Origin of the sequence: Variovorax humicola (assembly GCF_037889915.1) — a bacterium.
In the GTDB taxonomy this organism is placed as follows: domain Bacteria; phylum Pseudomonadota; class Gammaproteobacteria; order Burkholderiales; family Burkholderiaceae_C; genus Variovorax; species Variovorax humicola.
The window spans coordinates 1-55,976 of record NZ_JBBKZV010000015.1; the positions used below are offsets into that span (position 1 = coordinate 1).

55 protein-coding genes and 2 tRNA genes (1 of these 57 running past the window's edge) are annotated in these 55,976 nt (G+C 65.8%); 32 read left to right on the plus strand and 25 right to left on the minus strand.

The window, feature by feature from the left end; genetic code table 11:
• The 4 genes from WKW80_RS21495 to WKW80_RS21510 all read right to left on the minus strand — a co-directional run.
• Window positions 1-868, minus strand: an 868-nt coding sequence (locus WKW80_RS21495; RefSeq protein ID WP_340365604.1) for a GAF domain-containing protein, incomplete at its 3' end; no start/stop codon positions are given.
• Window positions 869-1,118: 250 nt separating this feature from the next.
• Window positions 1,119-1,499, minus strand: coding sequence for a response regulator (locus WKW80_RS21500; protein ID WP_340365605.1), 381 nt, complete (start codon window positions 1,497-1,499; stop codon window positions 1,119-1,121).
• Window positions 1,500-1,552: 53 nt separating this feature from the next.
• Entirely contained in the window at window positions 1,553-2,599 is a 1,047-nt protein-coding gene (locus WKW80_RS21505) for a hypothetical protein (protein ID WP_340365606.1), read from the minus strand.
• Between the two features lie 32 nt (window positions 2,600-2,631).
• On the minus strand, window positions 2,632-2,880 hold the full coding sequence (locus WKW80_RS21510; RefSeq protein ID WP_340365607.1) for an RNA recognition motif domain-containing protein: 249 nt from the start codon (window positions 2,878-2,880) through the stop codon (window positions 2,632-2,634).
• Window positions 2,881-3,043: 163 nt separating this feature from the next.
• Between WKW80_RS21510 and WKW80_RS21515 the strand changes: the two genes are divergently transcribed.
• The 6 genes from WKW80_RS21515 (at window position 3,044) to WKW80_RS21540 (ending at window position 9,022) form a co-directional block, all read left to right on the plus strand.
• Window positions 3,044-3,172: a hypothetical protein gene (locus tag WKW80_RS21515; protein ID WP_340365608.1), complete on the plus strand. Its 129-nt coding sequence runs from the start codon at window positions 3,044-3,046 to the stop codon at window positions 3,170-3,172.
• Between the two features lie 76 nt (window positions 3,173-3,248).
• A complete protein-coding gene (locus WKW80_RS21520) occupies window positions 3,249-5,465 on the plus strand; it encodes a TerB family tellurite resistance protein (protein ID WP_340365609.1) in 2,217 nt (738 codons plus the stop codon).
• On the plus strand, window positions 5,462-6,397 hold the full coding sequence (locus WKW80_RS21525) for a phosphate acetyltransferase (protein WP_340365610.1): 936 nt from the start codon (window positions 5,462-5,464) through the stop codon (window positions 6,395-6,397). The genes WKW80_RS21520 and WKW80_RS21525 overlap by 4 nt, the downstream gene beginning before the upstream one ends.
• Window positions 6,398-6,422: 25 nt before the next feature.
• On the plus strand, window positions 6,423-7,610 hold the full coding sequence (locus tag WKW80_RS21530; protein WP_340365611.1) for an acetate/propionate family kinase: 1,188 nt from the start codon (window positions 6,423-6,425) through the stop codon (window positions 7,608-7,610).
• A 5-nt stretch (window positions 7,611-7,615) separates the two neighbouring features.
• Window positions 7,616-8,395: an enoyl-ACP reductase FabI gene (gene fabI / locus WKW80_RS21535; RefSeq protein WP_422822940.1), complete on the plus strand. Its 780-nt coding sequence runs from the start codon at window positions 7,616-7,618 to the stop codon at window positions 8,393-8,395.
• 219 nt (window positions 8,396-8,614) lie between these two features.
• Window positions 8,615-9,022, plus strand: a complete 408-nt coding sequence (locus tag WKW80_RS21540; RefSeq protein ID WP_340365613.1) for an autotransporter domain-containing protein — start codon at window positions 8,615-8,617, stop codon at window positions 9,020-9,022.
• Window positions 9,023-9,179: 157 nt separating this feature from the next.
• On the opposite strand, the gene WKW80_RS21545 is transcribed toward WKW80_RS21540, so the two are convergent.
• Together WKW80_RS21545 and hrcA are read right to left on the minus strand one after the other, a co-directional pair.
• Window positions 9,180-9,256 (minus strand) — tRNA-Ile (locus WKW80_RS21545).
• A gap of 42 nt (window positions 9,257-9,298) precedes the next feature.
• Complete coding sequence (gene hrcA, locus WKW80_RS21550) at window positions 9,299-10,303, minus strand: heat-inducible transcriptional repressor HrcA (RefSeq protein WP_340365614.1); 1,005 nt, start codon at window positions 10,301-10,303, stop codon at window positions 9,299-9,301.
• A 28-nt stretch (window positions 10,304-10,331) separates the two neighbouring features.
• Here hrcA and WKW80_RS21555 point away from each other — a divergent pair, with 28 nt between their 5' ends.
• The 3 genes from WKW80_RS21555 (at window position 10,332) to rapZ (ending at window position 13,879) form a co-directional block, all read left to right on the plus strand.
• A complete protein-coding gene (locus WKW80_RS21555; RefSeq protein ID WP_340365615.1) occupies window positions 10,332-11,228 on the plus strand; it encodes an NAD kinase in 897 nt (298 codons plus the stop codon).
• 27 nt (window positions 11,229-11,255) lie between these two features.
• Window positions 11,256-12,920 carry a DNA repair protein RecN gene (gene recN, locus WKW80_RS21560; RefSeq protein WP_340365616.1) on the plus strand — a complete coding sequence of 555 codons (1,665 nt, stop codon included), beginning with the start codon at window positions 11,256-11,258 and terminating at the stop codon, window positions 12,918-12,920.
• Window positions 12,921-13,003: 83 nt separating this feature from the next.
• Window positions 13,004-13,879, plus strand: a complete 876-nt coding sequence (gene rapZ, locus WKW80_RS21565; protein ID WP_340365617.1) for an RNase adapter RapZ — start codon at window positions 13,004-13,006, stop codon at window positions 13,877-13,879.
• Between the two features lie 36 nt (window positions 13,880-13,915).
• On the opposite strand, the gene mutY is transcribed toward rapZ, so the two are convergent.
• From mutY to mutM, 3 genes are all read right to left on the minus strand, one after another.
• Window positions 13,916-14,995: an A/G-specific adenine glycosylase gene (gene mutY, locus WKW80_RS21570; RefSeq protein ID WP_422822941.1), complete on the minus strand. Its 1,080-nt coding sequence runs from the start codon at window positions 14,993-14,995 to the stop codon at window positions 13,916-13,918.
• Window positions 14,985-16,949, minus strand: a complete 1,965-nt coding sequence (locus WKW80_RS21575; RefSeq protein ID WP_340365727.1) for a dynamin family protein — start codon at window positions 16,947-16,949, stop codon at window positions 14,985-14,987. Before WKW80_RS21575 ends, mutY begins: the two co-directional genes overlap by 11 nt.
• Before the next feature lie 85 nt (window positions 16,950-17,034).
• Entirely contained in the window at window positions 17,035-17,853 is an 819-nt protein-coding gene (mutM, locus tag WKW80_RS21580) for a bifunctional DNA-formamidopyrimidine glycosylase/DNA-(apurinic or apyrimidinic site) lyase (protein WP_340365728.1), read from the minus strand.
• 83 nt (window positions 17,854-17,936) lie between these two features.
• On the opposite strand from mutM, the gene WKW80_RS21585 reads away from it, so the two are divergent.
• The 8 genes from WKW80_RS21585 to WKW80_RS21620 all read left to right on the plus strand — a co-directional run bounded on the left by WKW80_RS21585 (window position 17,937) and on the right by WKW80_RS21620 (window position 24,280).
• Complete coding sequence (locus WKW80_RS21585; protein ID WP_422822943.1) at window positions 17,937-19,778, plus strand: tetratricopeptide repeat protein; 1,842 nt, start codon at window positions 17,937-17,939, stop codon at window positions 19,776-19,778.
• Window positions 19,779-19,822: 44 nt separating this feature from the next.
• Window positions 19,823-20,275: an outer membrane lipoprotein LolB gene (locus tag WKW80_RS21590; RefSeq protein WP_340365619.1), complete on the plus strand. Its 453-nt coding sequence runs from the start codon at window positions 19,823-19,825 to the stop codon at window positions 20,273-20,275.
• Window positions 20,272-21,141, plus strand: coding sequence for a 4-(cytidine 5'-diphospho)-2-C-methyl-D-erythritol kinase (gene ispE, locus WKW80_RS21595; protein ID WP_340365620.1), 870 nt, complete (start codon window positions 20,272-20,274; stop codon window positions 21,139-21,141). Before WKW80_RS21590 ends, ispE begins: the two co-directional genes overlap by 4 nt.
• Window positions 21,142-21,184: 43 nt before the next feature.
• Window positions 21,185-21,261 (plus strand) — tRNA-Gln (locus WKW80_RS21600).
• Between the two features lie 92 nt (window positions 21,262-21,353).
• The gene (locus tag WKW80_RS21605; RefSeq protein WP_340365621.1) at window positions 21,354-22,328 is read left to right on the plus strand and encodes a ribose-phosphate pyrophosphokinase; all 975 of its coding nucleotides are present in this window, start codon (window positions 21,354-21,356) and stop codon (window positions 22,326-22,328) included.
• 80 nt (window positions 22,329-22,408) lie between these two features.
• A complete protein-coding gene (locus tag WKW80_RS21610) occupies window positions 22,409-23,083 on the plus strand; it encodes a 50S ribosomal protein L25/general stress protein Ctc (RefSeq protein ID WP_340365622.1) in 675 nt (224 codons plus the stop codon).
• A 77-nt stretch (window positions 23,084-23,160) separates the two neighbouring features.
• Window positions 23,161-23,811, plus strand: coding sequence for an aminoacyl-tRNA hydrolase (pth, locus tag WKW80_RS21615; protein ID WP_340365623.1), 651 nt, complete (start codon window positions 23,161-23,163; stop codon window positions 23,809-23,811).
• Window positions 23,812-23,851: 40 nt separating this feature from the next.
• Window positions 23,852-24,280: a hypothetical protein gene (locus WKW80_RS21620; RefSeq protein ID WP_340365624.1), complete on the plus strand. Its 429-nt coding sequence runs from the start codon at window positions 23,852-23,854 to the stop codon at window positions 24,278-24,280.
• Here the strand turns inward: WKW80_RS21620 and WKW80_RS21625 are convergent.
• Window positions 24,252-24,536 carry a YfhL family 4Fe-4S dicluster ferredoxin gene (locus tag WKW80_RS21625; RefSeq protein WP_340365625.1) on the minus strand — a complete coding sequence of 95 codons (285 nt, stop codon included), beginning with the start codon at window positions 24,534-24,536 and terminating at the stop codon, window positions 24,252-24,254. The two genes, WKW80_RS21620 and WKW80_RS21625, sit on opposite strands and share 29 nt — an antisense overlap.
• 74 nt (window positions 24,537-24,610) lie before the next feature.
• On the opposite strand from WKW80_RS21625, the gene WKW80_RS21630 reads away from it, so the two are divergent.
• The 11 genes from WKW80_RS21630 to WKW80_RS21680 all read left to right on the plus strand — a co-directional run bounded on the left by WKW80_RS21630 (window position 24,611) and on the right by WKW80_RS21680 (window position 35,657).
• Window positions 24,611-25,561 (plus strand): ABC transporter permease, encoded by a 951-nt coding sequence (locus tag WKW80_RS21630; protein WP_340365626.1) that lies wholly within the window; start codon window positions 24,611-24,613, stop codon window positions 25,559-25,561.
• Entirely contained in the window at window positions 25,558-26,433 is an 876-nt protein-coding gene (locus WKW80_RS21635) for an ABC transporter permease (RefSeq protein WP_340365627.1), read from the plus strand. Before WKW80_RS21630 ends, WKW80_RS21635 begins: the two co-directional genes overlap by 4 nt.
• A complete protein-coding gene (locus WKW80_RS21640) occupies window positions 26,433-27,413 on the plus strand; it encodes an ABC transporter ATP-binding protein (RefSeq protein ID WP_340365628.1) in 981 nt (326 codons plus the stop codon). Before WKW80_RS21635 ends, WKW80_RS21640 begins: the two co-directional genes overlap by 1 nt.
• 316 nt (window positions 27,414-27,729) lie before the next feature.
• Window positions 27,730-28,536: an ATP-binding cassette domain-containing protein gene (locus tag WKW80_RS21645; protein WP_340365629.1), complete on the plus strand. Its 807-nt coding sequence runs from the start codon at window positions 27,730-27,732 to the stop codon at window positions 28,534-28,536.
• A 51-nt stretch (window positions 28,537-28,587) separates the two neighbouring features.
• Entirely contained in the window at window positions 28,588-30,078 is a 1,491-nt protein-coding gene (locus WKW80_RS21650) for an ABC transporter substrate-binding protein (RefSeq protein ID WP_340365630.1), read from the plus strand.
• The gene (locus WKW80_RS21655; RefSeq protein ID WP_340365631.1) at window positions 30,075-31,481 is read left to right on the plus strand and encodes an amidase; all 1,407 of its coding nucleotides are present in this window, start codon (window positions 30,075-30,077) and stop codon (window positions 31,479-31,481) included. The genes WKW80_RS21650 and WKW80_RS21655 overlap by 4 nt, the downstream gene beginning before the upstream one ends.
• Window positions 31,482-31,488: 7 nt before the next feature.
• Window positions 31,489-31,911, plus strand: a complete 423-nt coding sequence (locus WKW80_RS21660; protein WP_340365632.1) for a GNAT family N-acetyltransferase — start codon at window positions 31,489-31,491, stop codon at window positions 31,909-31,911.
• 127 nt (window positions 31,912-32,038) lie between these two features.
• Window positions 32,039-32,383, plus strand: a complete 345-nt coding sequence (locus WKW80_RS21665; protein ID WP_340365633.1) for a hypothetical protein — start codon at window positions 32,039-32,041, stop codon at window positions 32,381-32,383.
• Window positions 32,384-32,462: 79 nt separating this feature from the next.
• The gene (locus tag WKW80_RS21670) at window positions 32,463-33,965 is read left to right on the plus strand and encodes a hypothetical protein (protein WP_340365634.1); all 1,503 of its coding nucleotides are present in this window, start codon (window positions 32,463-32,465) and stop codon (window positions 33,963-33,965) included.
• Window positions 33,966-33,984: 19 nt separating this feature from the next.
• Window positions 33,985-34,911, plus strand: a complete 927-nt coding sequence (locus WKW80_RS21675) for a metal ABC transporter substrate-binding protein (protein WP_340365635.1) — start codon at window positions 33,985-33,987, stop codon at window positions 34,909-34,911.
• Window positions 34,908-35,657: a metal ABC transporter permease gene (locus tag WKW80_RS21680; RefSeq protein ID WP_340365636.1), complete on the plus strand. Its 750-nt coding sequence runs from the start codon at window positions 34,908-34,910 to the stop codon at window positions 35,655-35,657. Before WKW80_RS21675 ends, WKW80_RS21680 begins: the two co-directional genes overlap by 4 nt.
• A 141-nt stretch (window positions 35,658-35,798) precedes the next feature.
• On the opposite strand, the gene WKW80_RS21685 is transcribed toward WKW80_RS21680, so the two are convergent.
• Window positions 35,799-36,662 carry a LysR family transcriptional regulator gene (locus tag WKW80_RS21685; protein ID WP_340365637.1) on the minus strand — a complete coding sequence of 288 codons (864 nt, stop codon included), beginning with the start codon at window positions 36,660-36,662 and terminating at the stop codon, window positions 35,799-35,801.
• Between the two features lie 110 nt (window positions 36,663-36,772).
• On the opposite strand from WKW80_RS21685, the gene WKW80_RS21690 reads away from it, so the two are divergent.
• On the plus strand, window positions 36,773-37,171 hold the full coding sequence (locus WKW80_RS21690) for a tautomerase family protein (RefSeq protein WP_340365638.1): 399 nt from the start codon (window positions 36,773-36,775) through the stop codon (window positions 37,169-37,171).
• Between the two features lie 29 nt (window positions 37,172-37,200).
• Window positions 37,201-38,550 carry a tetratricopeptide repeat protein gene (locus WKW80_RS21695; protein WP_340365639.1) on the plus strand — a complete coding sequence of 450 codons (1,350 nt, stop codon included), beginning with the start codon at window positions 37,201-37,203 and terminating at the stop codon, window positions 38,548-38,550.
• A 5-nt stretch (window positions 38,551-38,555) separates the two neighbouring features.
• Here the strand turns inward: WKW80_RS21695 and WKW80_RS21700 are convergent, their stop codons facing one another.
• The 12 genes from WKW80_RS21700 to paaA all read right to left on the minus strand — a co-directional run bounded on the left by WKW80_RS21700 (window position 38,556) and on the right by paaA (window position 52,963).
• Complete coding sequence (locus WKW80_RS21700; RefSeq protein ID WP_340365640.1) at window positions 38,556-39,095, minus strand: cupredoxin domain-containing protein; 540 nt, start codon at window positions 39,093-39,095, stop codon at window positions 38,556-38,558.
• Between the two features lie 8 nt (window positions 39,096-39,103).
• Window positions 39,104-40,510, minus strand: coding sequence for an aldehyde dehydrogenase family protein (locus tag WKW80_RS21705; protein WP_340365641.1), 1,407 nt, complete (start codon window positions 40,508-40,510; stop codon window positions 39,104-39,106).
• A gap of 52 nt (window positions 40,511-40,562) precedes the next feature.
• Window positions 40,563-42,047, minus strand: coding sequence for an amidase (locus WKW80_RS21710; RefSeq protein ID WP_340365729.1), 1,485 nt, complete (start codon window positions 42,045-42,047; stop codon window positions 40,563-40,565).
• Window positions 42,048-42,168: 121 nt separating this feature from the next.
• Entirely contained in the window at window positions 42,169-44,490 is a 2,322-nt protein-coding gene (gene tynA, locus WKW80_RS21715; protein WP_340365642.1) for a primary-amine oxidase, read from the minus strand.
• 177 nt (window positions 44,491-44,667) lie between these two features.
• Window positions 44,668-45,660 carry a helix-turn-helix domain-containing protein gene (locus WKW80_RS21720; RefSeq protein ID WP_340365643.1) on the minus strand — a complete coding sequence of 331 codons (993 nt, stop codon included), beginning with the start codon at window positions 45,658-45,660 and terminating at the stop codon, window positions 44,668-44,670.
• 211 nt (window positions 45,661-45,871) lie between these two features.
• Window positions 45,872-47,191, minus strand: a complete 1,320-nt coding sequence (gene paaK / locus WKW80_RS21725; protein ID WP_340365644.1) for a phenylacetate--CoA ligase PaaK — start codon at window positions 47,189-47,191, stop codon at window positions 45,872-45,874.
• Between the two features lie 243 nt (window positions 47,192-47,434).
• On the minus strand, window positions 47,435-49,096 hold the full coding sequence (gene paaN, locus WKW80_RS21730) for a phenylacetic acid degradation protein PaaN (RefSeq protein ID WP_340365645.1): 1,662 nt from the start codon (window positions 49,094-49,096) through the stop codon (window positions 47,435-47,437).
• A 25-nt stretch (window positions 49,097-49,121) separates the two neighbouring features.
• Window positions 49,122-50,213, minus strand: a complete 1,092-nt coding sequence (paaE, locus tag WKW80_RS21735; protein WP_340365646.1) for a 1,2-phenylacetyl-CoA epoxidase subunit PaaE — start codon at window positions 50,211-50,213, stop codon at window positions 49,122-49,124.
• A gap of 2 nt (window positions 50,214-50,215) precedes the next feature.
• Window positions 50,216-50,743, minus strand: coding sequence for a 1,2-phenylacetyl-CoA epoxidase subunit PaaD (gene paaD, locus WKW80_RS21740; protein ID WP_340365730.1), 528 nt, complete (start codon window positions 50,741-50,743; stop codon window positions 50,216-50,218).
• Window positions 50,744-50,751: 8 nt separating this feature from the next.
• Window positions 50,752-51,501 carry a 1,2-phenylacetyl-CoA epoxidase subunit PaaC gene (gene paaC / locus WKW80_RS21745; RefSeq protein WP_340365647.1) on the minus strand — a complete coding sequence of 250 codons (750 nt, stop codon included), beginning with the start codon at window positions 51,499-51,501 and terminating at the stop codon, window positions 50,752-50,754.
• Window positions 51,502-51,663: 162 nt separating this feature from the next.
• A complete protein-coding gene (gene paaB, locus WKW80_RS21750) occupies window positions 51,664-51,966 on the minus strand; it encodes a 1,2-phenylacetyl-CoA epoxidase subunit PaaB (protein ID WP_340365648.1) in 303 nt (100 codons plus the stop codon).
• A gap of 1 nt (window position 51,967) precedes the next feature.
• The gene (paaA, locus tag WKW80_RS21755; protein WP_340365650.1) at window positions 51,968-52,963 is read right to left on the minus strand and encodes a 1,2-phenylacetyl-CoA epoxidase subunit PaaA; all 996 of its coding nucleotides are present in this window, start codon (window positions 52,961-52,963) and stop codon (window positions 51,968-51,970) included.
• A 116-nt stretch (window positions 52,964-53,079) separates the two neighbouring features.
• Between paaA and paaX the strand changes: the two genes are divergently transcribed.
• The gene (gene paaX / locus WKW80_RS21760; protein WP_340365651.1) at window positions 53,080-54,003 is read left to right on the plus strand and encodes a phenylacetic acid degradation operon negative regulatory protein PaaX; all 924 of its coding nucleotides are present in this window, start codon (window positions 53,080-53,082) and stop codon (window positions 54,001-54,003) included.
• On the opposite strand, the gene WKW80_RS21765 is transcribed toward paaX, so the two are convergent.
• A complete protein-coding gene (locus WKW80_RS21765) occupies window positions 53,978-54,685 on the minus strand; it encodes a histidine phosphatase family protein (RefSeq protein WP_340365652.1) in 708 nt (235 codons plus the stop codon). The two genes, paaX and WKW80_RS21765, sit on opposite strands and share 26 nt — an antisense overlap.
• Before the next feature lie 99 nt (window positions 54,686-54,784).
• Between WKW80_RS21765 and WKW80_RS21770 the strand changes: the two genes are divergently transcribed.
• On the plus strand, window positions 54,785-55,489 hold the full coding sequence (locus WKW80_RS21770) for an alpha/beta fold hydrolase (protein WP_340365653.1): 705 nt from the start codon (window positions 54,785-54,787) through the stop codon (window positions 55,487-55,489).
• 68 nt (window positions 55,490-55,557) lie between these two features.
• Here the strand turns inward: WKW80_RS21770 and WKW80_RS21775 are convergent, their stop codons facing one another.
• On the minus strand, window positions 55,558-55,976 hold the 3' portion of the coding sequence (locus WKW80_RS21775; RefSeq protein ID WP_340365654.1) for an RNA recognition motif domain-containing protein. Its footprint extends 19 nt past the window's final position; the window shows 419 of its 438 coding nt (coding positions 20-438); the start codon falls outside the window, past its right edge; the stop codon is at window positions 55,558-55,560.

Genomic DNA, 55,976 nt, shown 5'->3' on the forward strand with positions numbered 1-55,976 from the left:
CGATGCGCTCGCGCTGCGACTCGTCCTGGCGGATCAGCGCACGCATGGCGCGGATGGTTTCCGCCGCGCGCTTGTCGTCGCGCACCACCGACTCGAGAACGCGCCGGATCAAAGCGGGGTCCACGTCGTCGCGCGCCAGATACTTGAGGCCCGCCTGCGCATTGCTCAGGATGGCCGCCAGCGGCTGGTTCAGTTCATGTGCGATCGCCGCCGTGAGCGCGCCGATGCGCGCCACGCGGTCGGCGTGCCAGACGCGCTGGCGCAACTGGCGCGCTTCCTCCTCCGTGCGCGCCAGCACCATGGCACTGGCGAGAAGCTCTCCGACGATCTTGAGCCTGGCGACCATGTCGGGCGACCAGCTGCAAGCGCTGCGAATGGACGCGAACGAGAGCACGGCGGTCACGCGCCCGCCCACGCGCAGCGGGATGGAAAGGTGCGAGCGCAAGCCGGTTTCTCGCACGTGCTGCGCCTCGGCCACGGCCTCGGGCGGGAGATCCTCCGGCAGTCTTTCCAACGACAGGATGCGCCCGGCCCTCAGCTCACCCAGAAACCAGGGCAGCCGGTACGGGTAGCGGCCCGGTTGCAGGGGTCGCAATCCATCGGCGGCCACCGAGCACAGCACGTTGAGATGGTCCCCGGCCACCAGTTCGGCGAAGGTGCAACGGTCGTAGCCAAGCACCGCGACCAGTTGGGACAACGTGCGCTCGCTCTTGCTCAGGAAGTCGCCGCTGGCGATGTCGGCCAGACCCTCCGACAGGTCGACCAGCAATTGCTCGAAACCGAGCTGCACCAGCAGGAGGGCGTCGGCGTCCGATCGCGATCGGGAACCGTCGGCGTCCAGTGAAGTTCCGGCCGACATGCGGCTCATCCCCTTCTCCTTGTTTGATCCGCAGAAAGTTCCGGGGCCGCAACCCGTCGACGCGAGCCGCACCGAAAACAAACAGGCAAGTCCGGTCGTCGGCGCAACATCCCGCATCCTTGCCGGTCCCATGTTCCCACGGAGCGCAGCACCGTGAGAGGCGGCAACCCATCGGATCATCGATGAGCGATTCGACCGGTGTCAAGCGGCGAGGAGGGGTGTCAGGCAGAGGCGAGGGGCCGCGATGGCTTCCTTGTCTTCAAGTAGCCCCATTTCGCCCATCGACATGCGCGACCCAGTCGATCGAATCCAGCAGCGCTGCAGCATCCACCGGCTTGTGGAAGAAGTGCCGCGCCCCCATTTCGCGCGCCCTGCGCCGGGCAGCCGTACCGTCGCTCGATGACAGGGCGATGATGGGCAGCGTTCGTGCGACGCTGTGCAGGGAAGCGCGCACCGACGCGTCTCTCTCCCATACGCCAGACACATCGAGCAGCACGCATACCGGCTGGTGGGCTTGCACCCGGACCAGGAAATCCTCCACCGACGCGCACGGCATCGCTTCCAGTCCCGCGGACTCCAGCAGGCGCGAGAGGCCCTCGCGCACCGACGCATCGCCATCGACGACGTAGACGATCCGCATGGCGCCTGTTTTCGACATTTCGAGTTCCCTCCTCCTGCCAGCCATTGATTTCTCTACATGTAGCGCTCGGCCTTCGAGAGCAGGTCTTCTTCCGGAGGCATCTCCGCGAGCGGACACCGCACGATGGCGATCACCACGTTGACGCCCTCCCCGATGGCGAGTTCCGTCATGACAAACTCGTTGACGGGCCCGGGATGGTCGGCCTCCACCCGCACGCCCATCCGGCTCAGGCGCAGTGGCGTGCGCTTCAGGCTCACATGCTGATCGGGGTGCAAGAACACGGCATCGATGTGCCTGATGTAGGCGTCGAGCGTCGCGACGCCGGCCTTCGTCTCGATGTAGTCGTGCACCGTCTCGTTGAGTTCGCGTTCCAGCGCTGCGATTTGCGATCGCGTCTGCGCCGTGTCCTCGAGCAGCCCTGCCGCCCCGTCCACCGCGAGCTTCACCAGCCGCAGGCGCGCGCCGAGCCAGGCCTTGCGCTCGCCCAGCGCGGCAGCCTTCATGTCCAGGTCGACGATTCGCTTGAGCGCGAGTTGCGCAAGGCGCCGGATGATGCGCCGGCCCACCTCCAGCCGCGTCGCATCGACCGTGGCCGAGGGCGCGAAGAGCCGGTGGCCCGAAAAGCTCACGGTGGCCTGAGGCACATCGTGCTGGACGGTATCGCCGTGCTGCTGCACTCCCAGCACGGTGCGCTCCTCGCGCTTCATCGCCAACAAGGCAAAGGCCTCGCCGGATTCCCGGTTCGATGGCTCGCGGAACAACTCGCGCAGTTCCTTGCTGCGGCCGAGGAAGGCGGGCACGTCGTCGGCCGAGGCGAAGAAGGCATTCAGCCGCGGGTCATCGCTCCAGGACGCGCGCGTGAGCAGAAGCGGCTCCAGCGGCTCCCGGGCCATCGCGCGCAGGTGCGAGATCGTCTTGCGCACGCAGTCTTCGAGCTTGCCCGCATAGCGCGACTGCAGGCGGATGCGTGGATCCACCGTCTCGACCACGAGCTCGGTCATGTCGGCAACCAGTTGCCGCTCCTCGGCATCGCCGGCATGCGCGGCCTCTCTCCCGAACAGTGCCGCGACGACGCGATCGAACAATGAAGACGTTTCCATGCTCTGCTCGCTCGGCGCCGGCGGGGACCGGGCTACCAATCCATCTTGGGCACCCATGCTCGCAGCACGCGGCCCTGATAGGAACGCCCATTGATGCGCTGCGCCAGCGACTCCGCCTGCGCCCGCGACATCTCCACCACGTCGATGAGCGCCGTGGGCGTACCGCTCTCGTTGGCCAGTCGGATCTTGTCCGCCTTCGCAAAGCTGGAGAGCGCTTCGCGAATGCCGTCCTCGGTGATGTCGTCGGGGAGATTTCCTATGACGATGTGCAACTGTTGCATGTGTCATCCCCTGGAATGGAATCGTTGCATCCTAGTTCCCACCGGATAGGGCGCGCAAATCCTACTTTGGTTGGATTCCCAGTCCATGGGGCCCGGCGCAAGCTCACGGCTCCGAACACGCCGGATCGCATCTGGCCCGAAGCGCCACCCGGAGGATCGACTCATGAATGCAGCCGAGTACCTCGCGCTCGAAACGCTGCGCGATGGTCGCCCCGTGCGCATCCGCGCACTGAGGCCTGTCGAGCGCGAATTGATGCGCGCGGCGGTCGTTTATCAACTCCAGCTGCCGTGACTCTCGTGCAAATGGATGGCCGCCACATTTCTGAAACAAAGGGCTCGGACGATGGCCCTTCGACAGCAGGAGCGAGATGACAGACAAACCCCCCTTCCCAACCGGTCTTTCCCCCCTGTTCGGCCTGTGGCCGATGCAGGCCGCGCAGACCGCCGCCGAGTACGGCATCGATGCCTGGCAACGCGCCATCCTCACCTTGGACGTGCTGCGCGAGCGCGGCAACCAATATATCGAGCACACGAAATCCGGCAAGCCGCCGGTGCTCGTCTTCGATTACGAAATGGTGCTCGACGCGCGGGAGTTTCCAAAGCCCGCCAACTACGCGCTGGTGCGCATCAAGCCCGGCGCGACGCACGCCAAGACGGACCCCGGCAAGCGGCCCTTCGTGGTGATCGATCCGCGCGCCGGCCACGGCCCGGGCATCGGCGGCTTCAAGATGGACAGCGAAATCGGCATCGCGTTGCAGCATGGCCATCCCTGCTACTTCGTGATGTTCTTCCCGATGCCGATGCCGGGCCAGACCATCGAATCGGTCTGCGCCGCGGAGATCGCCTTCATGCGCAAGGTCAACGAACTTCACTCCGAATCCGATGGCAAGCCCTTCGTGATCGGCAATTGCCAGGGCGGCTGGGCGCTCATCATGCTGGCGGCGCTGGCGCCACAGGAGGTCGGCCCGATCCTGCTGGCGGGCTCGCCCGTGTCGTACTGGGCCGGCGTCGAAGGCAAGAATCCGATGCGCTATTCGGGCGGGCTGATGGGCGGTACCTGGCTGGCTTCGTTCGCAGGCGACATGGGTCACGGCAAGTTCGACGGCGCCCATCTGGTCAGCAACTTCGAGGGCCTGAATCCGTCGAACACGTACTGGACGAAGCTCTACAGCCTGTATTCGCAGGTCGACACCGAGCGGGAGCGCTTCCTCGAATTCGAAAAGTGGTGGGGCGGCCTCTTCCTCATGAACAAGGAGGAGATGGAGTGGATCACGAAGAACCTCTTCGTCGGCAACAAGCTTTCGGCTGGCAAGGTGGAATCCTTCGACGGCAAGCATCGCGTGGACATCCGGAACATCCGCACGCCGATCGTCGTGTTCGCGTCGTGGGGTGACAACATCACGCCGCCGCAGCAGGCGCTCAACTGGATTCCCGATTCCTATTCGAGCGTGGACGAGATTCGCTTGAACGAGCAGACCATCGTCTATTGCCTGCACGAGAAGATCGGCCACCTGGGCATCTTCGTCTCCGCGGGTGTGGCCAAGCGCGAAACCTCCGAGCTGGCCAGCGCGCTCGACCTCATCGAGACGCTGCCGCCCGGCCTCTACGAGGCGGTGATCCAGGACACGCAGCCCGACATGCCCGGCCTGGCCTACCTCGAAGGCCGCTACCTGATCCAGTTCGCCGCGCGCACCATGGACGACATCCTCGCTCTCGATGACGGACGCAAGGACGAACAGGCATTCGAGGTGGTCGATCGCGTGGCCCAGATCAACCAGGGGCTCTACGACACCTTCGCCTCGCCCGTGGTCAAGGCCATGTCGAGCGAAATGGGCGCCGAGGCGGTGCGAGCCGCCAATCCGGCACGCGTGGAGCGCTGGGGGATGTCGGACCTCAATCCATGGATGTACTGGGTGAAGGCGCTCGCCGAAAACGTGCGCGCCAATCGCCGCCCTGCAGCACCGGACAACCCTTTCGCGAAAGCCGAGCGCGAAATGTCCAACACCATCGAGCAATCGCTCGACCGCGTGCGGGACGCGCGCGACGAGATGTCCGAGCGCATGTTCAAGGCGATCTACGAGGCGCCGTGGCTCGCCGCGGCCGTCGGACTCGGCGCCGACACGCTGGGCCGGCGCGGTCCGCAGTCGGCCACCTGGGAAAAGGACGAACTCAAGCGCCTCAAGCGCCAGGAGATCGAGTCGCAGTTCGAGACCGGCACGATCGTGGATGCGTGGGCACGGCTTTTGCTGTATGTGCGCCGGGAAGAAAACGTGGTCGACGAACGTCCTTACAACCTGATGCGGCGAATGATCGACGAGATCGAGCCCGAGCACCGTCCATCGCTCGCAGCGGTCAAGGCGGCGATGAAGCGGCAGGCTTTCGTGGTGGCGCTCGACGAGGAGCGCGCTGTCGCGGCACTGCCGCTGCTCGTGCCGGAGATGCATCAGCGCCGCAAGGGCTTCGAGGCGGCCCGGAAAGTCGCCAGCGCGCGCGGCAAGCCGACGGCGCATCAGGAAGAACGGTTTCGCCGTCTTGCAAGCATCCTTTCCCTCGATACGCCGGTCAAGCCACGGAGAACCGCATGAGTCACGAAAAGTACGACCGCCTCATCGAGGTTGCGAGATCGCTCGAAGCCATTGCAACGGCGGTAGTCCATCCATGCGACGCCAGTTCGCTCGCCGGCGCGCTGGATGCCGCACGGATGGGCCTGATCCGCCCGATTCTCGTCGGGCCGAGGGCGAAGATCGAAGCCGTGGCACGGGAGAACGGGCTCGACCTTTCCGGCTGCGAGTTGGTGGATGCGCCGCACAGCGAAGCCGCCGCGACGCAGGCGGTCGAGCTGGTGAAAGCCGGCAGGGCCGAGGCCCTGATGAAAGGCAGCCTGCACACCGATGAGCTCATGGCCGCGGTGGTGCGCAAGGACACCGGCCTGCGCACGGCGCGCCGCATCAGCCACTGCTTCGTGATGGACGTGCCTGCGCACGAAGATGCACTGATCATTTCCGATGCGGCCGTGAACATCGCGCCCACGCTCGAGGTGAAGATGGACATCGTGCAGAACGCGATTGATCTCGGGCATGCGCTGCGGGTGCCCGAAGTGCGCGTCGCCATCCTGTCGGCCATGGAAACGGTCAATCCGAAGGTGCCTTCGACGGTCGAGGCCGCGGCGCTGTGCAAGATGGCGGATCGCGGCCAGATCACCGGCGGCATTCTGGACGGGCCGCTGGCGCTGGACAACGCGATCGACCTGGCAGCCGCGGGCATCAAGAAGATCGTCTCGCCGGTCGCAGGGCGGGCGAACGTGCTCATCGTTCCCAACCTCGAAGCCGGCAACATGCTCGCCAAGAGCCTGAGCTTCCTCGCGCAAGCCGACTCGGCCGGCATCGTGCTGGGTGCGAAGGTGCCGATCATCCTCACCAGCCGCGCCGATTCGGTGACCGCGCGCCTCGCCTCATGTGCTGTCGCTGTGATGGTTGCGCACGCGCGGCGCGAAAGCCCGACGAAGGTGATCGCTTGAGCGCCGCACGCCGAGGGAGGCGCCAATGAACGATGCCATCGTCGTCCTCAACGCCGGGTCGTCGAGCCTCAAGTTCTCGCTCTTCGCGGGCTCCGACGATCTGCCCTTCGTCGCGGGCGGGCAAGTCTCGGGCCTGTACACCGCCGCGTCGCGCTTCGTGGGGAAGGACGCGGCAGGAAAGCAGGTCGCCGAAAAGCGCTGGGATGCCGACGCGAAACTGGACCACCACGGCGCCATCGCGCACATCGTGGAATGGCTGAAGACCACGCACGGGCACGAGCACCGGCTGTCGGCCGTCGGCCACCGGGTCGTGCATGGCGGCATGGACTACGCAGCGCCGGTGCGGGTCGACAGCGAAGTGGTGGCACGGCTCGAAAAGCTGGTGCCCCTCGCGCCGCTGCACCAGCCGCACAACCTGGCGCCGATCCGCGCCCTGTTGAAGCGCGCTCCCGAACTGCCGCAGGTCGCTTGCTTCGACACCGCCATGCATCGCTCCAATCCACCGCTGGCCCAGATGTTCGCGCTGCCGAAGGCGCTCTCGGACGAAGGCGTGAGGCGCTACGGCTTTCATGGCCTTTCATACGAGTACATCGCATCGGTGCTGCCGAAGTTCGATCCCCATGCCGCGAGCGGCAGGACCGTGGTGCTGCACCTTGGAAACGGCGCGAGCATGTGTGCATTGCAAGCCGGCCGCAGCATCGCCAGCACCATGGGTTTCACTGCTGTCGACGGCCTGCCGATGGGCACGCGCTGCGGTGCGCTGGACCCGGGCGTGATCCTCTATCTCATGGATGAGCGCGGCATGGATGCGCGCGCCATCGAAAAGCTGATCTACAGCCAGTCGGGGCTGCTCGGTGTCTCCGGCGTGTCGAGCGACATGCGCGAACTGCTCGAGTCCGACCAGCCGCAGGCGAAGGTGGCGGTCGATCTCTTTGTCTACCGCATCGGCCGCGAACTCGGTTCGCTCGCGGCGGCGCTGGGCGGACTCGATGCGATCGTCTTCACCGCCGGCATCGGCGAGCACGCACCCGCGGTGCGTGAGCGGATTTGCAGCCAGGCCGCATGGCTGGGCGTCGAACTCGACCCCGATGCCAATGCAAGCCGAGCCCCCCGCATCAGCACGCCGTCCAGCCGGGTCTCCGCCTGGGTGATCCCCACCAATGAAGAGTTGATGATCGCCCGGCATACGCGCGACCTGCTCGCACGAGGATGAACGCCATGACACCACAACACAACCCCGTCCTTGCCGGCAAGAAGGCCCTTGTGGTGGGCGTCGCCAACGAGCATTCGATCGCCTACGGCTGCGCGAATGCCTTTCGCAGCCTCGGCGCCGAACTGGCGATCACCTACCTCAACGAGAAGGCGCGGCCGTATGTCGAGCCGCTCGCGAAGGCGCTGGATGCGCCCATCGTGCTGCCGCTCGACGTCGAGCAACCGGGACAACTCGAAGCCGTGTTCAAGGCCATCGAGGACCAGTGGGGACGATTGGACATCCTTGTGCACTCCATCGCGTTCGCGCCGAAAGCCGACCTGCAGGGCGGCCTCCTCGACTGCTCGGCGGAGGGCTTCCAGCGGGCGATGGACGTTTCATGCCACTCCCTGATACGCATGGCGCGGCTTGCGACGCCGCTGATGACCGAGGGCGGCACCATGGTCGCCATGAGTTATCTCGGCGCGCAGAAGGTCGTGCCCAACTACAACGTGATGGGGCCGGTGAAGGCGGCGCTGGAGGCGGTATGCCGCTACCTCGCCTACGAGCTCGGTCCCAAGGGCATCCGCGTGCATCCGGTTTCGCCCGGCCCGCTCAAGACGCGCGCCGCCTCGGGCCTGAAGGACTTCGACCTGCTGCTCACCGAGGCTGCGAACCGCGCACCGGTGGGGGAACTGGTCGACATCGACGATGTCGGCTTTGCCTGCGCCTACCTCGCCACGCCGTATGCAAGGAGGCTGACCGGGCAGACGCTCTACGTGGACGGTGGCGTCAACATCATGGGGTGAGGCTGATCCTGGGCGCCGTCGGTGCCCAGGCGTTCATCGACATGCAGAGGGACGGACGACGCGTCGGAAGGGTTCGGTCGCGACCTACCCGGTAGAAGTCCCGCTGTTGGCGGCCTTGCCGGCGCAACTGCGGCAGGCCGACTTGGCGATGCTGGGCAACCTGCATCGGCGTATCGGCGACGAAGCCCCGGGGCCCCGGGGCCGGACTCGCAGACAGGCGTGCAGGCCGGTACGCGTCACGCGTATCAACACAGCAGCGTGGACGACATGTCCCTGGTTGGCGCGCAAGTGCGCCACAACGTGGCAGACGGCTGGATCGGGCGGCTGGGCGTACGCATCAGGGGCGATCTCGCCACCGGCGCCGGACGGCTGCAGCCGTACGCGCGAGTGAACTTGTACCGGGCGAACTTCGGGGACGACGTGGTCAGCTTCAATGGCCCGGCGGGATCGAGCGCGATCGCCAGCGCGAACGGCTACAGCGCGGCCGAGGCGGCCGCCGGCGCAACGCTGGCGCTGACCACCGCGACCAGCCTGTACGGCGAGATCGGCCACCTCTGGGGCATCGGGGGAGCTGCGACAGTCAAGTCCTCGGTACTGGCTTCGCTTGGCATCAAGGTGCGCTGGTAATCGTCCCGACTGCATGACGCCGGAAGGCCAGTCGACGCGGCACAGGAGCGTGGCAAAGCTGGGCCGCAAGCGTCTGCTCTGCGATTGCTTGCAAAACATGAACTCCGAAACAAAAATGCCTGCTATCGATTCGATAGCAGGCATTCCTCAAGCGGTTTGGTAGGCCGTGTTGGACTTGAACCAACGACCAAAGGATTATGAGTCCTCTGCTCTAACCAACTGAGCTAACGGCCCGCGCGGCCGGGATTCTAGTCGGCACCCTTGCCCGCCCTGTCTTCACTTGCGCCCGCTCAACGCATTGGTCACCAGACGCGACGTGATGTCGACGATCTGGATCATGCGTTCGTAGGGCATCCGCGTGGGGCCGATCACGCCGAGGGTGCCGACCACTTGCCCGTCGACCTCGTAATTGGCACTGACCACGGAGAGTTCTTCGACCGGCACAAGCTGGCTCTCGCCGCCGATGAAGATACGCACGCCTTCGGCCTTGCTCGACACATCCAGCAGCCGCATGAGTTGCGCCTTCTGCTCGAACAGATCGAACGCGCGGCGCAATTGGCCCATGTCGCTGGAAAAGTCGCTCACCGAAAGCAGGTTGCGCTCACCCGACACCACGACTTCGTCCTGCGCCTCCGTCAGCACCTCGCTGCTCACGGCCACGGCCGCCTGCATCAGCGCTGCGATTTCGCCGCGAAGCTTTTCCATTTCCGATTGAAGCCGGTCGCGCACCTGCTCGATCGACAAGCCGGCAAAGTTGGCGTTGATGTAGTTCGACGCCTCGACCAGTTGCGACTGCGTGTAGTCGGTTTCCGGAAAGATCACGCGGTTCTGCACGTCGCCGTCGGGCGAGACGATGATGACCAGCAGGCGACGGTCCGACAGCCGCATGAACTCGATGTGCCGGAACACCGAAGCCCGGCGCGGCGCCATCACCACGCCGACAAAGTGCGAGAGGTTCGACAGCAACTGCGCGGCGTTGACGATGACCTTTTGCGGCTGGTCCGGCGACAGCGGCGGTGTCGTGAAAGGTTCACGCCGGCTGGTCAACATGGTGTCGACGAACAGACGATAGCCGCGCGCCGTGGGAATGCGTCCGGCCGAGGTGTGCGGACTGGCAATCAGGCCAAGCTCTTCGAGGTCGGACATCACGTTGCGGATGGTCGCCGGCGAGAGCTCCAGGCCCGGCGTTCGCGAGAGCGTGCGCGAGCCGACAGGCTGGCCGTCCGCGATATAGCGTTCAACCAGAGTCTTGAGCAGAAGCTTGGCGCGGTCGTCCAACATCTGGCAATTTTAATGTTGTAATTTGGTCATGACTCTCCGCTTCCGGCACGTCGCCCTCATCGGTAAATACCAGGCGTCCGGCGTCCGCGCGCAGGGCAACGCCCTCGATGGCGTGATGAGCGAAATCGCCTCCTTCCTCGAAAACCAGGGCTGCGAAGTGGTCGTCGAGCAATCGACTGACGTGTCACCCGAGTCGGGCCGCTACCAGGCCCTTGCGCTCGACCAGATCGGCGAGCAATGCGACCTCGGCCTCGTCGTGGGCGGCGACGGCACGATGCTGGGCGTCGGGCGCCAACTGGCCCGCCATGGCTTGCCCCTGATCGGCATCAACCGCGGCCGGCTCGGCTTCATCACCGACATTCCGCTCGACAACTACCACGCGGCGCTCGTCCCGATGCTCGCGGGCGAGTTCGAGGAAGACCATCGCAGCCTGATGCATGCGCAGGTCTTTCGCGGCGAAGAAATCGTCTTCACGGCATACGCGATGAACGACGTGGTGGTGAATCGCGGCGCCACTTCCGGCATGGTGGAGTTGCGCGTGTCGGTGGGCCGGCACTTCGTGGCCAACCAGCGCGCAGACGGCTTGATCATCGCAACGGCCACCGGCTCGACGGCCTATGCACTGTCGGCCGGCGGGCCCCTGCTCCATCCGGCGATTCCGGGCTGGGTGCTGGTGCCGATCGCGCCGCACACCTTGTCGAACCGGCCCATCCTGCTGCCCGATGCGGACGAGGTCACCATCGAGCTGGTGGCCGGCCGCGATGCAAGCGCCAATTTCGACATGCAGTCGCTCGCCTCGCTGCAGCACGGCGACCGCATCGTGGTGCGCCGCTCCGACTACCGCGTGCGCTTCCTGCACCCCAAAGGCTGGAGCTACTTCGACACCCTGCGCAAGAAACTGCACTGGAACGAAGGAGGCTCATGAGCCACCTTGCTTCCCGGGAGACCTGACTTGGCTTTAAGACGCATCGCCCTGCGCGATTTCGTGATCGTGCGTGAACTCGAACTCGACCTGTCGAGCGGGTTCACGGTGCTGACCGGCGAAACCGGCGCAGGCAAATCCATCCTGATCGACGCATTGCAACTGGCGCTCGGCAACCGGGCCGATGCCGGCGCAGTGCGCGAGGGCGCCGAGCGGCTGGACGTGTCGGCGGAGTTCGATGCGGACACGACGCTCGCCGGCTGGCTGGACGAGGGCGGCTTCGAAGCCGACGATTCGCTGCTGCTGCGCCGCACTGTCGACCTCCAGGGCCGCAGCCGCGGCTGGATCAACGGCAGCCCCGCGACGGCCACGCAGCTGCGCGAACTCGGCGACCGCCTGCTCGATATTCACGGCCAGCATGCATGGCAGAGCCTCACGCGGCCCGACGCGGTGCGCGGCCTGCTCGATGCGTATGCCGGCGTGCGCACGGACGCGCTGGACGCCTGTTGGCATGCATGGCGCCAGTCGCTCGCGGCGCTCGAAACGGCGCGATCCGCACAGGATTCGCTGCAACGCGACCGGGAACGATTGCAATGGCAGATCGGCGAGGTCATGAAGCTTGCGCCTGGTGCCGACGAGTGGGAAGAACTTTCTGCGAACCATGCGCGCGCGTCCAACGCACAGACGCTGATCGAGGCAGCCGAAGGCGCCCGCGAGGCCCTGGAAGGCGACGACGGCGGCGCGCTGAGCGCCCTCACTCGTGCGGCCACGCTGTTGCAGAACTGCGAGCACATCGAACCCGAATTCAAGGCGCTCGGCGAAGTGCTCGCGTCGAGCGTGGCGCAGGCCGCCGATGCCGCGCACACGCTGCATGGCTATCTGCGGCATGCGGACACCGATCCGCAGACCCTGGCCGAACTCGACGAGCGCATGGGACTCTGGATGTCGCTGGCAAGACGCTACAAGCGCGGCCCGGCCGACCTGCCCGCCTTGCTTGCGGGCTGGCAGGACGAGCTCAAGGCACTTGATGCGGCCAGCGACCTCGAAACGCTCGAACTCGTCGAACAGGCGGCCCAGCAAGCCTTCATGAAAGAAGCCGGCACCGTCGGCAAGACACGCAAGCAGGCGGCACCCAGACTCGCAAAGGCCGTCACGCTCGCCATGCAAGGCCTTGGCATGCAGGGTGGCACCTTCGAAGTGAAGCTGCAAACGCTCGCCCAACCCGGCCGTGCGGGCCTCGAAGACATCAGCTTCCTCGTCAGCGGCCACCCCGGCAGTACGCCGCGGCCGATCGGCAAGGTCGCATCGGGCGGGGAACTCTCGCGCATCGCGCTCGCCATTGCCGTCACGACCAGCGAACTCGGTGCCGCCCAGACCTTGATCTTCGACGAGGTGGATGCCGGCGTCGGCGGCGCCGTCGCTGAAACGGTCGGCCGCCTGATGAAGCAGTTGGGCCGCGACCGCCAGGTGCTCGCCGTGACCCATCTGCCGCAGGTTGCCGCGTGCGCCGACCACCATCTCGTCGTGGCCAAGCGCCAGGTCGCCGGCCGCACCGAAAGCGGTGTCACGCCACTCGAAGGCGCGGCGCGGGAGAAAGAGGTCGCCAGGATGCTGGGCGGCGAAAAGGTGTCCCAGACCTCGCTCGCGCATGCGCGCGAGATGCTCGACAAGACGTCGACGGAAGCGCGGGCATGAGGGCCGCCTGGCCGCCCGAAGGCGCTCGTACGGCAGTGCGATGCACGGAGGTTACCTGATGAGAGCCCAACCCGGAGGCCGCCATGAGCCTTGAATTGGTGCTCATCACCGGCATGTCCGGCTCCGGCAAATCGGTCGCCCTGCACGCGCTGGAAGACGCCGGCTACTACTGCGTCGACAACCTGCCCCCCGAATTGCTGATGCAGTTCATCGCGCTGCAGCATGAGCAGCGCAGCGAGCGCGTGGCGATCGCGATGGACGTGCGCAGCGGCGTCTCGTTGCCCCTGGTGCCGCAACAGCTCGAAACGCTGCGACGCGATGGCGTGTCCCTGCGCTCGCTGTTCCTCGACTCGACCACGGACGCACTGGTGCGCCGCTACTCGGAGACACGCCGGCGTCATCCGCTCTCGCGCCAGGAAAGCCGCAACGACGCGCCGGAAACCCAGCGTGTGCTGATGCAGGCGATTGAGCTCGAACGGGAACTCCTGGCCGAACTGCGCGACGGCGCCGATGTGATCGACACCAGCATCATCCGGCCGGCGCAACTTCAGAGCTATGTAAAGCTGCTGATTTCAGCGCCTCAAAGCGCACTGACGCTGGTGTTCGAATCCTTTGCATTCAAACGCGGCGTCCCACTCGATGCCGACTATGTGTTCGACGTGCGGATGCTGCCGAATCCGCACTACGTCCCCGCCCTGCGTGCGCTGACGGGTCGCGACGAGCCGGTCATCGACTGGCTGCGCCAGCACGACGATGTGGCGCGCATGTACGGCGACATCGAAAATTTCCTCAGCCGCTGGCTCGACGCACTCGCGCGTGACCACCGCAGCTACGTGACGGTGGCCATCGGCTGCACCGGCGGGCAGCATCGCTCCGTGTTCCTGGTGGAGCAATTGGCGCGCGGGTTCGGAACGCGCTGGGCCGCGCTCAAGCGGCATCGGGAACTGGACGGGGTCTAGCAAAAGCCAGGCGCGCGGGCGCATCCTCGGAAGCTCTCAGGCCAGGAGCTTGCGCAGGGGCGCCGGCAAGCCCAGGCCTTCCCACTCGCGCGGCGCGACCCATTGGCCTTCGCCTGGCATCGCCGCCATGTCGCCAGATTCCACCCACACCGGATGCAGATGCAGATCCTTGTGGGTCAGCACGTGCAGGAACGCGTCGTCTTCCTGCGCAATCGCGCGCAACGACTGCGGCAGAGCCTCGAGCAGCGCGGCATGGCTGTCGAACACCGGCACGCAGTAGAGGCCGGCCCAGATACCGCGCGCCGGGCGCTTCCGGAGCCACACTCGCCCCGCCGAATCGCGTGCCAGCAGCAACCAGAGCGATTCTGAAGTGCGCTTGAGCTTTCGCGTCTTGACCGGGTAAGCCTCGGGCGTGCCCTGTCGCCGGGCCATGCAGACGTCGTTCACCGGGCACAGCAGGCAATTCGGCTTGCGCGGCAGGCAGACGGTCGCGCCCAGGTCCATCAAGCCTTGCGTGTAGCTTTCGATCGCGCCGCGCTCCGAGGCGGCCGGCAGCAGTTCAGTCGCCGCATTCCAGAGCGCCCGTTCGCTGGCAGCGACCGAAAGATCTGCATCGAAACCCAACACACGTGTCAGCACCCGCTTGACGTTGCCGTCCAGGATCGCCACGCGTTCGCCAAAGCAAAACGCCGCGATGGCCGCAGCCGTCGAGCGGCCGATGCCCGGCAGCGTCACCAAGTCCTCCGAGCGCTGCGGAAACACGCCGCCAAAGCGGGCCATGACATCCTGTGCGCAGCGGTGCATGTTGCGCGCGCGGCTGTAGTAGCCAAGACCGCTCCACAGACCGAAGACTTCGTCTTCATCCGCCTCAGCCAGTTCGGCAACGGTCGGGAAACGCGCGAGAAACCGGTCGAAGTAGCCGAGCACCGTCGAAACCTGCGTCTGTTGCAACATCACTTCCGACAGCCACACGCGGTAGGGGTCGCGGGTGTTCTGCCAGGGCAGTTCGCTGCGCCCGTGCGTACGCTGCCAGCGAACCACGCTGGCGACAAACACCGGTGCGATCAGGGATGACGGCGATGCGGGCGCTGCCGCCGCGTCGCGCTTACGCGGCACGGAGCTCGTTGTTCTGCGCTGCGGCTGCGGTGGGCGGCTCGTTGCTGGTCAGCAGAGACGTCAGCTCGCGCAGCCGGCGATGCAATTCGACCAGGCCCGCCTCCTGCGCGCTCAGTTCGGCAAGACGCTCGTCGAGATTGCCTGCCGCCTGCTGTATGCGGTCGACGGCCTCGATGCGCTTGCCGAAGTTGCGCCGGCGTTCCTTCAGCTGTGCATCGAGCTGGGCGCCAGCGCCCTTGCTCCAGCGCTCGACCTCGCTCATCGCCGCTTCATTGACGACGCGCAGCCGGCTCGCCAGCGCACGCACCAGCTTGTCGCAAAACTCGGGTTGCGCCAGCTTGAGGATGTTGCCGACACCGAGGTACTGCGTGTGGGAGTGCTCGATCTGGCTCATCTGCTCCTCGAACTCTTTCAGGTTCGGTTCGGCAGGCGCCAGCAGCGTGAAGCCGTGCTCCGCGTTGAGCTGGCGGAACGTGGCGTGCAGCATCTGCTGGATCTCGGCACTGGTGGCCTGCACTTCGCGCAGGTTGTTGCGCAGCGCGTCGAAGGTTTCGGCGTAGACCTTGCGCACGTTGAACTTGATGCCGGGCTTCTTGAGCGCCGCGGCCAGCTTGCCCATGTCGGACTTGAGTGCCGTGCTGCCCAGCACCGCATACACCTCACGCAACAACTTGCCCTGCACCGACCGCAACGCCAGGATGCGCGCGTTGCTGCCTTCGAATTCACTTTGCTCCTGCTCGATGCGGGTGCGCATGTGCCGGATGACGGACACGTTCTTGCCACGCAGGCCCTGCAATTCCAGCGCTTGTTCGGAAAGGTCGCGCTGTCGCACGGTGAGGATGCGGGCGGCCTCGGTGCGCAGCGCGGCTATGCCGTTGTCCACCGCGCCGCGCAACATGGTCTCTCGCTTGCCAAGCAGCCCCTCGCCCAGCACCGATTCGAGCGCCGGCAAGCGGCTGGCCTGCAGCAATGGGCCATCCCGGCGGATCTTGGCTTGCAGGCCCTTCTGCGCCGAAACCGGCAGCACCTGGCGCAGCGGTACACCGAGCAAATCGGCGGCACCGTTGCGCTGGCGATCGATCTGGGCATCGATCTGGGCAGGCGTGCTCAGGATGTCCCACATGGTGTCGATCTTGTTGAGCACCACGATGCGCGCCTCGCCGGGTTCGCCTTCGGTGATCAGGTGCTCGCGCCAGATCGACAGGTCGGATCGCGTCACACCGGTGTCGGCGCCCAGGATGAAGACGACCGCATGCGCCTGCGGGATCAGACTCACCGTCAACTCGGGCTCGGCACCGATGGCGTTGAGGCCGGGCGTGTCGAGGATGACCAGGCCTTGTTCCAGCAGCGGATGCGGCATGTTCAGCACCGCATGGCGCCAGCGCGGGATTTCAACGCGTCCCTCGGCATCGGGCACCGGGTTGTCCTCGGTGTTCTCGTCGCTCCAGAACCCAAGGGCGCGCGCTTCGTCCAGCGGCACCCAGTTGACCTCTGCCACCTTCTGCATCGTTTCCGCGAGCTGTTCGGCATCGTTCACGTCGATGGGCAACTCAATCCAGCGGAATGTTTCGTCGCGCCAGTGGGTCAGCGAATGCGGTTCCAGCCGGGTCTCGATGGGCAACAGGCGCAGGCTCGCCGGCGTGCCTGCGTCGTAGCCGAGTTCTGTCGGGCACATCGTCGTGCGGCCCGCACTGGCTGGCATGATGCGACGGCCGTAACCCGCGAAGAAGATCGCATTGATCAACTCCGACTTGCCACGCGAGAACTCCGCCACGAAAGCCACCATGACCTTGCTGGTGCGCATCTGGGACTCCAGGTCACGCAGGCGCTCGGCCACGGATTGATCGAGCAGCTCGTTCTCGTTGAGCCAGCCAGACAGCCACTTGAGCCGGTGCGCGAAATTGCGTCGCCAGGTCCCGTGCTGGTCGAATTGCTGATTGAAGGAGCGGCTCAAAATAAAATGTAATGTTGGCTTACAAAATATAGCACCGGCACGCAGCCAGGTGAGCACACCCTACGTACGTCCCGGTCGGCAATTGCTAGCACTTTTGACAACTAGGACAGAAAAACGTCGACCGTTGCCCTTGCCTGATCTGCCGGATCGTCGCTGAACAAACCCTGCACGGCTCGCCGGCCCGACCGTAGACCGTGGCCTCCAACTGGAAATAACCGCCTTGCCCGTCCGCGTTGGTGAAGTCACGAAGCGTACTACCTCCGCGCTCCACGGCGCGCGCCAATACCTCTCGAACCGCCGCATGCAGGCGCGCGGCGCGCGGTCGGCTGATACGAGAGGCAGACAGCGTCGGTCGGATGCCGGCGAGGAACAGCGCTTCGGACGCATAGATGTTGCCCACGCCCACCACCAGTTCGCCCGCCAGGAGCACCTGCTTGATCGGCGCATGGCGCTTTTTCAGGCCAGCAAAAAACGCGCCAAAGTCGAAGCCGTCGCCCAGCGGTTCCACACCGAGCCTGCCCAGCAGCTTGATCGCCAGGGGCGCCGCCTCGTCCCGCGCATACACCACCGCGCCGAAACGGCGAGGGTCGTTGAGCCGCAACGAGCCCCGGTTGGTGACCATGTCGAAATGGTCGTGCGGGCCGGGCGGCGGCAGCGGCATGTCGGTGAACCGAAGGCTCCCCGACATGCCCAGGTGAAGCAGCAACAGGCCCTCGTCCAGGTCGATCAGCAGGTATTTGCCGCGCCGGCGGACCGCCCGCACGGCACGCCCGGCCAGCGCCGACGGCTCGACGGCCAACGCCCACCGCAACGGCTTGCCCATTCGCACGACTTCGATGCGGGCGCCTGCGATGCGGTCCGCAAAACCAAGACGTGTGACTTCTACTTCAGGGAGTTCGGGCATGGTCGACAATTCACGTCAGATTCCGCTGGAACGTCAATCCCCTTGCGGTGGTCACACAAAAGCCTTGGATTATTATGGTTGCAATGACCCCTCCGCCCCGCCGACTCCGCCTTGCGGCGGCCGCCTCGCTCGTGTTGCTCGCCCTCGCAGCGCACGCGCAGCGGACTGATCCCGCGCCTGCCTCGCCGAAGAATCCCGTCGCGCCCATGAGCCCGGCGCCCATCGTCGAGCCGCCGACTGCGCCGGCGACGGCAACTCCGCCGGATGCGGAAGACGCACCGGATGCACGACCTTCGGCCCTCACCGGCGAACTGTTTTTCGAAGTGCTCGTCGGCGAGATGAGCGCTCGCTCGGGCGCCCCGGCGGACGGATCGGCACTGATGCTTGAAGCCGCGCGCCGCACACGCGACCCGCGGCTGTATCAGCGCGCCGTCGAGTTGGCATTGCAAACGCGTTCGGGCGATGCCGCGCTGGCGGCGGTCCGCGCCTGGAAACAGGCTCAACCCGATTCCCGTGATGCGCGCCGGCTCGAACTGCAGATCCTGATTGCACTGAATCGCCTGTCCGCGACGGTCGAACCGCTGCGCGCCGAGTTGGCCGCAACCCCGGAGATCGAGCATCCCTTCTTGATGACGTTGATCGCACGGACCTACGCACGCGCAGCCGACAAAAAGGTCGCTGCACAGGTGGTCGAGAGTGCGCTGGTCGATGAAGTCAAAAACCCCGCGACCGCCGGTCTGGCATGGGCCACCATCGGGCGAATGCGCCTCCTCGCCGGGGACGCGTCCGGCGCACTCGACGCCGCGCTCAAGGGCCAGGAGGCCGATCCGAAGTCCGACGGCCCGGCCATGCTGGCGCTCGACCTCGTCGACCCCGGCCAGCCCCTGGCCGAACCCATCGTCACGCGATACCTCGCATTGCCGAATGCCCAGCCAGAGATTCGCATGGCCTATGCGCGCGTGCTGGTCGAGGGCCGCCGCTTTGACGAGTCCAGCGCCCAACTTACCAAACTGACGGTCGAGCGGCCCGAACTGCCCGAGCCCTGGATCCTGCTCGGTTCGCTGCAAGCCCAGGCCCGCCAGGACACTGCGGCCGAAGCGTCGCTCAAGCGGTACGTCGAATTGGCAAATGGACAGGCCGACGCCGACGACCGCAAGCGTGGCCTGACCCAGGCGTATCTGCTGCTGGCCCAACTCGCCGAGCGCCGCAAGAACTACGCCGCCGCCGAAAGCTGGCTCACGAAGATCGACAGCAGCGACGACATGATCGGCGCGCAGGCGCGCCGCGCATCGTTGCTGGCACGCCAAGGCAAATTGCAGCAGGCCCGCGAACTGGTACGGTCGCTGCCCGAGACCTCCCCCGACGACAAGAAGCAGAAGTTCCTGGCCGAGGTGCAATTGCTTCGCGACGCCAAGCAATACCAGCAGGCCTACGACATGCTCGCCAGGGCCAGCACCGCGGCGCCGGACGACGGAGACCTGCTGTATGACCAGGCCATGCTGGCTGAAAAGCTCAATCGCATGGACGACATGGAGCGGCTGCTGCGCCGCCTGATCGAACTCAAGCCGGACAACCAGAACGCCTACAACGCGCTCGGCTACTCCTTCGCCGATCGCAAGGTGCGCCTGGAAGAAGCCCGCACGCTGATCCAGAAGGCGGTCCAGTTGGCGCCGGACGATCCATTCATCGCCGACAGCCTCGGCTGGGTCGAATACCGGCTGGGCAACATGGATGAAGCCTCCCGCATCCTCGAAGCGGCCTACAAGAAACGTCCCGACGCGGAAATCGGGGCCCATCTGGGCGAAGTGCTCTGGGCCATCGGCAATCGTGATCGTGCGGTCGCCATCTGGAAGGAAGCCTCGCTGACCGATGCCGACAACGAGACCTTGCAGGAAACGCTCAAGCGCCTGCGCGTCAAGTTGTGAGGCGCCGGGCAGCATTGCTGGCAGGCGCTGCCGTGGCGCTTTTCATGGCAGGTTGCGCAGCGCCGCAAGGTGCTGCGATTCGAGATGATGCACCGGCCGGTGGCGCGTGGAATGGCCGTCTGGCACTCAGCGTCGAGGGCGAGGCGCAGCAAAGTTTCTCGGCCTTGTTCGACCTGCGCGGTTCGCCGCGCGCCGGCGAACTGGCCTTGACTTCGCCCATCGGCAGCACCCTGGCCGTGTTGCAATGGTCGCCCGGCGAGGCACTGCTGAAAAACGGCAACCAGACGCGCCGCTATGACTCCGTCGACGCCCTGATCGAAGCCGCCACGGGCGCGGCCATTCCGGTCGATGCGCTGTTCGGCTGGCTGGCTGGGCGCGACGACCCGGTACCGGGCTGGAAGGCCGACCTGTCTCAATATGCCAGCGGCCGGCTGCAGGCGATGCGCCATTCGCCACAGCCGACCGCCGACTTGCGCATCGTCTTCGAGCGGCAATGAAGGCCCTGTACGACCTGCCGGCGCCGGCCAAGCTCAATCTCTTTCTGCACATCACCGGCCGCCGCGACGACGGCTACCACCTGCTGCAGTCGGTCTTCATGCTGATCGACTGGTGCGACACGCTGCACATCGAGCGGCGAGACGACGGGGGTCTGTCGCGTGAAGACCTCACGACGCCGCTGCCCGCGGATGACCTGGTGCTTCGCGCGGCCCGTGCCCTGCAGGTCTTTGCGGGGCCTGGACAGGGCGCTCACATCGGAATCGCCAAGCAGGTGCCCGCACAGGCGGGGATGGGCGGCGGCTCGTCGGACGCGGCCACGTGCCTGCTCGCGCTGAACCGTCTGTGGGGGCTCGACCTGCCGCTCGCCAGGCTCGAACAGATCGGCTTGGCGCTCGGCGCGGACGTGCCGTTCTTTTTGCGGGGACACAACGCCTGGGTCGAGGGCATCGGCGAAAAAATCACCCCGGTCGACCTGTCGCCAGGCCGCTTCTGCGTGGTCAAGCCGCCCCAGGGAATCGACACCCGTGACATTTTTGCAGCGCCGGACCTTGAGCGCGCTACACCCAGTGCTATAATCGCAGGCTTCGCTGCAAAGCATGGGTCAAACGAGATCGACAAGTTCGAATTTGGCCACAACGACTTGCAGCCGGTTGCCCAAAGGCTTTGTCCCGCCGTCACCCAGGCCATCGAATGGCTCGGGTCACGGGGTTTGAAAGGCAGGATGACCGGCTCTGGAAGTGCCGTGTTCGCAGCAATGCCGCAGAAAGCGGATCTGCCAGTAGCCCCTGAGGGCTGGTCGGTACGACAATGCGGCAACATGGCTGTTCATCCCCTGGCCGGGTGGGCATCCAGCGACATTTCATAGGTTGGTGGCCTGTCTCCACAAGAGACTTGCCGTCGACCCGTGTAGGGGAGTCGCCAAGCTGGTTAAGGCACTGGATTTTGATTCCAGCATGCGAAGGTTCGAATCCTTCTTCCCCTGCCAAAACATCTCCCTGCAGCCGGCGGGCTGCGGGGACTTCAAGACCTTAGGTAGCCCTCTTCGGAGGGCTTTTTGCGAATTGCCGGAACGTTCTCATGCAGGCTCACCATCCTGATTTCATGGTTTTCACCGGCAATGCCAATCCTGGCCTTGCAGCAGAAATCGCACACAACCTCGGCACGACTGTCGGCGCAGCCCGCGTGGGGCGCTTCTCCGATGGCGAAGTCACGGTCGAAATCAACCAGAACGTCCGGGCGCGCGATGTGTTCGTGGTGCAGCCCACCTGCGCACCGACCAACGAGAACCTGATGGAACTGTTGATCATGGTCGATGCGCTCAAGCGCGCCTCGGCCGAGCGGATCAGCGCGGTCATCCCGTACTTCGGCTACGCCCGCCAGGACCGCCGCCCGCGTTCGAGCCGGGTGCCGATCTCGGCCAAGGTGGTGGCCAATCTGCTTGAAACGGTAGGCGTGGCCCGCGTGCTCACGATGGACCTGCACGCCGACCAGATCCAGGGCTTCTTCGACATTCCGGTCGACAACATCTATGCGTCGCCGGTGCTGCTGGGGGACGTGCGGCTGAAGAACTACGAAGACCTGATCGTGGTGTCGCCCGACGTCGGCGGCGTGGTTCGCGCCCGTGCGCTGGCCAAGCAACTCAATTGCGACCTGGCCATCATCGACAAGCGCCGTCCGCGCGCCAACGTGAGCGAGGTCATGCACGTGATCGGCGAGATCGAAGGCCGCAACTGCGTGATCATGGACGACATGATCGACACGGCCGGCACGCTGGTGAAGGCTGCCGAAGTGCTCAAGGAGCGAGGCGCCAAGAAGGTTTATGCGTATTGCACGCACCCGATTTTCTCGGGCCCCGCCATCGAGCGGATCGCGCAGGGTTCTGCGTTGGACGAAGTGGTCGTGACCAACACGATCCCGTTGAGCGACAGCGCCCTGGGCTGCAAGAAAATTCGCCAACTGTCCGTGGCGCCGCTGATCGCCGAGACGATCCAGCGCATTGCCAAGGGCGAGTCGGTCATGAGTTTGTTCTCGGACCAGGACAACCTGTTCTGAGCAAAAGGCGGGCTCCCTTCGGGTGAGTCCTTTTCAACCGGAGTCGCACTGGTCGCGGTGGACTCCTACAGGAGTGAGTTATGAAATTCGTCGCTTTTGAGCGCGCAAAGCAGGGCACGGGTGCGAGCCGCCGTCTCCGCATCTCGGGCAAGACGCCCGGTATCGTCTACGGCGGTGGCGCCGAGCCCCAACTGATCGAACTCGATCACAACGCCCTCTGGCATGCCCTGAAGAAGGAAGCGTTCCACGCCTCCATCCTCGAGATGGAAGTGGCCGGCAACGTCAGCAAGGTTCTGCTGCGCGACGTGCAATACCACCCGTTCCGCCAGTTGGTGCAGCACATCGACTTCCAGCGCGTCGATGCCAAGACCCGCATGAACATGAAGGTGCCGCTCCACTTCAAGGGTGAAGAAGAGTCCGATGCCGTCAAGCTCGAGCACAACCTGGTCAACCACGTGGCGACCGAACTCGAAGTGAACTGCCTGCCCGCAGAACTGCCCGAATTCATCGAGGTCGACCTGTCTGGCCTGAAGAACAACGGCACCGTCACGCTGAAGGACATCAAGCTGCCGCGCGGCGTGAAGTGGGTCAGCCACGGCAAGACGAACACGGTGCTGGCTTCGGCCACTGCCCCGGCTGCCGAGGAAGAAGAAGTCAAGGCCGAAGGCGCCGAAGCTGCCCCGGCAGCACCGGCCGGCAAGGGTGGCAAGCCTGCCGCCAAGACGCCGGCTGCCAAGACTGCTGCCAAGAAGTAATCCGCTTCTTTCTGCCTGCAGACCAACGGCCCGCCCTGTGCGGGCCGTTTTCATTTTGGCGACGGGATAATCAAAACATGATCAAGTTGTTCGTCGGCCTCGGCAATCCGGGCCCGGAATATGAAGCCACGCGGCACAACGCGGGCTTCTGGTGGGTGGAAGCGCTGGCGCGGGACTGGAAGCTTTCGCTGGTGCCGGAGCGCAGCTATCACGGACTGGTCGCGCGGGCCAATGTCAACGGCCAGAGCGTCTGGCTGCTGGAACCGCAGACGTTCATGAACCTGTCGGGCAAATCGGTCGGTGCGCTCGCGCGGTTCTTCAAGATCGCGCCGGACGAGATTCTCGTGGTGCATGACGAACTCGATGTGCCGCCGGGGCAGGCCAAGCTGAAGTTCGGTGGCAGCCATGCCGGGCACAACGGGCTGCGCGACGTCCACGCGCAGTTGGGCACCGGCGACTATTGGCGGCTGCGGCTTGGCATCGGGCACCCGGGGGTCAAGAGCGAGGTGATCAACTGGGTGCTGAAAAAGCCGCTCAAGGAACAACGCGAGGCCATCGAGGATGCCATCGCGCGCACGCTCGGTGCGGTGCCGGCGCTCGTGGCCGGAGAGATGGAGAAGGCGACGATGCAGATCCACACGTCCAAGCCGCCGCGACCCAAGCCTCCGAGGCGCGACCCCGAAGAAGGTGGCGGAAGCACAGGCGGCGTCGCGCCGGCCACAAGTTAGCATCGGCCGGCAAGAACAGCAGACAGGGAGTAAACACTAAATGGCAAAGCCGCTTTTTCGATCCATTGCTATCGTTTCAATAGCACTTTGCGTCCATCAGGCATGTGACGCGGCCGCCTCGTCGCGCGGGGTCTGGCGCTGCGGCTCGACCTACACCGATCAGCCGTGCAAGGGCGGCAAGCCAGTCGATGTGGCAGATCCGCGCGGCGAAGCCGACAGGCATGCCGCCGACAACGCCACGCGGCACGCCGAAACACAAGGCGCCCAGATGGAACGCGCCCGACTCAAGCGCGAGACGGAAGCGGGCGACCGGGACCGCAAGGCCGCTGCCGAGGCCCGGCGAATGGCGCTGGCCGAACGGCGCGCCGCGGCGGTCGAGCGCTTGCAGCAGGCGCGCATCCGGAAACTCGAACGCGAGCCGCGCAAGTCAACGATGAAGTTCAAGGGGCCGGAGAACCGGACCCTGTAGCTGTCGCCTTGGCAGCAGCCAGGCGCTGGAATTTCTCGAACAGTGATTCGCGCGATTCGATGTGCGCGGGGTCGACCGGGATGCAGGCCACCGGGCAAATCTGAACGCATTGCGGTTCATCGAAGTGGCCGACGCATTCGGTGCACTTGCGTGGGTCGATCTCGTAGATTTCGAGGCCCATGTAGATCGCGTCGTTCGGGCACTCGGGCTCGCAGACATCGCAGTTGATGCATTCGTCGGTGATCATGAGGGCCATGGGTCGATTATCCGTCGCGTCCCAATGCCCTTGGAACGTACGTTGCTTCCTCGGGTTATGCTGCGGCCCGCCCCATGAGCCTGTTTCTTTTCAAGCGCGTCCTGACCCTGATCGCCACCTTGATCGGGGCTTCGATCATTGTTTTCGGGGTGCTCGAAATCCTGCCCGGCAACGCCGCGCAACTGCTCATGGGCGCCGACGCCTCGCCTGAAGCCGTAGCCTCGCTGGCAACCAAGCTGGGGCTCGACCAGCCGGCGTGGACGCGCTACTGGCACTGGATCGGCGGGATGCTCAGGGGCGACCTGGGCGACAGCTATGCGTACAGCTCGCCCGTGGTGGAACTGATCCTCGAGCGACTCGCGCTGACGGTTCCGCTGGCGCTGCTGGCGATGACATTCACCACGATCCTGGCCCTGTTGGTGGGCGTGACGGCGGCGGCGCGCCACAACAAGCTCGGCGATGTCGGACTGATGGGGCTGACGCAGATCGGAATCGCGATTCCGAACTTCTGGTTTGCGATCCTGCTGATCCTGGTGTTCTCGGTGAAGCTGCAGTGGTTCTCGGCCGGCGGTTTCGAGGGTTGGGACGACGGGATCGTCGCGGGGCTGAAGTCGCTGCTGCTGCCGGCGCTTTCGCTGGCGGTGGTTCAAGCCGCGATCCTCGCCCGCATCACACGCTCGGCTGTGCTCGAAGTGATGCGCGAGGATTTTGTTCGCACGGCGCGGGCCAAGGGCGTGTCGCAACGCGCCGTGCTGTGGCGCCACGTGTTGCGCAACGCGATGATCCCGGTGGTGACGGTGATGGGCCTGCAATTCTCGGAGTTGCTGGCGGGCACGATCGTGGTGGAGAACGTGTTCTACCTGCCGGGCCTTGGGCGGCTGATCTTCCAGGCCATCAGCAACCGCGACCTGATCGTGGTGCGCAACTGCGTGATGCTGCTGGCGGCGATGGTGGTGGTGGTGAACTTCGTGGTCGACCTGCTGTATGCGGTGATCGATCCGCGGCTCAAGGCTTCCGACATATGAGCACCATCGTCGTGCCGAGCGCAGCGGCCCTCACCGTACCAGGCTTCTGGCGCCGCGCGCTGCACCATCGCAGCTTTGCGATCGGCGCGGTGCTGAGCGCGCTGTTGTTGCTTGCCGCTGCGGTCTCATTCGTCTGGACGCCGTGGTCGCCCTACGAGATGGACATGGCGCACAAGCTGCAGCCGCCGTCGGCTTCGCACTGGCTCGGCACCGACACCTTCGGGCGCGACGTGGGTTCGCTGCTTCTGGTGGGCGCGCGCGCCTCGATCCTTGTCGGGGTGATCGCCGTCGGCATCGGTCTCGTTGCCGGCACGGCGCTGGGCCTGCTGGCGGCGGCGAAACGGGGCTGGGTCGAGGAAGGGATCATGCGGCTCACCGATTTTTCGCTGGCGTTCCCCGCGATTCTTTCGGCGATCATGATGACGGCAGTGTTCGGCGCGGGCATCGTGAATGCGATCGTCGCCATCGGCATCTACAACATCCCGACCTTCGCGCGCATCACCCGCGCCTCGGCGAACGCGATCTGGTCGCGCGAGTACGTGGCGGCCGCGCGCGCCTGCGGCAAGGGCACATTTGCAATCACGATGCAGCACGTGCTGCCGAACATCTCGGCCGTGCTGATCGTGCAGAGCACCATCCGCTTTGCCATTGCCATCCTGGCCGAAGCCGCCCTCTCCTACCTGGGCCTGGGCACCCAACCGCCGCAGCCTTCGTGGGGCCGCATGCTGAGCGAAGCGCAGACCATGATGTTCCAGGCACCGCTGCTTGCGGTGTGGCCGGGGATGGCGATCGCGCTGGCAGTGCTGGGACTGAATCTGCTGGGCGACGGCCTGCGCGATTTGCTCGACCCGCGGCTGGCGAGGGCCCGCTGATGCCGCTCCTCGAAGTCGACAATCTCCAGGTCGCCCTGCAAACGCAGCGCGGGCCGGCCGAGGCTGTGCGGGGCGTCGACTTCACGCTGGAGCGCGGCGAAACGCTTGGCATCGTGGGCGAATCCGGGTGCGGCAAGTCGATCACCGTGCTGTCGCTGATGGGCTTGCTGCCGTCGAGCGCCAGCGTCACGGGCAGCATCCTCTTCGAGGGGCAGGAGCTTGTCGGCAAGGGCGAGCGCGAGATGTGCGCGATCCGGGGGGACCGGATCGGCATGATTTTCCAGGAGCCGATGACAGCGCTGAACCCGGTGCACACGATTGCGCGGCAGGTCGGCGAGCCGCTGCGGCTGCACCGTGGGCTGTCGGCGGCGGATGCGCGCAAGGAGGCGCTGGCGCTTCTCGATCGCGTCGGCATTGCGAATGCGGCCTCGCGGCTCGACGCTTATCCGCACCAGTTCTCGGGTGGGCAGCGGCAGCGCATCGGCATTGCGATGGCGCTGGCGTGCGGGCCCGACCTGCTGATCGCCGACGAGCCGACCACGGCCCTCGACGTGACCATCCAGAAGCAGATCCTGGATCTCATCGCGGAGCTGGTGGCGGAGCGCGGCATGGCGCTGATCCTGATCTCGCACGACCTTGGCGTGATTGCGCAAAGCGTGTCGAAGATGCTGGTGATGTACGGCGGCAGCGTGGTCGAGAGCGGGCCGACGGCCACGGTGTTTGCCGAGCGCGCGCATCCGTACACGCGAGGCCTGTTCGCGGCGCGTCCTGCGCTCGGTGCGCCGCGGGGCGGCCGCCTGGCGACCATCAAGGGCAGCGTGCCGGAGCTGGTCGACCTGCCGCCAGGTTGCCCGTTTGCAGGCCGCTGCAGCTACGCGGTCGATGCCTGCTACACGACACGACCACCGGCGACGCCAATGCCGCGCGGTCACGAGGTGAGGTGCATCCGCCTCGACGAAATTGCCGGGGTGACCCCATGAACGCCGCCCGGCCGCCCGAAGGCGCTCGCACCGCAGTGCGAAGCACGGAGGTTACAAAATGAGCGCAGTGCCGGGCCGCCCCAAGCAAGCTCGCGCCCCCTCGGGGGGCAGCGAGGACACGCAGTGCCGAGCGTGGGGGCCTCGATGAGCGCAGTGCCGGGCCGCCCCAAACAAGCTCGCGCCCCCTTGGGGGGCAGCGAGGACACGCAGTGCCGAGCGTGGGGGCCTCGATGACCGCAGTGCCGGGCCGCCCCAAACAAGCTCGCGCCCCCTCGGGGGGCAGCGAGGACACGCAGTGCCGATCGTGGGGGCGACAATGACCACGCCCCTGCTGGAAGTCACCGACCTGGTGCGCCACTACGAATTGCCGCGCGAGAAGCTGTTCGGCCCGCCGCCTCTCGTCAAGGCTCTCAACGGCGTGAGCTTCAGCGTGCCTCCGGGACGCAGCATGGGCATCGTGGGCGAATCGGGCTCGGGCAAGTCGACCATCGCGCGCCTGGTGATGGCGCTCGACCGGCCGACTTCCGGGAGCGTCAAGCTGGAGGGCCGCGATCTCCACACGCTGCCGCGCGAGCAACTGCGCGCGGCGCGGCGCGATGTGCAGATGGTGTTCCAGGACCCCTACGGCTCGCTGGACCCGCGCCAGACTGTCGCGCGCATCGTCGCGGAGCCGCTCCAAGCCCTGGCCGAGACCAGCCGTGCCGCGCAGCGCGAACGCGTCGGCGAGTCGCTCGCCGCCGTCGGCCTGCGCGCCAGCGACCTCGACAAATATCCGCACGAGTTTTCCGGCGGACAGCGCCAGCGCATCGCCATTGCGCGCGCCCTCATCACGCGGCCGAAGCTGATCGTGGCCGACGAGCCGGTGAGCGCCCTCGATGTCTCGGTGCAGGCCCAGGTGCTGAACCTCATGCAGGACCTGCAACAGCAATTCGGCATCAGCTATCTGCTGATCAGCCATGACCTCGCGGTGGTCAACCACCTGTGCGACGACGTCTGCGTCCTGCACCATGGGAGGGTGGTGGAACGCGGCGCGCCGCAACACCTGTTCGCGCATGCCGCGCATCCGTACACGCAGGCCTTGCTGGCGGCGGTGCCGCGCGCCGAGCCGACGGTCGTGAGTTGATGTAACGTAGTCTTTGTCGTTGTCTTTCTTCTTGTTCTGGAGTCGCTGACCATGTTGAATCGCCGCACCGTTCTCACGTCCACTGCCATGGCTGCGCTGGCCACCACCCTGTCGCCGTCGGCGCTCGCACAGGGCCGCAAGGATTCGATGGTGGTCGGAATGACGCTGGAACCGCCAGGCCTGGACCCGACCGCCAATGCGGCGTCGGCAATTGCCGAAGTGGTGCACTACAACATCTTCGAGTCGCTGACCAAGATCAATGCCGACGGCAAGATCACGCCGCTGCTGGCCGAAAGCTGGGAGGTCTCGCCCGACCTCAAGACCTACACCTTCAAGCTGCGCCGCGGCGTGAAGTTCCAGAACGGCGAGCCGTTCAATGCGCAGGCGGTCAAGTACTCGTTCGACCGCGCCGGCGGCGAGAAGAGCACCAACAAGGACAAGCGCACCTTCGCGAACCTGAGCACGCAGGTGGTCGATGACTACACGGTGGTGCTGATCAACAAGGAGATAGATCCCGACCTGCCCTTCCTCCTGGGCCAGGCCACGGCCATCATCGTCGAGCCGAAGAGCGCAGACACCAACGCGACCAAGCCGACCGGCACCGGTCCATACAAGCTCGACAGCTGGGCCAAGGGCTCGTCGCTGGTCCTGAGCAAGTCCGACAGCTTTCGCAACCCGGGCGAGGCCAAGCTGAAGAAGGTCACGTTCCGCTTCATCTCCGACACGGCTGCGCAGGCAGCCTCGCTGATGGCGGGCGACGTCGACGTGTTCAAGCCGATCGGCACGCGCGCGGTGGCGCAGTTCAAGGCCAACCCGCAGTTCCAGGTAATTTCGGGCGGCTCGCGCGCGAAGACCATCCTCGCGATCAACAACAAGAAAAAGCCGCTCGACGACGTGCGCGTGCGCCGCGCGATCCTGGCCGCGATCGACCGCAAGGCCGTGATCGAAGGCGCGGCCGACGGTTTCGGCACGCCGATCGGCAGCCACTATGTTCCGGGCGCGGAAGGCTATGTGGACACCACCGGCATCAACCCATTCGACATCGAGAAGGCCAAGAAGCTGCTGGCCGAGGCCGGCGTGAAGACGCCGCTCGAACTCACGATGACGCTTCCGCCGCCGCCCTACGCGCGCCAGGGCGGCGAGGTGATCGCGGCGGAACTGGCCAAGATCGGCATCAACGTGAAGATCCAGAACGTGGAGTGGGCGCAGTGGCTCAGCAACACCTATGGCGGCCCGCACGACTACGACCTGACCATCGTGTCGCACGTCGAGCCCTTCGACCTCGGCAACTATTCCAAGCCCGACTACTACTTCGGCTACGACTCGAAGGCCTTTAGCGCGCTCTACGACAAGATCAAGCAGACCGGCAATGCGCCCGAGCGCGCCAAGCTGCTCGGAGAGGCGCAGAAGATGCTGGCGACCGATGCGGCCAACGGCTTCCTGTACCAGCCGCAGTTCCCGAGCGTGGCGCGCAAGGGCGTGAAGGGGCTGTGGAAGGAAAGCCCGATTTTCGTGAATGACTTGTCGTCGATGAGTTGGTGAACCACGAACTGCATGCCGCTTCGGCGGTTGAACTGGTTGCGGCCTATCGCGAGGGCAAGCTCTCGCCCGTCGAGGTCGTGCAGGATGTTCTGGAACAAGTCGCGCGCTGGGAACCGTGGCTGCAAGCCACCTATTTGCTGAACCCCGAGTCCGCGCTGGCGCAAGCGCGGACCTCGGAGGCACGCTGGCGCAGCGGTGCGCCCCTCGGGCCGCTCGATGGCGTGCCGGCCACGATCAAGGAAAACATTGCGACGCGTGGCGACCCGCTGCCCGCTGGCACGGCCGCCGTGGACCTGAAGGCGGCTGCGGTCGACGGACCGCCGGCCGCGCGCCTGCGGGAAACCGGCGCGGTGATCTTCAGCAAGACCACCATGCCCGACTACGGCATGTTGTCGTCGGGGCTGTCGAGCTTTCACACGCTGGCACGCAATCCGTGGGACTTGAGCCGCACGCCCGGCGGCTCCAGCGCGGGCGCGGGCGCGGCGGCCGCGGCCGGCTACGGGCCACTGCATGTCGGCACCGACATCGGCGGATCGCTGCGGCTGCCGGCCGGCTGGTGCGGCATCTTCACGCTCAAGCCCAGCCTGGGCCGTATTCCGATCGATCCACCGTACATGGGCCGCGCCGCCGGCCCAATGACGCGCACCGTGGCCGACAGTGCGCTGATGATGCAGGTTCTTTCGCGCCCCGACGTTCGCGACAGCATGAACCTGCCGCCGAACGACATTGCCTGGTCCAGCTTCGACTGCGGCCCCGATCACCTGAAGGGCCTGCGCATCGGGCTGCTGCTCGAGGCGGGTTGCGGCCTGCCGGTCGATCCGGAGATTCGCGCGGCCGTCGAACAGGCCGCGCGGCTGTTCGAGCAGGCCGGCGCGGTCGTCGAGCCGATGCAGCCTTTCATGACCCAGGCCATGCTCGACGGCATGGACCACCTGTGGCGCATGCGTTCGCATGTCGACCTGCAGGCACTGCGGCCCGAGCAACGCGCGCGGGTGCTGCCCTACATCCGCGACTGGGCCGAGAGCGCGGCCGGTTTCAGCGGCGAGCACATCTTCCGCGCCTTCAGCCAGTTCCACACGACGCGCGTGGCCGCGGTCGCGGCCTGCGCAAAGTTCGACTATGTGGTCTCGCCGGTGGCGCCGAACATGCCGGCCGCCGCCGAAGATCCGTCTCCCACCAACGACCCGATGCGTCCGCTGGAACACATCGGCTTCACCGTGCCCTTCAACATGTCGGAACAGCCGGCGGCGTCGATCAACTGCGGCTACAGCGCGGCCGGGTTGCCGATCGGCTTGCAGATCGCCGGGCAGCGATTCGACGACCTGGGCGTGCTGCGGGTTTCGCGCGCGTTCGAGCAGATCCGCGAGGCGCAACGGCCCTGGCCGGAGCCGCCGGGCGCCTGAGCGCATCGTGCCGCCAACGATCACGACGGCGACGGACGAGGAGGTCCGCTCGGGCTACCTCGGCCGCCAGTTGCGCCAGTTCAACTACGGCTTCGTGGACGAATACCCCGAAGTCCAGCCGGTGCGGCTGAATGCGAAGGATATCGACGGCAAGGTCGTCGGCGGCGTGCGCGCGTTCGTGTTCCTGTACTGGCTGCAGGTCGATGTGCTGTGGGTGGAAGACAGCGCACGCGGCCGGGGCCTGGGTGGGCGCCTCCTCGCGCAGGCCGAAACCCTGGCAAGGGAATTGGGTGCGCGCAATGCCAGGCTTGAAACCTTCGAATGGCAGGCGCGGGGGTTCTATCTGAAGCAGGGCTACGTGGAGTTCGCGCGGATCGACAAGTACGCCGACGACTTCTACCTGGCGTTCATGCGGAAGGCCTTGTGTTGACGTTTGGCGCCGGGTGCGGCCGCTCCGCACGGGTCGCCTGAAGGGCCGAGGTTCGCAAATTCTGGAAGCACGCTCCCGGTCTGCGGCCGAGGGGAGCAAAATCGACCGGCTAAGATTCCTGCCTTCCATGTCTTCCGGTCCGCATCGCTCGCACCCGCCCCGCCACCTTGCGTGGCTGCTTTGGCTCGCGATGCTGTTGCCAATGGCGCAGGTGGTGGCGACGGCGCACTTGCTGTCGCACACGGGCGAAGCGGTGGCGGCCGCGGCCGACCAGAAGGCTGCGCATCACGCGCTGCACTGCGACCTGTGTGTCACCGCCGGGGCCATCGCCGGTGGCGCACTGGCCAGTACGCCGCCTTCCCTACCGTCGGCGCAAGCGGCTCCGTCCGAAGCGCCGCGGGCCGCTTTCGACAACCGCTGCGAGAACCTTCTCGCGCTGGCTTATCAAGGGCGTGCTCCCCCTGCCGTCTAGCCGTTGACTGTTTTCAGTTGCGCCCGACCGCCTGATGCGCGGCCGGGTGCGGTTCGACGTATTTGCCAGGGTTTTCTTCATGCACAAGTTATTGCCGGCGAGCCTCGCGCTCGCCCTGTCCTATCCGGTCGGTGCGATGGCCGACACCTCCTCCGACGTCCGCGCGCTTCAGAAAGAAATGAAAGTGATGCGCGCCGACTACGAAGCCCGCCTGAAAGCGCTGGAGCAGCGCGTCAAGGCGGCCGAAGCCGCTGCGGCACCCGCTGCCACCCGCGCTGCCAGCGCTGCCGATGCACCGACCGCTGCTGGCGCAGCCGGCCCGACCGCCGCCACGGCCGCGCCGGTGGCAGGCGCGCCGTCGTGGTCCACGGCGACAGTAGCGGCGCCGACTGCGGCACCCGTCGCCGCACCGGCCGCCGCATCGGTTGCCGCCCCGGTCGCAGCGGCCTCTGGCGGCGGCGCCAGTTCGTTCAACCCCGCACTGTCGCTGATCCTTTCCGGCGGCTACACCCGCACGTCGCGTGACCCGGCGGACTACCGGATCACCGGCTTCCCCCTGCCACCTGGCGCGGAAATCGGCCCCGGCACGCGAGGATTCAGCCTCGGCGAGACCGAGTTGGGCTTCTCCGCCAGCGTCGACCCGTGGTTCCGAGGCGCGGCGAACATCTCGGTCGCGGCCGACAACTCGGTGTCGATCGAAGAAGCGTTCGTCGAGACGACCGCGCTTGGCAAGGGCTTCTCTCTGAAGGGCGGCCGTTTCTTCTCGGGCGTGGGCTATCTCAACCCGCAGCACTCGCACACCTGGGACTTCATCGACGCGCCGCTGGCCTACCAGGCCATGCTCGGCACGCAATATGGCGACGACGGCGTGCAGCTGAAGTGGATTGCGCCCATCGACCACTACGTCGAACTGGGCCTCGAGATGGGTCGCGGACTCACGTTCCCCGGCAGCGACAAGGACAGCAACGGCGCCGGCATGTACGCACTCACGGTGCACACCGGCGGTGACATCGGCATCAGCAATACCTGGCGCGCAGGTATCTCGATGCTGAACGCCAAGGCGAGCGCCCAGGAACTGCTCTGGACCGACGCCGTCGGCCTGCCGGTCGCCAGCCTCTTCACCGGCAACTCGCGCGTGTGGGTGCTGGACGGCGTCTGGAAGTGGGCGCCCAACGGCAATGCGACGCGCACCAACTTCAAGCTGCAGGGCGAGTATTTGCGCAGCGAGCGCAGCGGCAGCATGGTCACCGCCATCGACGGCACCGGCGTTCCGAGTCCGTACGGCGTGACGCAGTCCGGGTGGTACCTGCAAGGCGTCTACCAGTTCATGCCGAACTGGCGCGTCGGCCTGCGCACCGAGCGCCTGGACCCGGGAACGCCATCCTTCGGCCTGGACACCGGGCTGGTGGGGAGCAACTATCGACCGTCGAAGAACTCCGTGATGATCGACTACAACCCGAGCGAGTTTTCCCGCATCCGCCTGCAGTTCGCGCAGGACCGTGCGCGCGACGGCAAGCCCGACAACCAGATTTCCCTGCAATACCAGATGAGCCTGGGCGCACACGGCGCGCACAGCTACTGACGGACCACCGGAGAACACCATGACAAAGATGAATCGCTCCATCCGCTGGGCCGCAGTTGCGGCGCCCTTCCTGTTTCTTGCTGCTGCACCCGCCGACGCGGCGCTGCGCGTGTTTGCGTGCGAGCCCGAATGGGGCGCGCTGGCGCAGGAACTTGGCGGCAACCTGGTCGATGTTTCCGTCGCGACCAATGCCCTTCAAGACCCGCACCAGATCCAGGCCAAGCCGAGCCTGATCGCCCGCGCGCGCAGCGCCGACCTGGTTGTGTGCACCGGCGCCGAGTTGGAGATCGGCTGGCTCCCGGTACTGCTGCAGCAGTCCGGCAACGCGAAGGTTCAGGCCGGCCAGCCTGGCAACTTCGCCGCAGCCGACTTCGTGCGCAAGCTCGAAGTGCCGACGACGGTCGACCGCTCGCAAGGCGACGTGCATGCCGCCGGCAACCCGCACATCCAGACCGACCCGCGCAACATCGCCGTAGTAGCCGCTGCGCTCGGTGCGCGGCTGCAGCAGGTCGATCCGTCGCATGCCGCGGACTACGCGAAGGCGCAAGCCGACTTCACGCAGCGCTGGCAGAAGGCGATGGCCGGCTGGTCGGCCAAGGCGGCGCCGCTGAAAGGCGTGTCGGTCGTGTCGCAACACAACGCCTTCGTGTACCTCTACGACTGGCTCGGGCTGAAGGAAGTGGCCGTGCTCGAGGCGAAGCCCGGCGTGGAACCGACCGCATCGCACCTCCAGGAAGTACAGGCCGCGATCAAGGGCTCGCCAGCTCGCATGGTCGTCTATGCCGCCTACCAGGACTCGCGCCCGTCCGATTGGCTCAGCAAGAACGCCGGCATGCCAGCTGTGAAGCTGCCTTTCACGGTGGGCGGCACCGATGGCGCGAAGGACCTGTTCGGACTCTTCGATGACACCGTGGCACGCCTGACCAGCGCCGGAGCCAAGCCTTGAACTGGAGCGCGCTCGACTGGGGCATCCTCGGACCCGCGCTCGTCGCGGGGCTGCTGGTGCTGGCGACGCACGTTCCGCTCGGCACGCAGGTGCTGGACCGGGGCATCGTCTTCATCGACCTGGCGATTGCGCAGATCGCTGGACTCGGCGTCATCGCGGCCGATGCGCTGGGTCTGCCCGAAGGCGGCGTCGCCGTGCAGTTCGCCGCGGTGACGGCAGCGCTGCTCGGCGCATGGCTGTTGACCTGGACCGAGCGGCGCGTACCGAAGCAGCAAGAGGCGTTGATCGGCGTCATGTTCATCCTCGCGGCCTGTGCCGGCATCCTGATGCTGGCGAGCAATCCGCATGGCGGGGAGCATTTGAAGGATCTGCTGGTCGGGCAGATCCTTTGGGTCAACACCACGCAGTTGTTCTGGCTGGGCGGCGTTTCCGCGGTGCTGCTGGTGGCGCTGCGCGTGGGCTGGATCGACCGGCTGGGACGCTTCGGCTTCTATGCGGCGTTTGCGCTGGCAGTCACCGCGTCAGTGCAACTCGTGGGCGTGTACCTGGTGTTCTCGAGCCTCATCATTCCGGCGCTCGGCACGCTCGGGCACTCGGGGGCGCGGCGCTTTCAGATCGCGTATGGGATCGGTGCGGCCGGCTATGCGCTGGGCCTTGCCCTGTCGGCTTTGCTCGACCTTCCTTCAGGGGCTGTGATCGTCTGGACGCTGGCCGCCTGCGGGCTGGTGGGTGCGAAGGTGGGATGAACGCCCCCGAAGCGCCGGCAAAGCCGGTTCCGCGGGTGCCCACGAACGGACTTCGCAGTGCTCGTCATGGGTTCATGTGGCGCGCAAGACGCTCGGCGTCATCGAGCTATGAGTCGAAGCGCCCCGAGGGCAACCCGGCGATCAAGCGAATTGCTGCGCCAACAACTCCCGCGCACGCGCGACGAAGTCGTCTTCGCCGGCGCGTGGCGGCAGCAGGAAGAAGCTCGCGCGCGGCAATGCCGGCAAGCCGTGTGGCTCGGCCAGCCTCACCACACCCGGCGACAGCGACGATTCGTTGAGGCATGCAACGCCCAGCCCCGCAGCCAGCGCCGACTGCAAGCCCGCGACGCCCGAGGCGATGTGCACCACGTTGAACGCCAGCTTGCGCCGCCGCAGCAGCCCCACCGTGAACTGATGCAGCGAACAGGTGTCGGGCAGCGCGAGCAGACGCAGCGGCTCGCCTTTTGCTGGATGCACGCCGGGAGATGCCATCCATTGCAACGCCTCTTGCCGCAGGGCCTGGCTGCCGCGCTCCAACGTGCTTGACACGCCGGCCAGCCGCATCGACAAGCCTACGTCGAACTCGCCGCGGGCATAGCCGGCCTCGATCTCGCCACTCTTGAGCACCGACACGTTCAGCCGCACCTGCGGATGGTGCTCGCCCAGGCGCGCGAGCAGGCGCGCGAGTTCCAGCGGGCGGAAGTAGTCGGTCACCGCCAAACGCAGTTCGCCCTGCAAGGCGACACCGTGCATGTCGCGGTAGGCCTCATCGCTGAGCGCGAGCAGCCGGCGCGCGTGCGCCAGCAACTTGTCGCCGGCCGCCGTGGTCGACACGCCCGATTTGGCGCGCAGGAACAGCAACTGGCCGGCGCGCTCCTCCAGCTTGCGCACCTGCTCGCTGACCGCCGATTGCGACAGGAAAACGCGCGCGGCGCCGGCCGTCAGGCTGCCCGCATCCACAACGGCGGCGAAGGTCCTGAGCTGGTCGATGTCGAAGTGAGGCATGTCTTATCCATTCGATTTTCCGTTGGATTTGATCATATCTTCCCGCTTTTCAGATGGAACCAGCATTCCCACAATACAGGCATTCCCTTTGACATCCCCTGGAGAACAGCATGCCCCACACCGTCATCCAGCTATCCGGCCAACCCGATGCAGCACTTGCGCGCCGCGCCGTCGAGGCCGTCGCCGAACTCACCCAATCGGTGCTCGGCAAGCAGTTGCCCGTGATTGCGACCACCGTGCAATTCATCCCCGCCGACATGTGGTTCATCGGTGGCGTTTCGTTGGCCGAGCACGGACAAAACGCGTTCCATCTCGACATCAGCGTCACCGACGAAACCAACACCAAGGCCGAGAAGGCGCGCTACCTGCGAGAGGTGCATGCAGCGTTCGCCAAGCTGCTGCCGCGCCTGCACGAGGTGAGCTACGTGCACGTCATCGACGCGCGCGCGGCCGCCTACGGCTATGGCGGACTCACGCAGGAATACCGGCATCAGCAGGCCGGCGTCTGATTTCCGCTGAGCGGCGGCACAATGCGCCGATGCACACAGACAGCCTCGGCAATCCGGTCAGCGTGAGCGACGCCGCCAGCGTGCGGGCGCTCGACGAATTCGTGATGGGCTTCATTTCGTGCGAGGCGCGTGCAGTGAACGTGCTGTCGGCGGGGCAGGACACGAGCTCGATCGTCCAGGCGTACTGCGCGGCGCTGCACATGTTTGCCGAGTCGCGCGATGCGGTCGGCAACGCACGGCCATTCATCCTCCGCGCGCAATCGGGTGCAGCGCGTGCAACACCGCGCGAACGGAGATTCATCGCGGCGGTGGCGGCGTGGGTCGCGGGCGACATCGCCCTGGCGATCCAACTGCACGAAGAACAGGCGCGCGAGTTTCCCCGTGACCTCGCCTCGTTGAAGCTCGGCCAATACCACTGCTTCAACACCGGCGACTGTCCGGGCATGCTGCGCATCGCCCTGGCAACGCTGGCCACGTCGGCCGACGTGCCCTACGTCCACGGCATGGCCGCATTCGGCTACGAGCAATGCCATCTGATGCGGGACGCCGAATCCAGTGCGCGCCGCGCGATCACGATGTGCCGCAAGGAACCATGGGCGCATCACGCGCTGGCCCATGTGATGCTGACCGAAGGGCGCCTGACCGAGGGCCTGGCGTTCATGCAAGACGTGAGCGAGACCTGGACAGGATTGAACTCATTCATGGTCACCCACAACTGGTGGCACGTGGCGCTTTTCCTCATCGACCTGGGCCGCGATGCCGAAGCGCTCGCCGTGTATGACAAGCAGGTCTGGGGCGTGGTCAAGGGCTACTCGCAAGACCAGATTGGCGCTGTGTCACTGCTTGCGCGCTTCGAGCTTGCCGGCATTGACGTGGGCGACCGTTGGCAAGACCTCGCCGACCATCTGGCGCAACGCACCGGCGACCACGTGTTGCCCTTTCTCGACCTCCAGTATCTCTACGGTCTCGCGCGCGCAGGCCGGCCCGAGGCGGATGTGCTCCTGCGCAACATCGACGCTTTCGCGCCGCGCGCGCCGGTGTCGACCCGCGCGGCATGGGAGCGCGTCTGCATGCCCGCCGCGCACGGACTGCGCGCCCACGGGCGCGGCGACATTCCGGGTGCGTTGGAAGGATTGGGCCTCGCCCTGCCGCGGCTCATCGAGATTGGTGGGAGTCACGCTCAGCGCGACTTGTTCGAACAGGTGTACCTCGATGCGCTGGTGCGTTGCGGCACCGAGGTCTCGCTGACGGGCGCGCAAGGCCTGCTGCAGCAGCAAGTCAATCGTCAGCCGGAATCGCGTCGCCTGCGCAGGCAGGCTGATGCGGTCTTGCGGGCACTCGGCTTGCCGGTTGCGCAGCACGCGCGCGCACCGCACTGAGACTGCTATTTGCGCGCGGTAACGGTGGAGCGCGCCACGTCGACAGCGCCCTTCATTCCCGCTGCGTAGTGGCCGGGTTGCAGGCACGCGAAGTCAACCCTGCCGGCGCTGGTGAAACGCCAAACGATCTCTCCTGTCTTGCCGGGCGCCAGGCTCAACATGTTCGGCGCGTCGTGTTCCATGCCCGGATGCGTCTTCATGGCCTCGTCGTGCGCCTTGAGTTCCGCTTCCGACCCGAGGATGAACTCGTGCCGGAGCTTGCCCATGTTGGCGACCACGAAGCGGACGGTCTCGCCCTGCCTGGCCTCGATGGTCGAGGGTTGAAAGCGCATTCCATCGGACATCTCGACACGGACTGCGCGCGACACGTCGGCCGCGGCACCGGGCTCGCCGACGCCGCCCTTGGCGTTGTGGTCATGCCCTGTGCCATGGCTGTGCGCGCCGGCATGCTGGTGATCGGCAGCCGATGCGCCGGCGATGGCGACCGCGCCAGACGCCACGATGAGAGCCCATCGCAGACCCAGGAAACGGCGACCACGCAACATCGCCATGCTCACGAATAGACGACTTGCGCGTCGGTGTATTCCTTCAGCCCGTCTTCCGTGAACTCGACACCCAGTCCCGAGTTCTTGACGCCGCCGAACGGTGCGTTGGGTTGGATTGCGCCATGCTTGTTGATCCACACCGAGCCGCATTCCATGCGCGATGCGATGCGCTTGGCGTGCTCGACGTCGCTCGACCACACCGAGCCGCCCAGGCCGTTCTCGCTGTCGTTGGCGCAACGGATGGCCTCGTCGACAACGCTGTAGCGAATGACCGGCAGCGCTGGGCCGAACTGCTCGATGTCCACCAGCGAATCGCCATTCTTGAGGCCCGCCACGATCGTCGCGGGAAAGAACAGGCCATCGCCGGCCTCGCCGCCCAGCAGCACTTCGCCCTTCTTCTTCGCATCCGACACCAGCCGCGACACGATGTCGAACTGCGCGCGGTTCTGCACCGGGCCAAGCATGCTCTGCTCGTCCATGCCGTCGCCCATGCGCACTTTCCTGGCGTATGCCACGAGGTGCTCGCAGACGTCATCGTGGATGCTGTCGTGTACGTACAGGCGCTTCATCGCCGCACAGGTCTGGCCGTTGTTGATGAAGCCGCCCCAGAAGAGCCCTTCGGCGATGGCCTTCGGATCGGCATCGGGCAGGACTATGCCGGCGTCGTTGCCGCCCAATTCCAGCGTCAGCCGCTTCATCGTGTGGGAGGCCGACTGCATCACGCGCTTGCCGGTGGCGCACGAGCCGGTGAACACGATCTTGCGAATCGTCGGATGCGCCGACATTTCGGCACCTAGGTTGGAGGTCTTGTTATCGCAGCTCACGCTGTTGAGCACGCCGGCGGGCAGTACTTCATTCAGCAGCTCGACCATGCGCAGCGTGGCAAGCGGCGTGTTGGGCGAGGGCTTGATGACCACCGTGTTGCCGGTGCGCAGCGCGGGCAGCAAATGCCACACCGCGATCAGCACCGGGTAGTTCCAAGGCGTGATGGAGCCGACCACGCCCACCGGTTTGCGATGCAGTTCGATGCGGCCCTGCTCGTTGTCCTGCAGCACGCGCACCGGCAGCGACAGCCCCGCCGTGTAGCCGGCCCATGCACCTGCGCCGCCCATTTCGAAGCGGGAACCCATCCCGTTGAGAGGCTTGCCCTGCTCTTGCGTGATGAGTACCGCGAGTTCTTCGGCATGGGCGTTGATCTTGTTGGTGACGGCCAGGCAGGCTTCGGCAAGCTCCGCATCCGACTTCTGCGACCAACTCTCGAAGGCGGCGTGCGCGGCGGCGACAGCCGTGTCGAGATCGGCGCGCGAGCCGGTGGGCGCGGTGCCGATGACCTGGCCGGTCGATGGATTGCGCACGTCGAAGCTGGCTGCGCCCGGAACGGCGCGGCCGCCGATGGTCATGGTGGCTCGATGCATGTTGTCTTCCTGATTCCTGTTGCGTTGTCGTGAAAAGAGAGATGTCCTGCGATCAGGCGGCGGTCAGCAGCGGGCTCCGGCGCGACGTGTAGCCGCTCGCTTTTTCGTAGGCATGCCCCACCTGCAGCACCGCGAGATCGCCCTGCGCTCGGCCCATGACCTGAAGGCCGATGGGCAGTCCGTTCGGCCCGAAGCCCGCGGGAACGTTGAGCACCGGCACGCCGGCCAGCGTGCCACCGACCACCACCTCCATCCAGCGGTGATAGGTGTCCATCGGCTTGCCATCGATGCTCTTTGGCCAGTCGAGCTTGGCGTCGAACGGAAACATCTGCGCCGAAGGCAGCACCAGGTAGTCGAAGCGCTGGAACAAGGTGTTGAGCGCCTGGTACCACGCGGAGCGATCGACCGACGCGCGGTACACGTCGGCGCCGGAGAGCTTCAGGCCGTTCTCGATTTCCCACACGGCTTCGGGCTTCATCATGGCGCGCAGCTTCGGGTCGGCGTACAGGCCACCGGCGATGCCGGCGATCACGAAGCCACGCATGGCCAGCCAGGTGTTCCAGAGCTTCTCCATCGGGAAATCGGGCTGCACCGACTCGACCTTGCAGCCGATGGTTTCGAAGTTCTTGAGCGCCTTGATGCAGGTGTCCATGACGCCGGCTTCCATCGGCAGGTAGCCGTTGAAGTCGCCCATCCAGCCGACGCGTGCGCCCTTGAAGTCCTTCGCCAGCGGCTTGGCAAAAATCGCCGGGTCTTCGTTGATGGACAGCGGTGTGCGCGCATCGAAGCCCGCCTGCACCGACAGCAGCATGGACAGGTCGGCCACCGTGCGGCCCATCGGCCCTTCATAGCCGAGTTGCTGCATGAAGACTTCGTTGGTCGGCCCGAACGGCACGCGGCCCCAGGACGGCCGGAAGCCGAAGACGTTGTTCCAGCCCGCGGGGTTGCGCAGGGATCCCATCATGTCGCTGCCGTCCGCCACGGGCAGCATGTTCAACGCCAGCGAAACCGCCGCGCCGCCGCTGCTGCCGCCGGCGCTGCGGCTCGGGTCGAACGCATTCCCCGTCGTGCCGAAGACCTGGTTGTAGGTGTGCGAGCCGAGGCCGAACTCCGGGGTGTTGGTCTTGCCGACCAGCACCGCACCCGCCTTGCGCGCCCGCTCGACGATGATCGAGTCGTACTTCGGCACGTTGTTCTTGAGGATCGGCGAGCCCTGTGTGGTAACGATGCCTGCGGTGTTCGTCAGGTCTTTCGGCGCTTGCGGAAAGCCGTGCATCCAGCCCACGCGCTGGCCGGCCTTGTTGGCGCTGGCCAGTTGCGCATCGAGTCCGGCTGCCTGCGAAAGCAGGCCGTCGCGGCCCTGCAGCGAGACGATCGCATTGACCTTCGGATTGAACTGGTCGATCTGAGACAGGTAGGCCGTCATCACCTCGACGCACGAGACGGTGCGCGACTGGATGGCTTGCGACAACTGGATTGCAGTCCAGCCGGTGATCTCGCTTGCGCCCTTGGCCGCCGCATGCGCGGACTGCGCCATCGCGGTCAGCGGCGCGGCCAGCGCGGCTGCACCCAACTTGAGGAAATCGCGGCGATGGCTAGCGCCTGCCAGGATGGCCTGGCCTTGATCTTCTTGCATCGTGTGTCCTGGTGAGGGAGGGTTATTTGGCCGGCCGGTTGAGCCCCAGCGTCGGCGTCTCGTCGAAAAAATTCCACGGCTTGAGCAGTGCATGGACCCACTCGGTGGGCATGATCGGCCACTCTTCCGCGCGTGCGACGTGCGTGGTGCCTGTCGTGAGCCAGACCACGTTGTCGGTGTTCACGATCGACTGGTTGTCGGCGGTGAACTGGCCCAGGCCGGTGTCCTTGTTGGAGCGGTTGGGGTACTTGCCTTCGGGGAAGCGCTCGTCGGGGTCGTAGCGGGTCACCCAGAGTTGGCGGTCCATGAAGCTCAGGCGGTGATTGATCCACTCGTCCTTGGCGAAGTTGGCGCCCTTGGCGATGGGATGCGTGCCGCCCGCATACGGAATGAGTTGGTACGAGACGGGGTTGCCGACCTTGTTGTTGCGCGCCGGATTGCTCAGCAAGCGGATGGTGGACGGGTCGAACTTCTGCGCCGCTTCCTGCTCGGTGCCGACGGTGCGCTGCGTCGTCTGCATGGTGCTGGTGCGCGGGCCGCCACGCGTATTGGGCGCGACGACCGGGTCGACTTCGGCGAGCGAGTTGGCCTCGCCGTCCACGTCCAGGTCGAGCCGGAAGTTGTAGATGTGCTGGTGCGTGGTGCCGACGATGTTGTGGTCGAGCAGGGTGCCGTAGCGCGTGTCTTCGGCCGCGGTCGGATCCTGCATGGTGCGCGTTTGCACGCCCTTCACCGCCTCGATGCCGGTGGCGCCCGCGTCGATGCCGATGGTTCCGTTCTCCGCGAACACCCAGTCGAAGATGTAGTCGTAGTTGCCGACCGTGCTGATCCAGCGCACCACCAGCTCGCGCCGCTCGGTGCTGAGGTTGGGCTTGCCCATTTCCTGGTGCTTGAATTCGGGGCCGGCATAGCGCTCGAAAACGGCCATCGCATTCGGGATCTTGTAGGGCTTGCCGCTGAAGTCGGCCAGCGTGGCGTCAATCAGCACGGCGTTCTGCGGCGCATCCTTGCCGGGCTCGATGGACGACGTGAGCGTGCCCATGCCGTACTCGCCCGAATCGAGGTAGGCCTTGAAGTACCAGCCGACGTCCGGGTCGCCGTAGGGCACGATCATGCCGCCGAGCGAACCCTCGTACATGATCTTGCGCCGGCTGCCCTTGTCGTTGTAGGTGACGGTCGAGAGCATCAGGCCCACGCGCGAGTCGAGCCGCATGTGGAAGTCCCAGTTGCGCCAGTGCAGCGTGGAGCCGGTGATCGTGTAGTTCTTGCCCTCGGGCTCGGTGATCTCGAGCGGCTTGGGCGGGGCGCTCAGCATGCGGTCTCGGCCGTCATAGGGTGTCGGCTTGAGCGGCACGGGGACCACCGCGGCGTCCTCGATCTTGACGACCTTCTTCTGCTCGAGGTCGACGACGGCGACCAGGTTCTCGATCGGATGCGCCCAGTTGTTGCCGTCGCCCACGTCGAGATAGCTGACCACCTTCAGCAGGCGGTCTTCCTGGCGCAGCGAATCCTTGCCGTCGAAGTAGCCCACGGTCAGCGGCGTGGCATAGACCTTCCTGACGTCGTCGATGCCACGCTTGGCCAGTGCCTGCGCATATTCGGGGCTGGACTCGACGACTTTCTGCACGGTCTCGAAGTCGTCCACCAACACCATGCCGTGAGCGCCTTCGATGGGCTTCCAGCTCGTGACGGTGCGTCCGGCCAGATCGACCGTGCCTTCGACGACCTTCTTGCCGTCGAGGATGACGAAGGCCGACTGGCGCGGCGCCTGCACGGCCTGGCCGGTCAGCGCGAAGTTCCAGACCTGGTCCTTCGGCGGCGTCTTCAGCGTGATCTCGGTGAAGCGGTAGCCCGGCTGGTAGCGGCCGGCGGCCTTGAGGACGTCGACAGTGGCCTTGATCTCGTCGTCAGTGAGCGGATTGAGCGGGCTGGCCGTGCGCTCCACCACGAAGGTCCTGTCGAGGCCGGACTGGAAGACCTGGTTGATGAAGTGGTGCGACACGAAAGGCTTGCCGTTGCGCATCACCACCGGCACGTCGAGCTGCAGCGGCTGCCCATTGACCAGCGCCTCCCGGGAGCCGGGCTTGACGCGAACCAGCGTGCTGTTGCGCGAGATGGTGAAGACGTTCGAGAAGCGGTCGAAGCGCACGGTGGCGCCGAAGTCTTCCAGCGTCTTGGCCATTGGCACCATCGCCCCTGCGCCACCGTGCGCGAGTGCGGGCGCGGACCACAGGGCGGCCGCGCTGATGGTGCAGGCGCCAAATGCTACGGCAAGTGCTTTTTCCATCGGCCCGAGACGGGGCCTGGACTTGCGAAGCGTTGGCGAAGCGGATACGTCTTGCATCGTGAATTCCTGATCGTCGGTAAGTGGCGGCGCGACGAAGATTACGGCTGCACGATGCGGGAGCGTTATCCACTTTTGGCAAGCGGCGCGAGGAGCGCGTTACGGCTTGCGGCTTGCGTCACGGCATGCCACGACGCGCCGATCACGGCGCGCCGATCAAGCCAAGCGATGCGCAAGTCAGTGGGGCCGCTGCGACGCAGCGGACGCCGCGAAGCGCGTGCGCGTCGCGGAAGGAAGCTCGCCGAACAGTTGGCGGTACTCGGCCGCAAAGCGCGACGGGTGCCAGAAGCCCCAGCGCGCGGCCACGTCGCCGACCGTGTCGTTGCGACACGCCTGCAGTTCGCTGCGCACCTGGTTGAGGCGCATGACGCGCAGGTACGTCACCGGGCTCAGCTGGACGACATTCTCGAATGCGTATTGCAGCGCGCGGCGCGAAGCGCCAGTGGCCACGCACAAGTCCGGCACGGAGATCGGCTCATCGGCGTGGCTGCGCATGTACTCCCGCGCGATGGCCACGATCTGCCTGCGCGCGGCGGCACCCGGAAGCAGGTTCGACTCGATGTGGCTGGGCGCGATGCAGTCCAGCACGGCGTCGGTCAGCGACTCGGCCAGGCGCGCGCGCACCGTCGCATCGTTGAGTGTCTCGGGCCGCTGGCGTACCAGCGATATGGCGCTTTCGAGCTGGGTCTTCAATGCACCGTGATTGAACGCCGACTTGTTCAGCAGCGAAGGCGCGGGGAGGCGCTGCTCGAGGTCCTGCCCCAGCACGACGGCGGCACGTTTCCTGAGTGCATCGGTGTCGACGCAGACTGCGACGAGCCCCATGCCGGCGCATGCAACGAGTTCGAATTCGCGATTCGAGGTGATGGCAATCGCCCGGTCTTCGTTGAGCTGGTGCCCGCAATACCAGCCGGCGCGGTCGACGGCTTGCGGCAGCGCGACGGTCACGGTGTTCGCGCGCGGCCGCCCGCCTTGCAGCACGGCCTGGTTGGCCTGCTCGCGAAAGATCTGCACCGGTCCGATGCGGAACTCTTCAAGGCAACCTTCGAAGCGCCCGCCCGACAGCTGCTCGTAGCGCTGGTCCCATGCACTCAGGCTCGCGGCATGCTCACCGGCATCGGACGTGAGCGTCCGGGCATAGTGGAAATCGGGCACCGTCGGTTGCAGCATGCACGCATCCTAGTGAACCCAAAGGTACCCGTACAACTGGAATCTGTGTATCACTTGGTGTTTGCTTGCTGGCTTCACGAAACAAGATCAGGGCATACCCTTATTCCGTCGACGGCACCGTTCTTCGCCAACGGCCGCACGCCCAACTGCGCCCTGCCGCGCGCCGCAAATTCAGATCCGCTCGACGAAATGTGCGGACAGCCGAACGCATTCAGGCGCGCGGCCGCTTGTCGATCACGCGGCGCGACTTGCCGGTCTGCGTACGCTCGATGGAGTCCGGCAACTGCACCGACACCCGCGTACTGATGCCGACCATGGTCTTGATGCGCTGCTGCAGCCAGCGCGCCGTATCGGCCACCTCGCTCGCAGGCATGCTGGCTGCGCCGGGCTGAAGTTCAGCCAGTACCTCGACCTCGTCAAGCAGGCCTTCGCGCGTGACGACCATCTGGTAGAGCGGCGAGAGCTTGCCGTGCTTGAGCACCAGTTCCTCGATCTGCGTCGGGAATACGTTCACGCCGCGGATGATGAGCATGTCGTCCGAGCGGCCGACGATCTTGCCGATGCGGCGGAAGGCGCGCGACGTGGGCGGCATCAGGCGCGTGAGGTCGCGCGTGCGGTAGCGGATGACGGGGAATGCTTCCTTGGTCAGCGAGGTGAAGACCAGTTCGCCCTCCTCGCCGTCGGCGACCAGTTCGCCGGTGTCGGGGTTGATGATCTCCGGGTAGAAATGGTCTTCCCAGATCACCGGGCCGTCCTTGGACTCGATGCACTCGCTGGCGACGCCGGGACCCATCACTTCGGACAAGCCGTAGATGTCCACCGCGTCGATGCCGGCCTGTGCTTCGATGTCGCGACGCATGCCTTCGGTCCACGGCTCGGCGCCGAAGATGCCGATCTTGAGCGAGCTTTCGCGCGGGTCGATGCCCTGGCGCGCGAACTCCTCCAGGATGACCTGCATGTATGACGGCGTGACCATGATCAGGCGCGGCTTGAAGTCCTGGATGAGCTGCACCTGCTTCTCGGTCTGGCCGCCCGACATCGGGATCACGGTGCATCCCAGGCGCTCGGCGCCGTAGTGCGCACCCAGGCCGCCGGTGAACAGGCCGTAGCCGTAGGCGATGTGCATCGCGTCGCCTGCACGGCCGCCCGCGGCGCGGATGGATCGCGCGACGAGATTCGCCCAGTTGTCGATGTCGTTCTTCGTGTAGCCCACCACCGTCGGCTTGCCGGTGGTGCCCGACGACGCGTGGATGCGCGAGACCTGGCTTTGCGGCACCGCGAACAGGCCGAAGGGGTAGTTGTCGCGGAGGTCCTTCTTGGTGGTGAACGGGAACTTGGCCAGGTCGGCCAGCGTCTTGAGGTCGTCCGGATGCACGCCCTTGGCATCGAAGGCCTGGCGGTAGTGCGGCACGTTGGCATAGACGTGATCGAGCGTGACCTTCAGCCGCTTCAGCTGGAGCGCGGTGATCTCGTCGCGGCTGGCCCGCTCGATCGGGTCCAGCAGGTCGGTGGGGGTGGTGTGCAGTGTCATGGTTGTCTCCTGTACTGAATCGTGGAATGTCGGGAGCGGGGCTAGGCGTGGAGGGTGTCGCGTCTGCGGCCTTGCGCAGCAGCCAGGACCAGGTGCGACAGCGGTCTTCGCCGTGGTCCTGCCGCACGTTGTCGACTACGCGGCACACGGCCGGCACGCGGATGCGTTCGGCCCAGGCGAGCGACGCCCTCCTCCCCCGCCAGGAGGATGTAGTGGTACTGCATGTATCGCTCCTGCCGGGCCTCAGACGTGAAAGCGCCGCTGCGCGACACGGAAGCGGTTGGCCACGAAGGCCGAGTCCGCGTACGAGGCATTGGCAGACGGGTTGCCGCCGGTCCCGTGGAAGTCGGAGAACGCTGCCGACTGGTTCACGAAGATGTTGCCGGTGAGATTGATCGACAGCGACACCTTGCCGCGCCACGTGGCTTCCACCATGGCCTCGACGACTTCCGGCTTCATCGAATAGATGCCGGTGGTGAGTGCGCCGTGTTCGCGCACGATGCGCTCGGACAAGGCCACGGCCGCTTGCGCATCGGCCGCGCGTACGACGAAGCTGATCGGACCGAAGCGCTCCTGCATGTAGGCCTTCTCGTCGCTGGCATCGCACTTGAGCAGGACCGGCGTGCGCACGCGCGCGGCGGGGAACTCGGGATGTGCCAGCGCCTGCGTGGGCAGCACGACTTCGGCGTAGGTATGCGCCTCTTCGACGCGGCGCAGCGTGTCGTCGGACTGGATCGCTCCCAGCACGGCGCAGGCCACCTTGTTGTCGGCGACGAATGCGGCGATCGCGGCGCCCAGGTCCGCTGCCACTTCGTCGAAGCTCTTGTGTCCTTCGTCGGTGGCGATGCCGTCGGCGGGCACGATGATCACTTGCGTGGTCGTGCACATCTGGCCCGAGTACAGCGACAGCGAGAACGCCAGGTTCTTCAGCATTGCGCGGTAGGCGTCGGTGGATTCGATGACGACGTTGTTGACCCCCGCCAGCTCCGCGTAGACCTGCGCCTGCTTGCAGTTGTCGAGGAGCCAGTTTCCGAACTGGTTGCTGCCGGTGAAGTCGACCGACTTCACCGCCGGGTGCATGGCGAGCGCCTGCGTGGCACTGTTTTCGGTGGTCACTGCGAGCGTGATGATGTTCGGGTCGATGCCGTTCTCTTGCATCACTTCACGGATGACCTTCACCGTGATCGCCGCCGGCAGGATCGCATTGCCGTGCGGCTTCACGATCACCGGGTTGCCGGTGGCCAGCGCGGCGAACACGCCGGGATAGGTGTTCCAGGTCGGAAAAGTGCCGCATCCGATGACGAGGCCCACGCCCCGGCCAACGATCTCGAAATGCTTCTGCATCCGCAGCGGCGGATTCTTGCCCTGCGGCTTCTCCCAGATGACTTCGCCGGGAATCGCAGACTGCTCGCGCCATGCACATGCCAGCGCTTCCAGGCCTCGGTCTTGCGCGTGGGGGCCGCCAGCCTGGAAGGCCATCATCCAGCCTTGGCCGGTGGTGGTCATCACCGCGTGGGCGATCTCGAAGCTGCGCTGGTTCAGGCGTTCCAGCGCCTCCATCAGGATGCCGGTGCGCCCTTGCGCGCCGAGTTGTTCCCAAGTCGGCATTGCCTTGAGGGCCGCATCGACCAGCGCTTGCGGCTCGCAGACCGGATAGTGCACGTCCAGCGCCACGCCATAGGGCGATTGCTCGCCGGCATGCGTTCCCACCTGCCCCGGCTGGCCCAGATCGAAGCGCTTGCCGAGGTAGGACTCAAAGGCCCGCTTGCCCTCATCGGCGGCGGTCTCGCCGTAGACCTTGGGGCTGGGCATCTCGCTGAACGGGCTCCAGTAGCTGCGGGCCGCCAGCGCGTCGGTTGCCTGTGCCAGCTTGGCCTTGTGCTTTTCGAACAATGCGGTCGTCATCGATTCTTGTCTCCTGCAATGGGTTTCAGTTGTGCGCGTGTTCCTGGTCGAAATCGATGACCAGCTTGTCGGTGACGGGATAGCTCTGGCAGCACAGCACGAAGCCGCGCGCCACCTCGTAGTCTTCGAGTGCGAAATTGATGTCCATGTCGACTTCGCCATGCAGTACCTTGGCGCGGCAGGTCGAGCAGACGCCGCCCTTGCACGAGTACGGCATTTCCAGTCCGGCCTTGATGCCGGCGTCGACCAGGTTGTCGGTGTTCTTGCGCATGAAGAAGCTGCGCCGCGTTCCGTCGACGACGACTTCGACTTCGCACTGGTCGCTGCCTTCCGCGGCGGCGCGCGCCACGCGCGGCTTGCCGTCCTTGGGCGCGGTGCCGAACAGCTCGACCTTGATGCGCGACTTGTCCACGCCATGGTCCTGCAGCGCTTGCGAGGTGGCCAGCATCATGTCTTCCGGCCCGCAGATGAAGGCTGCGTCGATTCCGGCCGGGTCGATCCAGTGCGTGAGCAACTGGCTGCACTTCTCGTGGTCGATGCGGCCGTTGAACAGCGGAATGTCCTGCGACTCGCGGCTCATGATCCAGACCAGGTTGAAGCGGCCGAGGTAGGTGTCCTTCAGGTCTTCGAGTTCTTCCTTGAACATCACGCCGCTCGACGAGCGGTTGCCGTACACGAGCGTCACGCTGGTGTGCGGTTCGGCCAGCAAGGTGGTCTTGATGATCGACAACACCGGCGTGATGCCGCTGCCGGAGGCGAAGGCCACGACATGGCGCTGTGCATCGGGTTGCAGTGCCATATGGAAGTGCCCCTGCGGCGGCATGACCTCGATCGCGGTGCCCGGCCGCAGGTTCTCGGCCGCCCAGTTGGAAAACGCACCGCCCGACACGCGCTTGATGGCCACGCGCAACCGACGGTCCTGCACGGCCGAGCAGATCGAATACGAGCGACGCAGTTCCTCGCCATCGAGCAGGGTGCGCAACGTCAGGTACTGGCCTTGCACATACGAGAAGGTGTCGTCGAGGTGCCCTGGCACCGCGAAGGTCACCGCGACCGCATCGCGCGTCGCTTGCTCGACGTGACTGACCTGGAGGGAATGGAATTGTGGAGCGGCCATTTTCAGTGCGCCTTGAAGTAGTCGAAGGGTTCCAGGCAGTCGTTGCACTGGTAGAGCGCCTTGCAGGCGGTCGAGCCGAACTGCGACAGCAGACGCGTCTTGCGCGAGTTGCATTGCGGGCACGGCACGATCACGCGCTGCGGCAGCAATGCGCTGATATCGATGGCCTGCGTGCCGTCCAAGGCAGCAGCTCGCAGCACCGGCGGCGCGATGCCGTAGGCACGCAATGCATCGCGGCCCTTGGCGCTCATCCAGTCGGTGGTCCATGCAGGCGCGAGTTGGGTGCGCACCTGCACCTGCTCGACACCGCGCGCATGCAACGCATCGCGGATCGACTGTGCGATGACTTCGGTGGCCGGGCAGCCCGAGTAGGTTGGCGTCACGGTGACGACCAGCGAATCGCCCAGCCACTCGACATTGCGAATGAGGCCGAGGTCCACGACCGAGACCACGGGCACTTCCGGGTCCATCACCTCGCCGAGCCAGGCCCTCACGGTGTCGCGCGAGATCTGCGCCTGCGGCGCCGCCATCACGGCGCTCACCACTGCGCTCCCGGATAGGTGCGCTGTACGAATTGCAGGTCGGTCAGCAGGTGACCCAGATGCTCCGTGTGCACACCGCGCTTGCCGCCACGCTGATGACCGACGTATGTCGGCATCGCCAGCGTGGCGCGGCTCAGCACCGCCTCGACACTGGCGCGCCACGGGGCGGCGAGCGAAGGCGCTGCGGGTGCCACGCCAGACGCGGCGCATGCTTCGTCCACCGCATCCGACTCGAACCATTCGCTGGCATACGGCCAGAGCAACTCCACAGCAGCTTGCATGCGGACATGGCTTTCCTGCGTGCCGCGGCCCAATGCAATCATCAATCCGGCGCTGCGTTCGAAGTGATAGCGGACCTCCTTCACTGCCTTCTGCGCTATCTCGGCAATGCGCGCATCGCTCGACTCGCCCAAGCCGGCCAGCACGTGCATGTGCCACGCATCGAACAGGAACTGCCGCGCCACCGTGTTGCCGTAATGGCCGTTGGGCTGCTCCACGAGCAGGAGGTTGCGGAATTCATTGCCGTCGCGGAAGTAGGCGAGCGCGTCTTCGTCGCGGCCAAGGCCTTCTTCCTCGCCCGCCAGGGTCAGCCACATCCGCGACTGTCCCAGCAAGTCGAGCGCCACGTTGGTCAGCGCAAGATCTTCCTCCAGCGCCGGCCCATGGCCGCACCAGGCGGCCAGTTGCTGCGACAGCACCAGGCAGTTGTCGCCCATGCGCAGCAGGTATTCGAGTTTCGCGTTCATGTCAGTTGCTCCACCGCGCTTCGCGCGACCCGCGGCAGATGAAACTGGCGCCGCCAAATACCAGGGATACCACCAGGGATACCGCGGAACCGGCTTCGCCGTGCCGCTGGTATCGGTCCCTCGAGGGGGAGGCGCCGCAGGCGCTTCGGGGGTGTTTCATTTCTAGATGTGCTCCACGCCATCGGGCATGGGAAAGAACGTCGGATGGCGATACACCTTGCTCTGCGCCGCGTCGAACAGCGCCTCCTTGTCGCCGGGGCTGCTGGCCAGCACGTCGGCCGCACGCACGACCCAGATGCTCACGCCTTCGTTGCGCCGCGTGTAGACATCACGCGCATGCTGTACGGCGCTGGCGCCATCCACTGCATGCAGGCTGCCCACATGCTTGTGCGCGAGGCCGTGCTGGCTGCGAATGAAGATTTCCCACAGGGGCCATTCGCGTCGGGTTTTTTGCTCGGGGTTCATGTCATGCCACCTTCAGTTCGTCGGGTTGTTCCTGCTGGTCCGCGTAGGCCTGCATCGCTTCGCGAAACCAGGCGCCTTCGTCCCATGCCTTGTTGCGCGCTGCCAGGCGCTCCTGGTTGCATGGTCCCTTGCCGCGCACCACGTTGAAAAAATCTTCCCAGTCGATGGGGCCGTAGTCGTAGTGGCCGCGTTCCTCGTTCCACCTCAGGTCGGCGTCGGGAATCGTCAGGCCGAGGAACTCGGCTTGCGGCACGGTCTGGTCGATGAACTTCTGGCGCAGCGCATCGTTGGTCTGCGACTTGATCTTCCAGGCCATCGACTGCGCGCTGTTCACCGACTGGTCATCGGCCGGGCCATGCATGGCGATGGAAGGCCACCACCAGCGGTTGAGCGCGTCCTGCGCCATCGCCTTCTGCGCCGGCGTGCCGCGGCACAGCGTGTGCATGATCTCGAAGCCCTGGCGCTGATGGAACGATTCCTCCTTGCACACCCGCACCATGGCGCGCGCATACGGCCCGTAGGAGCAGCGGCAGATCGGCACCTGGTTCACGATCGCCGAGCCATCGACCAGCCAGCCGATGGCGCCGATGTCGGCCCAGGTCAGTGTGGGGTAGTTGAAGATGCTCGAGTACTTGGCCTTGCCCGACAGCAGGTCGAGGTAAGTCTGGTCGCGCGTCACGCCGAGCGTCTCGACCGCGCTGTACAAGTACAGGCCGTGGCCCGCTTCATCCTGCACCTTGGCCATGAGGATGGCCTTGCGTTGCAGCGTGGGCGCCCGCGTGATCCAGTTGGCTTCGGGCAGCATGCCGACGTATTCGGAATGCGCGTGTTGCGAGATCTGCCGGATCAGCGTCTTGCGATAACCCTCAGGCATCCAATCCTTGGGTTCGACCTTGATGCTGGCGTCGATCCGCTCCTGAAATGCGCGCTCCTGCGGCGACATTTCATCCAGCGTCTTGACCGCCTGTGCACCCGTCTCGACGAGTTGTGCGTACATGCATGTCTCCATTCATCGTGTCGTTGACGAGGATCAATCCCTCGAACTGAAATGAATGGTAGTGATACAAAAGGACTCATACAATCGAATGATGTGTATCATTTCCGGAGCACGCCATGCCATCGGCAACGCTTGAAGGGAAGATCTCGCCCAGCGTTGCGAGGCTTCGGCGCGGGCTCGTGATGCGTGCCAACTCGGTGCTGATCACCATCTACGGCGACGCGATCGCACCGCGGCGCCAGTCGGTCTGGCTGGGCAGTTTGATCAGCCTGGCGGAGCCGTTCGGCATCTCGTCGCGGCTGGTGCGCACCAGTGCATTCCGCCTCACCGCGGATGATTGGTTCAGCGCCACGCGCATCGGGCGACGCAGCTACTACGGTTTGTCGGATGTGGGCCTGTTGCGTGTGCGGCATGCCGACCGGCGCATCTACGAGTTCAACCTCCCCACATGGGACGGCCGATGGACGCTGGTGCTGCTGGAAGCCGGCATGCGCGCCAGCATGCGCCAGCACCTGAAGCGCGAACTGCTGTGGGAAAGCTTCGGCCAGTTGTCCCCCGGCATCTTTGCGCACCCGCATGTGGACCACCAATCGCTGCAGGAAATACTGCGAGCCGCCAAGGCCGAAGGGCACGTTGCCGTGCTGAGCGCGCAGAGCCTCGACGACTACGGCCGCAAGCCGCTGCAGGCGCTGATGCACGACACCTTCAAGCTCGCCAAGGTGGAGCAGGCATGGCAGCAATTCATCACCCGCTTCGCGCCTGCTGTCGCGCTGCTGGATTCATTGACGCAGGCTGAAGCCTTCTTCCTGCGCACCTTGCTGATCCACGAATACCGCCGGGTCTTGCTGCGCGATCCCAACCTGCCGGCGGCCTTGCTGCCCGACGATTGGCCCGGCCTGCGCGCACGCGAATTGTGCGAATTGCTCTATCGCAAGCTGCTGGTCGGCAGTGAGCAGTTCCTCGTCGCCCACATGGAAACCACCGACGGGCCGCTCAGCAAGACGCCGAGGGAAATCAGCCGGCGTCTGACGAGCGCTTGACCACGGAAGCAGGCGCCAGGTGACGGCGCTGGTCGTAGGTCGGCTGCGGCGGCAGATCCTTCAGGTGCGCCGTGTCGGCCCAATCGAGGATCTCGATGCGCGTTGGATGCGCCGCATCGGCCAGCCGAACGCGGTTGAACCCGGCGTTGGGAATGTCGCTCTGCCGCGGCCCGCTCAGGCTCATGCCCTTGGCGGTGCGCCACACCATGTCGAGCACGCCGCCATGCGTCACCACCAGCACGTTCTGGCCGGCATGCGTCGTCGCGATTCGCCGCAGCGCCTCGATGATCCGCGCATGAAATACGAGTGCCGATTCGCCTTCGGGCATCGAATGCTCTTCGCGAAATTCGAGCCACTGCTCCCACGCGCGCGGATGCAGCGCGCGAATCTCATCTGCGCGCAGACCCTCGGCCACGCCGAAGTGCTGCTCGCGCAATCCGACGGTCGTGACGATCGGCAGCTTGAGTTGCTGCGCGGCCGGCGCCGCCGTTTGCTGTGCGCGCATCAGGTCGCTGCAGATCACCTGCTGTACCGGCTCTCCGGCCAGCCGCAGGCCGAGCCGGCGGGCCTGTTCGTGACCCATGTCGTTGAGGGGCACGTCGACATGGCCTTGAAAGCGCAGTTCGCGGTTCCAGTCGGTTTCGCCGTGGCGGATCAGGATCAGGTTGGTGGCAATTGGCATGGTGCGTACTCACATTGTCCCATCGGCACCGCGTCCCCCATGTGTCAATGCCAGAATCGTTGACAGCCTCGCATTGCGATTTCTCCTGCCGCTCCCGTCATGCCCCAACTCGTCCTGATTCCCGGCCTTGCCTGCGACGACCGCCTCTGGCAAGACCAGTGGCCCGCCCTCCCCGACAACATGAGGCCTGCGGTGAGCGACGCGCACATGCGATTCGCAACCATCGAGGAAATGGCGCGCGCCGTACTCGAGGCGCACGATGGCCCGCTGATCCTGTGTGGCGCCTCGATGGGCGGCATGATCGCGATGGAAGCGGCCCGCCAGGCACCCGAACGCATCCAGGGCCTGGCGCTCCTCGGCACCAACCCACGCGCCGAGACGCCTGACATGCGCGCGCTGCGCGAGGCCGCCATCGAACTGTTCGCACGCGGCGACGTGCTCGGGGTGATCAAGCCCAACATCATGTTCGCGTTCCACCCGAAGCAGGCCGCCGATGCGACACTGGTGGACCGATACCTGTGCATGATGCTCGACGCCGGCGCCGGCCAGCTGATCAATCAGAACCGCGCGCTGATGCAGCGGCCCGATGCGCGCGGCCAATTGCCCGGCCTGCGCTGTCCGGTGCTGGTGATGTGCGGCGACACCGACCGACTGACCCCACCGGAGTGTTCGCGGGAAATCGCAGCGCTGGTGCCCGCCGCCGAACTGGTCTGGGTACCCGACTGCGGCCACATGCTGACGATGGAAAAGCCCGCGCTCGTCAATGAAACCCTGGCCGCTTGGCTGACCCGCTTCGAGGACTGATCGGCAGCCAGGCCACAGACGCAAAAAAGGCTCCCGAAGGAGCCTTTTTATTTCAGAGCAGCGAGTGCTTAGTAGCCGCCGCGGCTGTTGCCGCCACCGTAGCCACCACCGCCACCACCGTAACCGCCGCCGCCGCCACCACCACCGTAGCCGCCGCCACCACCACTGCGGCCACCGCCGCCACCGCCGCCGTAGCCGCCGCCACCACCACCACCACTACGGCCGCCGCCGCCACCGAAACCGCCCGAGGGGCGCGGTTCCATCGGACGGGCTTCGTTCACCGTCAGGCTGCGGCCTTCGAGTGCGTGGCCGTTCATGCCTTCAATGGCTGCGAGCGCTTCTGCGTCGGTGCCCATTTCGACAAAGCCGAAACCCTTGGAACGACCGGTGTCGCGCTCCATCATGACCTTGGCGCTGGCGACAGCACCGTACTGGCCGAAGGCCTGTTCCAGGTCGTTGTCACGGATCGAGTAGGCGAGATTGCCCA

Excerpts from the sequence above, each read along its gene's own strand:
- WKW80_RS21500 (WP_340365605.1), bottom strand. The coding sequence starts at position 1,499 with ATGCGGATCGTCTACGTCGTCGATGGCGATGCGTCGGTGCGCGAGGGC.
- WKW80_RS21505 (WP_340365606.1), bottom strand. The coding sequence starts at position 2,599 with ATGGAAACGTCTTCATTGTTCGATCGCGTCGTCGCGGCACTGTTCGGG.
- WKW80_RS21510 (WP_340365607.1), bottom strand. The coding sequence starts at position 2,880 with ATGCAACAGTTGCACATCGTCATAGGAAATCTCCCCGACGACATCACC.
- WKW80_RS21515 (WP_340365608.1), top strand. The coding sequence starts at position 3,044 with ATGAATGCAGCCGAGTACCTCGCGCTCGAAACGCTGCGCGATGGTCGC.
- WKW80_RS21520 (WP_340365609.1), top strand. The coding sequence starts at position 3,249 with ATGACAGACAAACCCCCCTTCCCAACCGGTCTTTCCCCCCTGTTCGGC.
- WKW80_RS21525 (WP_340365610.1), top strand. The coding sequence starts at position 5,462 with ATGAGTCACGAAAAGTACGACCGCCTCATCGAGGTTGCGAGATCGCTC.
- WKW80_RS21530 (WP_340365611.1), top strand. The coding sequence starts at position 6,423 with ATGAACGATGCCATCGTCGTCCTCAACGCCGGGTCGTCGAGCCTCAAG.
- fabI (WP_422822940.1), top strand. The coding sequence starts at position 7,616 with ATGACACCACAACACAACCCCGTCCTTGCCGGCAAGAAGGCCCTTGTG.
- hrcA (WP_340365614.1), bottom strand. The coding sequence starts at position 10,303 with ATGTTGGACGACCGCGCCAAGCTTCTGCTCAAGACTCTGGTTGAACGC.
- WKW80_RS21555 (WP_340365615.1), top strand. The coding sequence starts at position 10,332 with ATGACTCTCCGCTTCCGGCACGTCGCCCTCATCGGTAAATACCAGGCG.
- rapZ (WP_340365617.1), top strand. The coding sequence starts at position 13,004 with ATGAGCCTTGAATTGGTGCTCATCACCGGCATGTCCGGCTCCGGCAAA.
- mutM (WP_340365728.1), bottom strand. The coding sequence starts at position 17,853 with ATGCCCGAACTCCCTGAAGTAGAAGTCACACGTCTTGGTTTTGCGGAC.
- WKW80_RS21585 (WP_422822943.1), top strand. The coding sequence starts at position 17,937 with ATGACCCCTCCGCCCCGCCGACTCCGCCTTGCGGCGGCCGCCTCGCTC.
- WKW80_RS21590 (WP_340365619.1), top strand. The coding sequence starts at position 19,823 with ATGGCAGGTTGCGCAGCGCCGCAAGGTGCTGCGATTCGAGATGATGCA.
- ispE (WP_340365620.1), top strand. The coding sequence starts at position 20,272 with ATGAAGGCCCTGTACGACCTGCCGGCGCCGGCCAAGCTCAATCTCTTT.
- WKW80_RS21605 (WP_340365621.1), top strand. The coding sequence starts at position 21,354 with ATGCAGGCTCACCATCCTGATTTCATGGTTTTCACCGGCAATGCCAAT.
- WKW80_RS21610 (WP_340365622.1), top strand. The coding sequence starts at position 22,409 with ATGAAATTCGTCGCTTTTGAGCGCGCAAAGCAGGGCACGGGTGCGAGC.
- pth (WP_340365623.1), top strand. The coding sequence starts at position 23,161 with ATGATCAAGTTGTTCGTCGGCCTCGGCAATCCGGGCCCGGAATATGAA.
- WKW80_RS21620 (WP_340365624.1), top strand. The coding sequence starts at position 23,852 with ATGGCAAAGCCGCTTTTTCGATCCATTGCTATCGTTTCAATAGCACTT.
- WKW80_RS21625 (WP_340365625.1), bottom strand. The coding sequence starts at position 24,536 with ATGGCCCTCATGATCACCGACGAATGCATCAACTGCGATGTCTGCGAG.
- WKW80_RS21630 (WP_340365626.1), top strand. The coding sequence starts at position 24,611 with ATGAGCCTGTTTCTTTTCAAGCGCGTCCTGACCCTGATCGCCACCTTG.
- WKW80_RS21635 (WP_340365627.1), top strand. The coding sequence starts at position 25,558 with ATGAGCACCATCGTCGTGCCGAGCGCAGCGGCCCTCACCGTACCAGGC.
- WKW80_RS21640 (WP_340365628.1), top strand. The coding sequence starts at position 26,433 with ATGCCGCTCCTCGAAGTCGACAATCTCCAGGTCGCCCTGCAAACGCAG.
- WKW80_RS21645 (WP_340365629.1), top strand. The coding sequence starts at position 27,730 with ATGACCACGCCCCTGCTGGAAGTCACCGACCTGGTGCGCCACTACGAA.
- WKW80_RS21650 (WP_340365630.1), top strand. The coding sequence starts at position 28,588 with ATGTTGAATCGCCGCACCGTTCTCACGTCCACTGCCATGGCTGCGCTG.
- WKW80_RS21665 (WP_340365633.1), top strand. The coding sequence starts at position 32,039 with ATGTCTTCCGGTCCGCATCGCTCGCACCCGCCCCGCCACCTTGCGTGG.
- WKW80_RS21670 (WP_340365634.1), top strand. The coding sequence starts at position 32,463 with ATGCACAAGTTATTGCCGGCGAGCCTCGCGCTCGCCCTGTCCTATCCG.
- WKW80_RS21675 (WP_340365635.1), top strand. The coding sequence starts at position 33,985 with ATGACAAAGATGAATCGCTCCATCCGCTGGGCCGCAGTTGCGGCGCCC.
- WKW80_RS21685 (WP_340365637.1), bottom strand. The coding sequence starts at position 36,662 with ATGCCTCACTTCGACATCGACCAGCTCAGGACCTTCGCCGCCGTTGTG.
- WKW80_RS21690 (WP_340365638.1), top strand. The coding sequence starts at position 36,773 with ATGCCCCACACCGTCATCCAGCTATCCGGCCAACCCGATGCAGCACTT.
- WKW80_RS21695 (WP_340365639.1), top strand. The coding sequence starts at position 37,201 with ATGCACACAGACAGCCTCGGCAATCCGGTCAGCGTGAGCGACGCCGCC.
- WKW80_RS21700 (WP_340365640.1), bottom strand. The coding sequence starts at position 39,095 with ATGTTGCGTGGTCGCCGTTTCCTGGGTCTGCGATGGGCTCTCATCGTG.
- WKW80_RS21705 (WP_340365641.1), bottom strand. The coding sequence starts at position 40,510 with ATGCATCGAGCCACCATGACCATCGGCGGCCGCGCCGTTCCGGGCGCA.
- WKW80_RS21710 (WP_340365729.1), bottom strand. The coding sequence starts at position 42,047 with ATGGCGCAGTCCGCGCATGCGGCGGCCAAGGGCGCAAGCGAGATCACC.
- tynA (WP_340365642.1), bottom strand. The coding sequence starts at position 44,490 with ATGCAAGACGTATCCGCTTCGCCAACGCTTCGCAAGTCCAGGCCCCGT.
- WKW80_RS21720 (WP_340365643.1), bottom strand. The coding sequence starts at position 45,660 with ATGCTGCAACCGACGGTGCCCGATTTCCACTATGCCCGGACGCTCACG.
- paaK (WP_340365644.1), bottom strand. The coding sequence starts at position 47,191 with ATGACACTGCACACCACCCCCACCGACCTGCTGGACCCGATCGAGCGG.
- paaN (WP_340365645.1), bottom strand. The coding sequence starts at position 49,096 with ATGACGACCGCATTGTTCGAAAAGCACAAGGCCAAGCTGGCACAGGCA.
- paaE (WP_340365646.1), bottom strand. The coding sequence starts at position 50,213 with ATGGCCGCTCCACAATTCCATTCCCTCCAGGTCAGTCACGTCGAGCAA.
- paaD (WP_340365730.1), bottom strand. The coding sequence starts at position 50,743 with ATGGCGGCGCCGCAGGCGCAGATCTCGCGCGACACCGTGAGGGCCTGG.
- paaC (WP_340365647.1), bottom strand. The coding sequence starts at position 51,501 with ATGAACGCGAAACTCGAATACCTGCTGCGCATGGGCGACAACTGCCTG.
- paaB (WP_340365648.1), bottom strand. The coding sequence starts at position 51,966 with ATGAACCCCGAGCAAAAAACCCGACGCGAATGGCCCCTGTGGGAAATC.
- paaA (WP_340365650.1), bottom strand. The coding sequence starts at position 52,963 with ATGTACGCACAACTCGTCGAGACGGGTGCACAGGCGGTCAAGACGCTG.
- paaX (WP_340365651.1), top strand. The coding sequence starts at position 53,080 with ATGCCATCGGCAACGCTTGAAGGGAAGATCTCGCCCAGCGTTGCGAGG.
- WKW80_RS21765 (WP_340365652.1), bottom strand. The coding sequence starts at position 54,685 with ATGCCAATTGCCACCAACCTGATCCTGATCCGCCACGGCGAAACCGAC.
- WKW80_RS21770 (WP_340365653.1), top strand. The coding sequence starts at position 54,785 with ATGCCCCAACTCGTCCTGATTCCCGGCCTTGCCTGCGACGACCGCCTC.